The organism is Pseudomonas sp. NPDC090233, assembly GCF_044772285.1.
Taxonomy (GTDB): domain Bacteria; phylum Pseudomonadota; class Gammaproteobacteria; order Pseudomonadales; family Pseudomonadaceae; genus Aquipseudomonas.
In genome coordinates, this window is the sequence record NZ_JBIVYQ010000007.1 from 394,114 (window position 1) to 441,414 (window position 47,301).

Annotated in this window: 46 protein-coding genes and 1 pseudogene (1 of these 47 only partly in view); 24 read left to right on the forward strand and 23 right to left on the reverse strand. The window is 62.4% G+C overall.

Features of this window, described 5'->3' with window-relative positions; translation table 11 throughout:
• Window positions 1-870, reverse strand: the 5' portion of a protein-coding gene (locus tag ACIQUF_RS21560) for an ATP-dependent DNA ligase (protein ID WP_403135219.1). Its footprint begins 789 nt before the window's first position; only the first 870 of its 1,659 coding nucleotides appear in the window; the start codon lies at window positions 868-870; its stop codon lies off the left edge, out of view.
• Window positions 867-1,883, reverse strand: a complete 1,017-nt coding sequence (locus tag ACIQUF_RS21565; RefSeq protein ID WP_403135222.1) for a ligase-associated DNA damage response exonuclease — start codon at window positions 1,881-1,883, stop codon at window positions 867-869. The genes ACIQUF_RS21560 and ACIQUF_RS21565 overlap by 4 nt, the downstream gene beginning before the upstream one ends.
• Window positions 1,884-2,089: 206 nt before the next feature.
• Between ACIQUF_RS21565 and ACIQUF_RS21570 the strand changes: the two genes are divergently transcribed.
• Both ACIQUF_RS21570 and ACIQUF_RS21575 read left to right on the forward strand, forming a co-directional pair.
• Entirely contained in the window at window positions 2,090-2,272 is a 183-nt protein-coding gene (locus tag ACIQUF_RS21570) for a type II toxin-antitoxin system HicA family toxin (protein ID WP_403135223.1), read from the forward strand.
• 22 nt (window positions 2,273-2,294) lie between these two features.
• Window positions 2,295-2,720 (forward strand): type II toxin-antitoxin system HicB family antitoxin, encoded by a 426-nt coding sequence (locus ACIQUF_RS21575; protein ID WP_403135225.1) that lies wholly within the window; start codon window positions 2,295-2,297, stop codon window positions 2,718-2,720.
• A gap of 45 nt (window positions 2,721-2,765) precedes the next feature.
• On the opposite strand, the gene ACIQUF_RS21580 is transcribed toward ACIQUF_RS21575, so the two are convergent.
• The 5 genes from ACIQUF_RS21580 to ACIQUF_RS21600 all read right to left on the reverse strand — a co-directional run bounded on the left by ACIQUF_RS21580 (window position 2,766) and on the right by ACIQUF_RS21600 (window position 7,123).
• The gene (locus ACIQUF_RS21580) at window positions 2,766-5,207 is read right to left on the reverse strand and encodes a penicillin acylase family protein (RefSeq protein ID WP_403135228.1); all 2,442 of its coding nucleotides are present in this window, start codon (window positions 5,205-5,207) and stop codon (window positions 2,766-2,768) included.
• A 252-nt stretch (window positions 5,208-5,459) separates the two neighbouring features.
• A complete protein-coding gene (locus tag ACIQUF_RS21585; RefSeq protein WP_403135230.1) occupies window positions 5,460-5,663 on the reverse strand; it encodes an SEC-C metal-binding domain-containing protein in 204 nt (67 codons plus the stop codon).
• A 7-nt stretch (window positions 5,664-5,670) separates the two neighbouring features.
• The gene (locus tag ACIQUF_RS21590) at window positions 5,671-6,147 is read right to left on the reverse strand and encodes an LEA type 2 family protein (RefSeq protein ID WP_403135232.1); all 477 of its coding nucleotides are present in this window, start codon (window positions 6,145-6,147) and stop codon (window positions 5,671-5,673) included.
• A gap of 2 nt (window positions 6,148-6,149) precedes the next feature.
• Window positions 6,150-6,626 (reverse strand): YchJ family protein, encoded by a 477-nt coding sequence (locus ACIQUF_RS21595; protein WP_403135235.1) that lies wholly within the window; start codon window positions 6,624-6,626, stop codon window positions 6,150-6,152.
• 2 nt (window positions 6,627-6,628) lie between these two features.
• On the reverse strand, window positions 6,629-7,123 hold the full coding sequence (locus ACIQUF_RS21600; protein WP_403135238.1) for a DUF6231 family protein: 495 nt from the start codon (window positions 7,121-7,123) through the stop codon (window positions 6,629-6,631).
• A 158-nt stretch (window positions 7,124-7,281) separates the two neighbouring features.
• On the opposite strand from ACIQUF_RS21600, the gene ACIQUF_RS21605 reads away from it, so the two are divergent.
• From ACIQUF_RS21605 to ACIQUF_RS21615, 3 genes are all read left to right on the forward strand, one after another.
• Complete coding sequence (locus tag ACIQUF_RS21605; RefSeq protein ID WP_403135240.1) at window positions 7,282-7,974, forward strand: OmpA family protein; 693 nt, start codon at window positions 7,282-7,284, stop codon at window positions 7,972-7,974.
• Between the two features lie 87 nt (window positions 7,975-8,061).
• Window positions 8,062-8,781, forward strand: a complete 720-nt coding sequence (locus tag ACIQUF_RS21610) for an OmpA family protein (RefSeq protein ID WP_403135243.1) — start codon at window positions 8,062-8,064, stop codon at window positions 8,779-8,781.
• A 19-nt stretch (window positions 8,782-8,800) separates the two neighbouring features.
• Complete coding sequence (locus tag ACIQUF_RS21615) at window positions 8,801-9,076, forward strand: DUF1145 domain-containing protein (protein WP_403135245.1); 276 nt, start codon at window positions 8,801-8,803, stop codon at window positions 9,074-9,076.
• 16 nt (window positions 9,077-9,092) lie between these two features.
• Here ACIQUF_RS21615 and ACIQUF_RS21620 read toward each other — a convergent pair whose 3' ends face one another.
• Entirely contained in the window at window positions 9,093-9,557 is a 465-nt protein-coding gene (locus ACIQUF_RS21620; protein ID WP_403135248.1) for a CopD family protein, read from the reverse strand.
• A 98-nt stretch (window positions 9,558-9,655) separates the two neighbouring features.
• Between ACIQUF_RS21620 and dinG the strand changes: the two genes are divergently transcribed.
• From dinG to ACIQUF_RS21650, 6 genes are all read left to right on the forward strand, one after another.
• Complete coding sequence (dinG, locus tag ACIQUF_RS21625) at window positions 9,656-11,800, forward strand: ATP-dependent DNA helicase DinG (RefSeq protein ID WP_400800514.1); 2,145 nt, start codon at window positions 9,656-9,658, stop codon at window positions 11,798-11,800.
• Between the two features lie 81 nt (window positions 11,801-11,881).
• The gene (locus tag ACIQUF_RS21630; protein WP_403135250.1) at window positions 11,882-14,155 is read left to right on the forward strand and encodes a beta-agarase; all 2,274 of its coding nucleotides are present in this window, start codon (window positions 11,882-11,884) and stop codon (window positions 14,153-14,155) included.
• Window positions 14,156-14,255: 100 nt separating this feature from the next.
• Entirely contained in the window at window positions 14,256-15,401 is a 1,146-nt protein-coding gene (locus ACIQUF_RS21635) for a serine hydrolase domain-containing protein (protein WP_403135252.1), read from the forward strand.
• A gap of 99 nt (window positions 15,402-15,500) precedes the next feature.
• Complete coding sequence (locus tag ACIQUF_RS21640) at window positions 15,501-16,490, forward strand: OmpA family protein (RefSeq protein WP_403135254.1); 990 nt, start codon at window positions 15,501-15,503, stop codon at window positions 16,488-16,490.
• A 19-nt stretch (window positions 16,491-16,509) separates the two neighbouring features.
• Window positions 16,510-17,157: a pyridoxamine 5'-phosphate oxidase gene (pdxH, locus tag ACIQUF_RS21645; RefSeq protein ID WP_403135257.1), complete on the forward strand. Its 648-nt coding sequence runs from the start codon at window positions 16,510-16,512 to the stop codon at window positions 17,155-17,157.
• A gap of 197 nt (window positions 17,158-17,354) precedes the next feature.
• The gene (locus ACIQUF_RS21650; RefSeq protein ID WP_403135260.1) at window positions 17,355-17,819 is read left to right on the forward strand and encodes a glycine zipper 2TM domain-containing protein; all 465 of its coding nucleotides are present in this window, start codon (window positions 17,355-17,357) and stop codon (window positions 17,817-17,819) included.
• Window positions 17,820-17,884: 65 nt separating this feature from the next.
• Here ACIQUF_RS21650 and ACIQUF_RS21655 read toward each other — a convergent pair whose 3' ends face one another.
• Window positions 17,885-19,492: an NAD(P)/FAD-dependent oxidoreductase gene (locus ACIQUF_RS21655; RefSeq protein WP_403135263.1), complete on the reverse strand. Its 1,608-nt coding sequence runs from the start codon at window positions 19,490-19,492 to the stop codon at window positions 17,885-17,887.
• Between the two features lie 103 nt (window positions 19,493-19,595).
• Window positions 19,596-20,270, reverse strand: coding sequence for a COG3650 family protein (locus tag ACIQUF_RS21660; protein ID WP_403135265.1), 675 nt, complete (start codon window positions 20,268-20,270; stop codon window positions 19,596-19,598).
• 254 nt (window positions 20,271-20,524) lie between these two features.
• On the opposite strand from ACIQUF_RS21660, the gene ACIQUF_RS21665 reads away from it, so the two are divergent.
• Window positions 20,525-21,823, forward strand: a complete 1,299-nt coding sequence (locus ACIQUF_RS21665; RefSeq protein WP_403135267.1) for a hypothetical protein — start codon at window positions 20,525-20,527, stop codon at window positions 21,821-21,823.
• An 82-nt stretch (window positions 21,824-21,905) separates the two neighbouring features.
• On the opposite strand, the gene ACIQUF_RS21670 is transcribed toward ACIQUF_RS21665, so the two are convergent.
• The 6 genes from ACIQUF_RS21670 to ACIQUF_RS21695 form a co-directional block, all read right to left on the reverse strand.
• A complete protein-coding gene (locus tag ACIQUF_RS21670; RefSeq protein WP_012313071.1) occupies window positions 21,906-22,607 on the reverse strand; it encodes an ABC transporter ATP-binding protein in 702 nt (233 codons plus the stop codon).
• A complete protein-coding gene (livG, locus tag ACIQUF_RS21675; protein WP_003254878.1) occupies window positions 22,608-23,375 on the reverse strand; it encodes a high-affinity branched-chain amino acid ABC transporter ATP-binding protein LivG in 768 nt (255 codons plus the stop codon).
• Entirely contained in the window at window positions 23,372-24,628 is a 1,257-nt protein-coding gene (locus tag ACIQUF_RS21680; RefSeq protein WP_403135270.1) for a high-affinity branched-chain amino acid ABC transporter permease LivM, read from the reverse strand. Before ACIQUF_RS21680 ends, livG begins: the two co-directional genes overlap by 4 nt.
• A complete protein-coding gene (gene livH, locus ACIQUF_RS21685) occupies window positions 24,625-25,548 on the reverse strand; it encodes a high-affinity branched-chain amino acid ABC transporter permease LivH (protein ID WP_003254876.1) in 924 nt (307 codons plus the stop codon). The genes ACIQUF_RS21680 and livH overlap by 4 nt, the downstream gene beginning before the upstream one ends.
• 186 nt (window positions 25,549-25,734) lie before the next feature.
• A complete protein-coding gene (locus tag ACIQUF_RS21690; RefSeq protein ID WP_403135273.1) occupies window positions 25,735-26,850 on the reverse strand; it encodes a branched-chain amino acid ABC transporter substrate-binding protein in 1,116 nt (371 codons plus the stop codon).
• 169 nt (window positions 26,851-27,019) lie between these two features.
• Window positions 27,020-27,211, reverse strand: a complete 192-nt coding sequence (locus tag ACIQUF_RS21695) for a hypothetical protein (protein ID WP_403135277.1) — start codon at window positions 27,209-27,211, stop codon at window positions 27,020-27,022.
• Between ACIQUF_RS21695 and ACIQUF_RS21700 the strand changes: the two genes are divergently transcribed.
• Window positions 27,210-27,521, forward strand: a complete 312-nt coding sequence (locus ACIQUF_RS21700) for a DUF2288 domain-containing protein (RefSeq protein WP_403135280.1) — start codon at window positions 27,210-27,212, stop codon at window positions 27,519-27,521. The genes ACIQUF_RS21695 and ACIQUF_RS21700 overlap by 2 nt on opposite strands.
• Before the next feature lie 166 nt (window positions 27,522-27,687).
• Window positions 27,688-28,575 (forward strand): NAD(P)-dependent oxidoreductase, encoded by an 888-nt coding sequence (locus tag ACIQUF_RS21705; protein WP_403135282.1) that lies wholly within the window; start codon window positions 27,688-27,690, stop codon window positions 28,573-28,575.
• Here the strand turns inward: ACIQUF_RS21705 and ACIQUF_RS21710 are convergent.
• Window positions 28,475-30,739, reverse strand: coding sequence for a putative bifunctional diguanylate cyclase/phosphodiesterase (locus ACIQUF_RS21710; protein ID WP_403135284.1), 2,265 nt, complete (start codon window positions 30,737-30,739; stop codon window positions 28,475-28,477). The two genes, ACIQUF_RS21705 and ACIQUF_RS21710, sit on opposite strands and share 101 nt — an antisense overlap.
• A 194-nt stretch (window positions 30,740-30,933) precedes the next feature.
• On the reverse strand, window positions 30,934-33,780 hold the full coding sequence (rapA, locus tag ACIQUF_RS21715; protein ID WP_403135286.1) for an RNA polymerase-associated protein RapA: 2,847 nt from the start codon (window positions 33,778-33,780) through the stop codon (window positions 30,934-30,936).
• Between the two features lie 129 nt (window positions 33,781-33,909).
• Between rapA and ACIQUF_RS21720 the strand changes: the two genes are divergently transcribed.
• The 7 genes from ACIQUF_RS21720 (at window position 33,910) to ACIQUF_RS21750 (ending at window position 38,769) form a co-directional block, all read left to right on the forward strand.
• Window positions 33,910-34,605 carry a M949_RS01915 family surface polysaccharide biosynthesis protein gene (locus ACIQUF_RS21720; RefSeq protein WP_403135288.1) on the forward strand — a complete coding sequence of 232 codons (696 nt, stop codon included), beginning with the start codon at window positions 33,910-33,912 and terminating at the stop codon, window positions 34,603-34,605.
• A 107-nt stretch (window positions 34,606-34,712) separates the two neighbouring features.
• Window positions 34,713-35,045, forward strand: coding sequence for an aspartate-semialdehyde dehydrogenase (locus tag ACIQUF_RS21725; RefSeq protein ID WP_403135291.1), 333 nt, complete (start codon window positions 34,713-34,715; stop codon window positions 35,043-35,045).
• 67 nt (window positions 35,046-35,112) lie between these two features.
• Window positions 35,113-35,274 carry a hypothetical protein gene (locus ACIQUF_RS21730; protein ID WP_012313081.1) on the forward strand — a complete coding sequence of 54 codons (162 nt, stop codon included), beginning with the start codon at window positions 35,113-35,115 and terminating at the stop codon, window positions 35,272-35,274.
• A 135-nt stretch (window positions 35,275-35,409) separates the two neighbouring features.
• Window positions 35,410-35,526 (forward strand): cytochrome c oxidase subunit CcoM, encoded by a 117-nt coding sequence (gene ccoM, locus ACIQUF_RS21735; protein ID WP_403135293.1) that lies wholly within the window; start codon window positions 35,410-35,412, stop codon window positions 35,524-35,526.
• A gap of 180 nt (window positions 35,527-35,706) precedes the next feature.
• Window positions 35,707-37,695, forward strand: coding sequence for an FUSC family protein (locus ACIQUF_RS21740; RefSeq protein ID WP_403135296.1), 1,989 nt, complete (start codon window positions 35,707-35,709; stop codon window positions 37,693-37,695).
• Complete coding sequence (locus tag ACIQUF_RS21745) at window positions 37,682-37,888, forward strand: DUF1656 domain-containing protein (RefSeq protein WP_400800557.1); 207 nt, start codon at window positions 37,682-37,684, stop codon at window positions 37,886-37,888. The genes ACIQUF_RS21740 and ACIQUF_RS21745 overlap by 14 nt, the downstream gene beginning before the upstream one ends.
• A gap of 11 nt (window positions 37,889-37,899) precedes the next feature.
• A complete protein-coding gene (locus ACIQUF_RS21750) occupies window positions 37,900-38,769 on the forward strand; it encodes an efflux RND transporter periplasmic adaptor subunit (protein ID WP_403135298.1) in 870 nt (289 codons plus the stop codon).
• 18 nt (window positions 38,770-38,787) lie between these two features.
• Here the strand turns inward: ACIQUF_RS21750 and ACIQUF_RS21755 are convergent, their stop codons facing one another.
• Complete coding sequence (locus tag ACIQUF_RS21755) at window positions 38,788-39,546, reverse strand: SDR family NAD(P)-dependent oxidoreductase (RefSeq protein ID WP_403135300.1); 759 nt, start codon at window positions 39,544-39,546, stop codon at window positions 38,788-38,790.
• Between the two features lie 112 nt (window positions 39,547-39,658).
• Here ACIQUF_RS21755 and ACIQUF_RS21760 point away from each other — a divergent pair, with 112 nt between their 5' ends.
• Window positions 39,659-40,561: a LysR family transcriptional regulator gene (locus tag ACIQUF_RS21760; RefSeq protein WP_403135301.1), complete on the forward strand. Its 903-nt coding sequence runs from the start codon at window positions 39,659-39,661 to the stop codon at window positions 40,559-40,561.
• 114 nt (window positions 40,562-40,675) lie between these two features.
• Window positions 40,676-40,996, forward strand: a complete 321-nt coding sequence (locus ACIQUF_RS21765) for a DUF2025 family protein (protein ID WP_403135304.1) — start codon at window positions 40,676-40,678, stop codon at window positions 40,994-40,996.
• Between the two features lie 22 nt (window positions 40,997-41,018).
• On the opposite strand, the gene ACIQUF_RS21770 is transcribed toward ACIQUF_RS21765, so the two are convergent.
• Together ACIQUF_RS21770 and ACIQUF_RS21775 are read right to left on the reverse strand one after the other, a co-directional pair.
• The gene (locus tag ACIQUF_RS21770) at window positions 41,019-43,604 is read right to left on the reverse strand and encodes an EAL domain-containing protein (RefSeq protein ID WP_403135306.1); all 2,586 of its coding nucleotides are present in this window, start codon (window positions 43,602-43,604) and stop codon (window positions 41,019-41,021) included.
• A gap of 56 nt (window positions 43,605-43,660) precedes the next feature.
• A complete protein-coding gene (locus ACIQUF_RS21775) occupies window positions 43,661-44,734 on the reverse strand; it encodes a diguanylate cyclase (RefSeq protein ID WP_403135337.1) in 1,074 nt (357 codons plus the stop codon).
• Window positions 44,735-44,863: 129 nt separating this feature from the next.
• On the opposite strand from ACIQUF_RS21775, the gene ACIQUF_RS21780 reads away from it, so the two are divergent.
• Window positions 44,864-45,958 (forward strand): MBL fold metallo-hydrolase, encoded by a 1,095-nt coding sequence (locus ACIQUF_RS21780; protein ID WP_403135308.1) that lies wholly within the window; start codon window positions 44,864-44,866, stop codon window positions 45,956-45,958.
• A 3-nt stretch (window positions 45,959-45,961) separates the two neighbouring features.
• On the opposite strand, the gene ACIQUF_RS21785 is transcribed toward ACIQUF_RS21780, so the two are convergent.
• A complete protein-coding gene (locus ACIQUF_RS21785) occupies window positions 45,962-46,858 on the reverse strand; it encodes a formate/nitrite transporter family protein (RefSeq protein WP_403135311.1) in 897 nt (298 codons plus the stop codon).
• Between the two features lie 108 nt (window positions 46,859-46,966).
• Window positions 46,967-47,301, reverse strand: a pseudogene (locus ACIQUF_RS21790) (hypothetical protein); the annotation flags it as partial.

Sequence of the window (47,301 nt, forward strand, 5' to 3'; positions counted from 1 at the left end):
CAGAATCTCGCCGTCGAGCACCACGCCGTCCGGCAGGCTCTGCGCCAGGCCGTGCAGCTCTGGAAAACGATCGGTCACCAGCTCCTCGCCGCGTGACCAGACCCACACCTGGCCATCGCGCTTGACCACCTGGGCGCGAATGCCGTCCCACTTCCATTCGATCTGCCAGGCGCTGGGCGGGCCGAGCAGGGCGTCGAACTGTTCGGTAGGCACTTGCAGGGCATGGGCCAGGAAGAACGGATAAGGCTGGCCGCCTCGTTGGCTGTGCTCATCGGCCGATTCAGCGGCGATCAGCTTGTGATAACTGCTGGCGGTGGGGCGATGGCTGATGTCGGTGTAGCCGACCAGGCGCTGGGCCACGCGCTTGGCATCCAGGTCGGCCAGCTGCGCCAACGCCCGGGTCACCAGCAGCTTGGAAACGCCGACGCGAAAGCTGCCGGTGATCAGCTTAAGGCACAGCATCAGGCTGGGACGATCCAATTGCGCCCAGAGTGGCGGAAGGCGCCGCTGGACCTCTTCGGCGGGCAACCCGCGAAGCGGCAGCAGATGGGCTTCTACCCAATGGGCCAGGCCGTCCTCGCTGCCGTGCGGGTTATCCGGCAGCAGCAGGGAAATAGTCTCTGCCAAGTCGCCAACCGCCTGGTAGCTTTCTTCGAACAGCCACTCGGGCAGGCCGGCCAACGTCGTTGCCAGTTCACGCAGCACGCGGGTCGGTACCAATTGGCGAGGGCGGCCTCCCGACAGGAAATACACCGCCCAGGCGGCATCCTCGGCAGGGGCCTCGGCAAAGTAATCGCGCAGGGCTTCGAGCTTGGCATTGCTTGACGTCGTGGCATCCAGGCGCAGGTAGAGCTGGGCGAAATCTTTCATGCCTCAGCATCCGTAGCAGGGGCGTCGTCTTCTTCGCCGTACTCGGTCACGAATGCACGGGCATCGAGGCCTTTTTCGTTGAGGAACCGCACCAGCACGCTGACCGAGCCGTGGGTGACCATCACCCGCTCGGCGCCGGTCTGCTCGATGGCCCAGAGCAGGCCCGGCCAGTCGGCGTGGTCGGAGAGCACGAAGCCACGGTCCACCCCGCGCCGCCGCCGCGTGCCGCGCAGCAGCATCCAGCCACTGGCGAAGGCATCGCTGTACTCGCCGAAGCGGCGCATCCAGCTGCTGCCAGCGGCGGAGGGTGGGGCCAGGACGATGGCCTGGCGCATGAGTGGATCGTTACGCGGGATGTCACCGGCATAGCGGGTTGACGGCAGGTGCACGCCGGCCTCGCGGTAGACCTGGTTGAGCGGCTCGACCGCGCCATGCACCAGGATCGGCCCGATGCTGCTGTCCAGGCCGTGCAGAAGTCGCTGAGCCTTGCCGAAGGAATAGCAGAACAACACGCTGGCCTTGCACTGATCACGATTGGCCCGCCACCAGGCATTCACCCCGGCAAAAACCTCGGCCTGGCTCGGCCAGCGGTAAATCGGCAGGCCGAAGGTCGATTCGGTAATGAAGGTGTGGCAGCGCACGGGTTCGAAGGGGGCGCAGGTCCCGTCTGGCTCGACCTTGTAGTCGCCCGAAGCGACCCAGACCTCGCCTTGGTATTCCAGCCGCACCTGTGCCGAGCCCAGTACATGCCCGGCAGGGTGCAGGCTGAGGGTTACCCCGTGATGGCGGATGCGTTCGCCGTAGCTCAGGGTCTGCAGATCGATGTCCTGGCCCAGGCGGCTGCGCAGAATGCCGGCGCCTGGGGCGGCAGTCAGGTAATGCGCATTGCCGCGACGGGCATGGTCGCCGTGGCCATGGGTGATGACGGCGCGCGCCACTGGCCGCCAGGGGTCGATGTAGAAATCACCGGGCGGACAGTACAGGCCTTCGGGGCGAGCGATGACGAGGTCCATGGGGAGGGCACTGGTGTTGGGGGTTACCAGTTAGGAGCGGTGGTGGGGTACAGAAGTTCGAGCGGCTATCACGATGAAAAGGACTACAGGCCATTCAGAAATGCGGAAGGGGCTTTCGAGGTTTACTACACACTCATTTCAAGGTACGCAACAAAAATGTTGCGCGCACTCTGCATGTGATGCACATTGAGTGATCGAAGGCCCGCATGAAGTACAGTGAGTTTCGCCGATGGTTACGCGCCCAGGGCGCTACATTCGTGCCAGCAAAGGGAAGCCATTTCAAGGTCTCCCTCGGCAATCGCCAGACGATTTTTCCAGATCATGGTGCCAAAGAAATGGGTGAAGGGCTCAGAAAGAAGATCATGAAGGATCTGGGCTTGAGAGAATGATGAACTTAGGGGAGAGCACACGATGATCTTCGATTACCCGGTGACCATTCACCGAGAAGAAGGCAGTGTCTGGATCAGTTGTCCGGATGTGCCTGAAATGGCCAGCGCCGGCGATACTGCGGAGGAGGCACTGTTCGATGCAGTTGATGCCATGGAGTCCGCGCTTTCTTTCTATGTGGATCAGAAAAAAGCTATTCCATTGCCGAGAGCGCCGTCTTCCGGTCAATCGCTCGTGCGTCTGCCAGCATTGACGGCGGCAAAAGCTGCGCTCTGGAACACCATGATCGAGCAGAACGTGACAAAAACTGAAATGGCGCGGCGCTTGGGCGTTAATCGTCCCCAGGTAGATCGGCTGGTCGACCTGCTGCATCGCTCCAAGATCGAACAGGTCGAGCATGCGCTGAATGTGTTAGGTCAGCGCATTGAACTCGCTGTTGTAGCGGCTTGATCGGTAGATGAAAGCCGCCAAATCTGGCGGCTTCATCATTCCTGGCTATCTACCCGGCACCAACGTCAACCGCTGACTCCCATAAGCCCGCCCAAAATTCTGCGGCTGAATCGGCAGGCTCATGAACCGCCCTTTGAACCAGGCATCCAGCCCGTCGCTGTAATGCCCGCTGGCCGGGTTGCCGGACTGGCCGCTGCTGGTCAGCACCTGCAGCGGCTCGGCCTGGCCGAAGTCGACGATCATGCGTGCGGAAGCTGGCAGGCGGGTGTCGAAATCGCTGCCCCAGGCATAGGGAGTCAAGGCCAGAGTAGTGAAATCACCGCCAGCGGCCGACGGCGAACGGCTGAGGGCATCGCCCAAGCCATGATAGGCCGGTGCAGGCCAGCGGTACTGGTGCAGCTTGCCCCATTGCCAGGCGCGACGGTCGTCGCCCAGTTGCGAGGTGCCGGCATCCACGGCAGCGGCCAGGCTGCGGGCGAGAATGGCTGGTTTGTCTTCCTTCTGCGGCGTGTTGCGGTCATCCCAGAAGGGGCTGTCTTCGCGGCCGAGCAGGTGGTCGGCCTGCGCCGAGTAGGAGAGGCGCGCATTGCTGACGAACGCCTGCCAAGCCGGGCTGGATTCTGGTCCGAGGTCGTCGAGGAAAGTCTGGCGGGCGACTTCCTGGAGGAACAGTTCATACAGCGCCGCATCCGCCGAGACCGGGCTCAGGCGGCCATCGAAAGCCTTGAGCCGGGCCAGCGCGTCACGGGCCTTGTCGCGCTGGGAGGCAGGCAGAGCGTCGATGGCCTGCTTGAGCGGCTGGGCCATGCCCGGGGCGTCGAACATCTGCTTGAGCTTGTCGGCCAGCAGCGTTACCTGGTCGTTCTGCAGGGCCATCAGGCTGCGACTGTCGTGGCGGCCGTTGCCGGCCAGCTGGGCCAGGCGTTCGGCACGCTCGGGGTAGTACCAGGTATTGGACAGCTGCATGCCGTAGCCACGCGGCAGGCTGCGTTGATTGGCGTGGCCGATCCAGCCGGCTGGCGGGTCCTGGTCGTAGGGGTGCAGCATCGGATCGGCGTAGCCATCCCAGTCATAGCGGCCGTCCCAGCCCGGGGACGGCAGCAAGCCTTGGCCTTCGCGGCGGTTCGGGTAGCGGCCGCTGACCTGCCAGCCGATGTGCTCAGGTTCGGCGAACACGAAGTTGAGCGCGGCGGCACCGATCTCGCGTGTGCTGTCGAACGCGCGCTCGACGTTTTTCGCACGGGTCAGGTCGAACAGCGCATCGAGGCTACGGTCGCCCTTGAGCTGCGGCAGGTTCAGGGCCAGGCCCAGGCTGGCAGTGCCGGGTTGGGCGAGCAGGGTGCCGTGGCGGGTGTCGTACATCACTTCGCGCTGCGGACGTTGGCCGCGGACGAAGAAGGTTTCGCTGCGCGCACGTGCCGGCAGCCACTTGCCGTCGGCCAGGTAACTGACCTGGCTGCCCTGGTGGCGTAACTGCTCCAGGTACAGGTCCTGATTGTCGGCCATCACCGCGCTGCTGCTCCAGGCCAGCTTGCCGTTGTATCCGGCCAGGACGATGGGCAGGCCCGGTAGCGACAGGCCTGCCACCTGATATTTGCCGGTGTGGATCTGCACCGGGCTCAGGGCCCAGGCGGCGCGGCTGTCGCTGGCCAGCAGACTCTTGCCGCTGCGGCTGCGTTGCGGGCCCAAGGCCAGGTTGGCCGAGCCTGGGCTGCCGAGCAGGTCGAGGTCGGCCAGCTTCTGGCTGGCAGCTGCCAAGGCCGTCAGGCCCGGCAGCTGGCTGTTCAGGTTGAGCCCCTTGAGTTTTTCCACCTCGGCGTCGGCCAGGGGTTCATCCGGTGCGCCGGGCAACAGCCAAGGCAGCTTTTCGCTGCCGACTTTTTGCGCCAGGGTCAGGGCGCTGAGTTCTTCCTGCAGGTTCACCGACTGGCTGAAGGCATACAGGCTGAAGATCAGTGCCGAGTCTTCGGGCTTCCAGTATTCCGGGCGATAGCCACTGCTGGCGAGGTTGGCTGGCAGCTTGTCGCGGTAACGGAACAGGTAGGCGTTGACCCCGCGGGCATAGACATCGAAGAAACGCTTGAGCCTAGGCGACGCGTCGGCGTACAGCTGGGTGGCATTCTGCTTGAGGTTGGCGGCGCGCATCAGGCGGTCGATGTCCAGCGCTTCGCTACCGGCCAGCTCCGCCAGGCGGCCCTGGGCGAGCAGGCGCATGGCGAGCATCTGTTCGATGCGGTCGCCAGCGTGCACATAGCCGAGGCTGAACAGGGCGTCATGGAAGTTGCTGCTTTCGATCAGCGGTGCGCCCATGGCGTTGCGCCGGATCGAAACGTTTTGCGCCAGGCCTTTGAGCGGCTGTACCCCAGTGGTGGGTGGCACGCTGTCCTGATAGCCGCCCATCTGGCAACCGGCAAGCCCGAGCATGCCGAACAGCGTGGCAGCGGTGGCGAACCGTGGGCGGAAGGGAGGAAGGACGGGGGCGGCCATGACAAGGGCTCCTGCAAGGCGTGGCGGGGGTTTGAGTGGCGCTAAGGTAGCATGCCGTTACGTATTCGGCGCCTGTGAGATCGAGCGCTGTGGGCTCGTCTTGATCTCTCTGTTGCTCTCAAGATCGAGCGCCGCCCGCGCGGCGCATCGCGGATGAATCCGCTCCTACATGGCGTGGCGAACGAACAATCCAATGTGGGAGCGGCTTTAGCCGCGATGCGATCTACGATGCACCGCACGATTCAGGCTGTATCAAGCCCCGTGGCACTTCTTGTATTTCTTCTCGCTACCGCACGGGCACGGATCGTTGCGGCCAATGTCTTTCAGGGCGTTGCGAACCGGCTCCTGGTGGCCGTGGTTGCAATGCGGGCCGTGCACATGGCCGTGGTCGTGATCGTGGTGATGATCGTCACCGTGGTTGCAGTCAGGGCCATGAACATGGGGTTGTTGAGTCATTGCAGGGTTACTCCGGTATGAAATCGCCGGGCATTATCTCACCACTGCGCGATAAGTGCAGGTCCCGGTGGATGAGTAGCCCGGTCGCCAATTCGCCCTGCAAGCGGTAATGCAGCTGTTGCTCGCTTTTGAGCAACTTGGCCAACGGCTTGAGCTGCTTCCACAGGTTGGTGCGTGCAGTGATCTTGAAGGTGCGCCGGGCATGGCCACCGACACTGCGCCAGACGCTGGTTTCATCCTCCACCAGCAGCAGGTCGTTGAGCCAGACGGCATAGCCGACGTTGCGAATGAATAGGCGGCTGTCATTGGGGTTGTCGATGCGCAAGTGCAGCACGAACTCCTGCTCCAACAGGCGCGCCTTGACCGTCTCGACCTTGACCAGGTGCACTTCAGGCTCGCGCCAGTCGTCATTTCCCCAGATTGCACAGCCCGCCTGCAACAACAGCAAGGTGCCGAGCAGGAGTAGGCGGGCCAGGGCGATCATGCTCAGTTACCGACGTAACTGGCGCAGCATTTCTTGAACTTCTGCCCGCTGTCGCACGGGCAGGGGTCGTTGCGGCCAGCCTTGAGCTCCACGGTCGGGTCAATGAAGAACCAGCGCCCCTCATGCTGCACGAAGGCCGAACGCTCACGGTGCTGGTGGTCACCGTCCTGGTCATGCCAGCGCGCGGTGAAGGTGACGAAGGCATGCTCGGGCTGGCCACCGAGCACCTCGGCGTTTTCCACTTCCAGGCCCAACCAGGTGCTCTGGGCGCTCCAGGCCGCCATGGCGGCGCGATCGAGCCCGGCCTGCTGGGCCGGCAGGGTGGTGGCGATCAGGTAATCGATCAGGCCAAGCACGTAAGCGCTGTAGCGCGAACGCATCAGCGCCTGGGCATCCGGAGCCGGGGTTCCGGCGTGGTAGTGCCCGCAGCAGGCGTCCAGCAAGTTGCCACTGCCGCAGGGGCAAACCGAAACACTCATCATCACCACCAGTACTTGCCGAAGTTTTCAGGGTTGGCCCAGAAGCGGGCGTTGAGCCAGTCCGGGACCTGCTTGTAGTCATGTAGATCATAGGTGAACAAGTTCAGGACCTGCTCGTCACGACGGAATTTCTCACTGGCCGACAGGGCCAGGGCAAAGAAGTCGGTGTCCTGCCAGCCGCAGGCGCGCAGGTCGGCCAGCACCGCGACGCGGCTGGCGTTGAGGTTGCGGATGCCGCCCAGCAATTCCAGTCCTGCGCGTTTGGGCAGGTGCTCCAGGCAGTCCACCAGCACCGCCAGATCGAAGCGCTGCGCGGCCACTTCAGCGGGCAATGCGCCAGGTGCGCAGGTTTCGATGGTCACGTTTGGGTGAGCCTGGGCAAAGGCATCCAGGGCAGGGAAGCGAGTGCCCACCAGCAGCAGGCGTTGTGGGGTGAAGCGCTCCAGCAGCGCCGCCAGGGCCTGCTGCGGTGTGCGTTGGGAAAAACCGTCAGTCATTGCCAATCCTCGTTCAGGTCTTGCAAGACTAACGGGCTGTCGGCCGGGGGCAAAGCGGCATGTAACACCGTCGTGGCTTATTGCTGGCAGGGATCAGATGCGCGGTCTTTACTCCCAATGATCGGTCTTAGCCGATTCCCCCTAGGAGAAGCTTTGAGATGAGCATAGTACGCACAGCGTTACCCCTGGTACTGCTCACCAGTGTGTTGACTGGTTGTGCAGGTTTGCAAAAAACCGACTGGCCGAAGTGTGCTGCCGTCGGGGGTGTGGGCGGTGCCGCCCTGGGCGCCATCGAAAGCTCCAGCTGGGCTGGCTGGGGCGCCTTGCTTGGCGGTGGCCTGGCCGCCGGCTATTGCTGGGCCCATGGTGATGGCGACGAGGATGGCGATGGCGTGCCCGACAGCCGTGACAAGTGCCCAGGTACGCCGCCTGGCGTGCAGGTCGATGCCAACGGCTGCCCACCAGAACCGGCCCCGGTGGTCGAGGAAGTGGTGGTGCAGAAAGAGGAAGTCATCGTCATCCGTGACGTGCACTTCGAATTCGACTCTGCGCGCCTGACCGCCGCCGACAAGGAGCGCCTCAACACCATCGCCACCCGCCTGAAGCAGGAAGCGCCCAGTGCCCGCCTGAGCGTCAGCGGCCACACCGACAGCGTCGGCTCCGACAGCTACAACCAGAAGCTGTCCGAACGCCGTGCCCACTCGGTAACCGATTACCTGGTCGAGAGCGGCGTGCCGCGTGCCAGCTTCATCTCGGTGGTCGGTGCAGGTGAAACCCAGCCGGTGGCGGACAATGCCACGGCCGATGGGCGTTCGATGAACCGTCGCACCGAGATCAAGATCCAGCGCTGACGGTGTGCGCCCGCGCCTTGAGAAGTGGCGCGGGCGCGTCTTTACTCCTGTAGGCCGGATGCGGCCAACGACACAGGAGCATTCACCATGAGTGTTATGTCAAAGGCAGCGCTGCCGCTGCTGGTGGTTTCCAGCCTGCTTGCAGGCTGCGCCACCCACAGCGACGGCAGTGCTCCCCTCAATCAAAGGACCTGGCCGATCTGCAGCCTGCTGGGTGGCTTGGCGGGCGGTGGCCTGGGCGCCATCGAAAGTTCCAGCTGGGCTGCCGGAGGCGGCGCCCTGGGCGCGATCGCCGGTGGCCTGATCTGTTATGCCCAGGACGGTGACGAAGATGACGACGGCGTGTTCGATCGCCGCGACCGCTGCCCCGACACGCCGGCCGGTACCGCAGTCAACCACATGGGCTGCCCATTGCCGCAATACCCGCCCAGTCAACCTGAGCCTGAGCCACCGGCCACGACCGAGGTGATCTCCCTCGACGACCAGGGCCAGGTGATGTTCGCCTTCAACTCCGCTGACCTGACCCCGGGCAGCCAGCAGCGGTTGCAGAGCCTGCTGCCCAGGCTGAACGAGCTGGGCGTGTCGCGAATCAAGGTGGTTGGCCACACCGACAACGTCGGCTCGGACAGCTATAACCAGGCACTTTCAGAACGGCGTGCGGCCAGTGTCGCCGAATACCTGATCAGCCAGGGCATGGCGCCGCAGAAGGTCACCAGCGAGGGCCGTGGGGCCAGTGAGCCGGTCGCTGAAAACGACACCGAGGAAGGTCGCGCGCACAATCGGCGGGTGGACCTGCACCTCAACTAACGCACTGAAGGAGCGGCAGATGAAATTCATCCTGGGCCTGGGCAAGATCCTCACCATCGCCTTCTGGGGCGTGGTGCTGTTCAACCAGCTGCTGCCGCAGCCTGTGCCGTTCAACCTGTTGATCAATGCGGTAGGGGTGTCGGTGCTGGGGCTGCACGTTCTGGAGGTGTTGTTCTTCAACGCCAGCCTGCGCGGGCGCAGTCACCGCTGGTTTGATCGGTTGCAGATTCTGCTGACAGGGATTTTCCACGTGATGTCCATCCCGCGGCAGACGCAGCTGCCGCGCAATGGCTGACCCGAGTATTCCTTGCTCAGATAGGTAGCCGCGAACTGGCTACCGCCACCACGGCCAGGCCCAGCAGCAGATTGACTCCCACCATGCGACGGATCCGGCCCAGCACTGCTGCGCCGGCCGGCCAGTCCTCGGCCTGCACCGCGGCTTTCAACTCCGGAAGCAACAGCGCCTGAATGCGCATGAACAGCGCGAACATGGCGATCCCGCCGCCCATCATCACCTGGACATACCTGGGCGCTGTCTCGAAACCGCTGAAGCGCATATGCAACATGCCGATACCACTTATCGCCAGGATCGCCACGGCCAGCCAGACCCAGACGAAGAAGCGTCGGAAAACTTCCACCCACAGCCGCAGCCGGGCAGGCCCCTCAAGGGCTGCAACCGTTGCCGGGCGCAGCACCAGCCAGGCGAAGAACATGCCGCCGACCCATACCAGGGCGGCAAGAACATGCAGTGTGTAGGGCAGGGTAAAGGCGAGCATCCGGATCTCCATGCGGCACAAAGGGCAATAGCGGGGTATGATAGCCGCCCCATGCAAAACACTGAAAATATATCCAGCCCTCCGGGCGCCTGCAGACCATGATCAGCAACGAACTCAAAGCCACCATCCAGGGCGCCTACTCGCGTTTTCTCGAAGCCAAGAGCCTCAAGCCACGCTATGGCCAGCGCCTGATGATCGCCGAAGTGGCCAAGGTGCTTGGCGACATCGCCTGCGACGACGAAGGCCGCCGCGCCGGTGAGCCCGCCGTGGTGGCGGTGGAAGCAGGGACCGGTACCGGCAAGACGGTCGCCTACAGCCTGGCCGCGATCCCGGCTGCCAAGGCCGCCGGCAAGCGCCTGGTGATCGCCACCGCGACCGTGGCCCTGCAGGAGCAGATCGTCTTCAAGGACCTGCCCGACCTCATGCGCAACAGCGGCCTGAACTTCAGTTTCGCCTTGGCCAAGGGCCGCGGCCGCTACCTGTGCCTGTCCAAGCTCGACGTGCTGCTGCAGGAGGGCCATGCGCAATCGGCCACTGCCCAGCTGTTCGAGGAAGAGGGCTTTCACATCGAGGTCGACGAGCGCAGCCAGAAGCTGTTCAACAGCATGATCGAGAAGCTTGCCGGTAACCGTTGGGATGGCGACCGCGACAGCTGGCCGGAAACCCTGGAAGACCAGGACTGGGCGCGCCTGACCACCGACCACAGCCAATGCACCGGTCGCCACTGCCCGAACTTCCAGCAGTGCGTGTTCTACAAGGCCCGTGAAGGCATGGGCAAGGTCGATGTGATCGTCACCAACCACGACATGGTGCTGGCCGACCTGGCCCTGGGCGGCGGCGCCGTCCTGCCCGACCCGCGCGACACGATGTACGTGTTCGACGAAGGCCACCACCTGCCGGACAAGGCCATCGGCCACTTCGCCCACTATTCGCGTCTGCGCTCCACCGCCGACTGGCTGGAGCAGACCGCCAAGAACCTGACCAAGCTGTTGGCCCAGCACCCGTTGCCAGGCGACTTGGGCAAGCTGATCGAACAGGTGCCGGAGCTGGCGCGGGAAATCCGCACGCAGCAGCAGTTCATGTTCACCTTGTGCGAGCAGGTCGCCGACTTCCGTCCCAGCGAGGATGTGGAGGGCCGCGAGCGCCCGCGCTATCGCTTCGAAGGCGGCGTGGTGCCCGAGCAGATCCGCGAAGTCGGCATCGAGCTGAAAAAAGGCTTCGCTCGCCTCAACGACCTGTTCACCCGCCTGGCAGACCTGCTCAAAGAAGGCATGGACGGCGAGGTCAACATCGGCATCGCCAGCCACCAGGCCGAAGAGTGGTACCCGTTGTTCGGCAGCCTGGTAACCCGCGCCCAGGGCAACTGGGAGCTGTGGACCGCCTTTACCGCCGAAGACCCGCAAGACAGCCCGCCCATGGCCCGCTGGTTGACCCTGGCCGAAAGCGGCGCGCTGTTCGATATCGAGGTCAACGCCAGCCCGATCCTGGCTGCCGAGATGCTGCGCCGCAGCCTGTGGAGCGTGGCCCATGGCGCCCTGGTGACGTCGGCGACGCTCACCGCACTGGGCAAGTTCGACCGCTTCCGCATGCGCTCGGGCCTGCCCCGTGACGCGGTGACCTGCGTTGTGCCCAGCCCATTCGTGCATGGTGACGCGGGCCTGTTGCGGGTTCCGGATCTCAAGGCCGACCCGCGCGATGCGGCAGCGCATACTGCGGCGATCATTCGCGAGCTGCCGAACATCGTCGAAGACGCCCGTGGTGCACTGGTGCTGTTCTCCTCGCGCAAGCAGATGCAGGAAGTGTTCGACGGCCTGGACCGCGACTGGCGCAAGCTGGTGCTGATCCAGGGCAACCTGTCCAAGCAGGAGACCCTCAACAAGCACAAGGCGCGGGTCGATGACGGCCAGCACAGTGTTCTGTTCGGCCTGGCCAGTTTTGCTGAGGGTGTCGACTTGCCGGGTGCCTATTGCGAGCACGTGGTCATCGCAAAGATTCCCTTCTCGGTGCCGGACGATCCGGTCGAGGCGGCCCTGGCTGAATGGATCGAAGCCCGTGGCGGTAACCCATTCATGGAAATCGCCGTGCCCGATGCATCGCTGAAATTGATCCAGGCCTGCGGTCGCCTGCTGCGCACCGAGCAGGATCGCGGCGTTATCACCTTGCTGGATCGGCGCCTGGTCACCCAGCGCTACGGCAAGGCTATTCTCAATGCGCTGCCGCCCTTCCGGCGGGAGATTTCCTGACGGCCGGAGCATGACGCGCCGGCCCGTTGTCCATCACTCTGTCGCGGGCTCATGAGGGCCTGGAAGGAGAGCCTGAGCCCTATGATCCGCCGCACCTTGCCCGCTGTTCTCACCCTGTTGTTGAGCACCCCGCTCATGGCCGGGCAGCAGACGCTGTTCAGCTTCGTGCGCCCTGCCTCCGTCGTCAATGTGGCGACCGAAGGCTCCGGCATGCCGCAGTACAACGCTGAACAGACCACAGAAGGCGAGGTGTTGAGGCGGGTGGTGTTCAACCCGGTCGAGCGGCCAACGCTGCGCCTGAGCCCGCAAAGTGGCGCCTGGGACTGGTCCGCCGGGCAGTTCCTCACCCTGCGCATGCAAAGTGCCATGGATTGGGCGCTGACCGTCGATGTCACGGTGCAGGGCAATGATGGTCGCACCCTGACCAGCCGCATCGACCTGCCGGCAGGGCCTGCGCAGACGGTCATGGTGCCGCTCAAAGCCAGCTCGCCGCTGAGCCAGGGCATGCGCGCCGGCCCACCGATGCCGTGGGTGCATGAAGGGCAGCGCGTGCTGTTGACCAGTAGCGTCGGCGAGGTCGACCTCAAACAGGTGGTTTCGCTCAGCCTGACCATTCCGAGCCCCAAGGTGGCGCAGAACCTGCTGATTGAAAAAGTCGGTATTCAGGATGATGACCTCGCCTACAAGGCGGCGTATCACCAGCTGATCGACGGCTACGGCCAGTCTACCCGAGGCCGTTGGCCAGAAAAGATCGTCAACGATGAACAGCTCAAGGCCGCCGACAACCGCGAGCAGCAACAGCTCAAGGCGTGGTTGACCGAGCGCGCGAAGTTGCAGTTGGACAGTTACGGGGGCTTACTGGCGGGGCCGGTGTTCGAGGCCAAGGGCTTCTTTCGTACCGAAAAGCGCGATGGCCGCTGGTACCTGGTGACCCCGGAAGGTCATCCCTTCTACTCATTGGGCGTCAATACCGTGGCCTCCGATGGCGGGCGTACCTATGTCGCCGGCCGCGAAGGCATGTTCAGTACGCTGCCCGGCCAGGATGACGCACTGGCGGCCTTCTACGGCGAGGGCAACAACGACGATGGCAATGCCTCTTCGCAAGGGCGCAACTTCAAGCAGGGGCGCTGGTTCGATTTCTATGCGGCGAATATCCAGCGCAGTCATGGCAATTCGTGTCCGGCCGCCGTCGAAGGCCAGCCTGCGCCTCAGTGCCCGCCGCTGAAGTTGGATGCCGCGCGTTGGCAGGTACACACGCTCGACCGTCTGCAGGCCTGGGGCTTCAACACGCTGGGTAACTGGAGCGACCCGGCTCTGGCCGATGCCAAGCGCATGCCTTATACGCTGCCACTGTCCATTGTTGGCGACTACGCCAGCATCAGCACCGGCATGGACTGGTGGGGGCGCATGCCCGATCCGTTCGACCCGCGTTTCGCCATGGCCACCGAGCGCGCCGTCGCCATCGCTGCGCGCGACCACCGTGATGACCCGTGGCTGATCGGTTATTTTGCTGACAACGAATTGGCTTGGGCCGCTCCGGGCAACGACCCCAAGGCCCGTTACGGCCTGGCCTATGGCACCTTGCGCCTGACCACCGATGTGCCCGCCAAGCGCGCGTTTCTCAAGCAGTTGCGTGACAAATACCGTAACCAGCAGGGGCTGTCCAAGGCCTGGGGTATCGATCTGCAGGCCTGGGAGCTGATGGAAGACCCGGGCTTCGAGGCGCCGCTGCCCAACCCTGAGCACCCTGAAATCGAGCGCGACTACCAATATTTCCAGCGGGTGTTCGCCGAAACATACTTCAAGACCATCGCCGACTCGCTGAAATGGCATGCGCCCAACCACCTGCTCCTGGGCGGTCGCTATGCTGTGAGCACACCGGAAGCGGTCAAGGCCTGCGCCGAGTTCTGCGATGTACTGAGTTTCAACTTCTATACACTCAAACCCGAGGACGGCTACGACTTTGCCCGCCTCGCCGAGCTGGACAAGCCGATACTGGTGTCCGAGTTCCAGTTCGGCTCCCGCGACCGTGGGCCATTCTGGCCAGGGCCGGTGGAGCTACCGCGAGAAGAGGACCGCGGACCGGCCTATGACAACTTCCTCAAGGCTGCGCTGGCGCAACCGATGATCGTAGGCGCGCATTGGTTCCAGTACCTCGACCAGCCAGCCAGCGGGCGGCTGCTCGATGGCGAGAACGGGCATCTGGGGCTGGTGGCGATCACCGATGTGGCGTATCCGGGGTTTGTCGAGGCGGTGCGCAAGAGCAACCTGCAAGCCATTGGTCAGTTGAGCAGCCAGCTAGACAAAGAGGCGTCTATAGCGGGCTCTTCCGCAGAAAAGCCACCTGCAAAATGAAGCGTTTTCCTATAACCATCTGGCCTTGCCCAGTAGGCAAAACCGCCAACTACTGAAACAATGCACGCCTTTTTCGGCAAGGTTGTACGGAGAACAGCGGGTGCAGATCCAGGGTCACTATGAGCTGAAGTTCGAGGCTGTGCGCGAAGCATTCGCGGCATTGTTCGATGATCCCCAGGAACGTGGTGCAGCGCTGTGCATCCAGGTGGGTGGCGAGACTGTGATCGACCTTTGGGCGGGCAGCGCCGACAAGGATGGCCAGGAAGCCTGGCACAGCGACACAATCGCCAACCTGTTCTCCTGCACCAAGACCTTCACTGCAGTCACGGCACTTCAATTGGTGGGTGAGGGCAAACTGGCCCTCGATGCCCCGGTAGCGCGCTACTGGCCAGAGTTTGCCCAGGCAGGTAAAGAGAGCGTTACCCTGCGCCAACTGCTCAGCCACCGCGCCGGTTTGCCGGCCATCCGTGAACTGCTGCCTGCCGAAGCGCTTTATGACTGGCAAATCATGGTCGACGCACTGGCCGCTGAAACACCCTGGTGGACACCCGGCACCGAGCACGGCTACGCCGCCATCACCTATGGCTGGCTGATCGGCGAACTGATACGCCGCGCCGATGGCCGTGGCCCTGGCGAGTCGATCGTGGCCCGCACGGCCAGGCCGTTGGGGTTGGACTTCCATGTCGGCCTGGCCGACGAAGAATTCCATCGCGTGGCGCATATCGCACGCGGCAAGGGCAATGCCGGTGATGCGGCAGCGCAACGCCTGCTGCAGGTAACGATGCGTGAGCCCGAGGCATTGTCGACCCGCGCGTTCACCAATCCGCCGGCGATCCTCACCAGCACCAACAAGCCGGAATGGCGGCGCATGCAGCAGCCGGCTGCCAACGGCCACGGCAATGCCCGCAGCCTGGCGGGCTTCTACGCCGGCCTGCTTGACGGCAGCCTGCTCGAATCCGAACTGCTCGATGAACTGACCCGCGAGCACAGCATTGGTCAGGACCGTACCTTGCTGACTCAGACCCGATTCGGCCTGGGTTGCATGCTCGACCAGCCCACCGTGGCCAACGCCACCTTCGGCCTTGGCGCCCGGGCCTTCGGCCACCCAGGTGCGGGGGGCTCGGTCGGTTTCGCCGACCCCGAGCACGACGTGGCCTTCGGTTTCGTGGTCAATACCCTTGGCCCTTACGTGCTGATGGACCCAAGGGCCCAGCAGCTGGTGCGCGTACTTGGCACGTGCCTTTGATCGGGTAATGCGGGTATTGCGCGACCCCTTTGACTATCCTCAATGCCAACGCCTCAAGTGTGTTGGCAAAATCTCTTTCAATTTCATGGTGTATCGCTGATGTCTTCACATAAAACCTTAGCTCTGGCCCTGTGCCTGACCGCCGTGACCGGCTGCGCCAGCCATCCTCAGGATGCTTCGAAGGAGGGCAGCAGCAGCTGGTGGCCCTTTGGTTCGGACAAGGTCGCCGAGCAGGAAGTGAAGCAGGCCGTCACCGAAAACGTCGCCAAGGCCGACGCCAAGTCCGAGAGCGCCAGCCGCTGGTGGTGGCCTTTCGGTGGGGACGACAAGCAGGCCAAAGGGCCGGTCGTGCCAAAGATCGACGAAAAAGCTACCCAGGCCTGGCTCGACCAATATGAGCCGAAGCTGCGTGAAGCCATCAAGGACAGCAAGCTTGAGCTGGAGCGCCGTGACAACGTCTTGGTCGTCACCATCCCGGCGGACAGCTCCTACAACCCGGACCGTCCAAACATGCTGCTGCCGATGACCCTCGGCCCGATCACCCGCGTGGCCAAGGCCGTTGAAGGCGACCCGAAGACTGCCGTGCTGGTGCTGGGCCATGCCGATACCAGTGGTGCTGCCGCCACCAACCAGAAGCTGAGCACGGAGCGCGCGGCTTCGGTATCGGCGATCTTCCGCCTGAGCGGGCTGCAACGTGACCGCCTGTCGCTCAAGGGCATGGGCTCGGAAATGCCGCGCGCCGCCAACGACAGCGCCGAAGGCCGTTCCCTTAACCGTCGCGTGGAAATGCTGCTGACCCCGCAGAACACCATGCTGGCGCTGATGGCCAAGTACCAGAAGGCCGTGCCGCCATCCACCCCGGCCTCTATGGTCGCCGTCCAGGATGCCAAGGCGCCTGCTGCCAAGGCTGCCGAAAGCAAGCCAGCCGCCAAGGCCGCTGCCAAACCGGCTGCGAAAAAGCCTGTCGCCAAGGCCAAGGCACCGGCCAAGACCGCTGCCAAGAAGAAAACCGCGCCGGCCAAGCCCGCCGCAAAAAAGGCTACCGCTGAGAAGAAAGTAGCCGCCAACAGCCCTGCGAAGACCAACTGATCGTCAAGGAAACGCAGCCATGACCCAATCCCTGGCCGATATGCGCCGCGACTATACCCGTGATGGCCTGGCCGAAGCCCAGGCCCCGGGTGAGCCGTTCGCCCTGTTCCACCAGTGGTTCGCTGATGCGGTGAAGACCGAGCAGCCACCGGTGGAGGCGAATGCCATGACCGTTGCCACGGTCGACGGCGAAGGCCGCCCGCATTGTCGCGTGCTGCTGCTCAAGGGGCTCGACGCGCGCGGCTTCACCTTTTTCACCAATTACGACAGCGCCAAGGGCCAGCAACTTCAGGTCAACCCTTTCGCTGCCATGACCTTCTTCTGGCCAGCGCTGGAGCGCCAGGTACGGATCGAGGGGCGGGTGGAAAAGGTGACGGCCAAGGAGTCCGATGACTATTACCAGGTGCGTCCGCTGGGCAGTCGCCTGGGTGCTTGGGCCTCACCACAGAGTCGAGTAATTGCCGGCCGCGAGGAATTAGAAGGTTTGGTGAAGGCTACCGAGGCCCGCTTCTCCGACACTCAGCCGCACTGCCCGGAGCATTGGGGAGGCTATCGCCTGCTGCCTGAGCGCATCGAGTTCTGGCAGGGCCGGGCAAGCCGGCTGCATGATCGGCTGAACTATCGGCTGGTCGATGGGCAATGGGCACGCGAGCGCCTGGCTCCTTGAACTTCAGGGGCTGTCCCACAGCCCCAACCCCAGTCTGCACGCCGATGCAGCAATCCCTGACTATCCTCTGTCTAAGTCTCCAAGCCCGGCTCGGAGACTGTACCGCAGCTGAACGGAAATAATTTTATTGCTTCGCTACCGTGACAGCCGTCGAGGTGCAGCGTCTAATGGACACCTGACTTATGGAGACTTTACCCATGCGTAAATCCGCTTTGCTGGTGGCGACCTTTACCACCATGTCGTTGTTGCTGGGCGGCTGTGCCTCCAGCCTGACCGGCGACAGCTACTCCCGTGATGAAGCCCGTCGCGTGCAGACTGTGCGCATGGGGACCATCGAATCCCTGCGCCCAGTCAAAATCGAGGGCACCAAGACGCCGATCGGTGGTGGTGCTGGCGCAATCGTCGGTGGTGTAGCAGGTAGCGCCATCGGTGGTGGCCGTGGCAGCATCGTTGCAGCCGTGATCGGTGCCGTGGCCGGTGGCCTGGCAGGCTCCGCAGCTGAGGAAGGTATCACCCGCACTCAAGGTGTCGAGATTACTGTGCGTGAAGACGATGGCAGCATGCGCGCTTACGTGCAGGCTGTGCAGGAAAACGAAATCTTCCGCGTGGGTGAGCGTGTGCGCATCATGACCGTCGACGGCACCAGCCGCGTATCGCACTGATTGCTGCAAAAACAAAACCCCGAACTGGCCTCGCCAGTTCGGGGTTTTTATATATCTGTCGCGGCTTACAGCCCGAGCATATCCCGCGCCACGGCTTCAGCGATGCGAATGCCATCGACACCGGCCGACAGGATGCCCCCGGCATACCCGGCACCTTCGCCTGCAGGAAATAGCCCCTTCACATTCAGGCTCTGGTAATCCGCGCCGCGGGTAATGCGCAGCGGCGAAGAAGTACGCGTCTCGATGCCGGTGAGCACTGCATCATGCAGGTTGTAGCCTTTGATCTGGCGGTCGAACGCGGGCAGCGCTTCGCGGATCGCTTCGATGGCGAAGTCCGGCAGGCTCGGGGCCAAGTCGCCGAGGGTAACGCCCGGCTTGTACGACGGTTCGACACTGCCCAGCGCAGTCGACGGTCTACCCGCAACGAAATCGCCGACCAGTTGCGCTGGCGCTTGATAGTTGCTGCCGCCCATCACATAGGCGTGCGCTTCCAGGCGCTCCTGCAACTCGATGCCCGCCAGCGGGCCACCTGGGTAATCGCGCTCAGGGTCGATGCCGACCACGATGCCGGAGTTGGCATTGCGCTCGTTACGCGAGTACTGGCTCATGCCGTTGGTGACCACGCGGCCAGGTTCGCTGGTGGCGGCGACCACGGTACCGCCTGGGCACATACAGAAGCTGTACACCGAACGGCCGTTCTTGGCGTGGTACACCAGTTTGTAGTCGGCGGCGCCGAGTTTCGGGTGGCCGGCGTACTTGCCCAGGCGCGCCTTGTCGATCAGCGTTTGCGGGTGTTCGATGCGGAAGCCGACCGAGAACGGCTTGGCTTCCATGAATACGCCCTTGCCATGCAGCATGCGGAAGGTGTCGCGGGCGCTGTGGCCCAGGGCCAGAACCACGTGGCGCGAGTGCAGTTGCTCGCCGCTTTCCAGTATGACGCCGCTCAGCTGGCCGTCTTCGATCAGCAGGTCGGTCACCTTCTCCTGGAAGCGTACTTCGGCACCGAGGGCAATCATGTCCTGGCGCATCTGCTCGACCATGCCGGTCAGGCGGAAGGTACCGATGTGTGGCTTGTTGATGTAGAGGATCTCTTCCGGTGCGCCGGCTTTGACGAACTCCTCCAGCACCTTGCGGCCGTGGTGCTGCGGGTCCTTGATCTGGCTGTACAGCTTGCCGTCGGAGAACGTGCCGGCGCCGCCTTCGCCGAACTGCACGTTGGACTCGGGGATGAGCACGCTCTTGCGCCACAGGCCCCAGGTATCCTTGGTGCGCTGGCGCACTTCCTTGCCACGCTCGAGAATGATCGGCTTGAAGCCCATCTGCGCCAGCAACAGCCCGGCGAAGATGCCGCAAGGGCCAAAGCCGACCACAATTGGCCGCGCCTGCAGATCGGCCGGGGCCTGCCCAACGTACTTATAGGTAACATCTGGCGCGACTGTGATGTTGTGATCGTCAGCGAACTTACTAAGCAGTTCGGCTTCGTTGCTGGCTTCGAGGTCGATGGTGTAGATGAACAGCAGCTCGCTGTTCTTCTTGCGTGCGTCGTAGCTGCGCTTGAACAGGTTGAAGCTGAGCAGTTGCTCGTCGCGGATGCCCAGGCGCTGGACGATGGCTTCACGCAGGGCTTCGTCGGGATGGTCCAGGGGCAGCTTCAGTTCGGTGATTCGTAGCATGGCAGGGTCCAGTATCCCGGCCATGGGCGGCCGGCGGCTTTACACAAACCGCCAAGTATAAGCTGTTAGCCGCCCCGACTGGCAGGATAAAAGCGCCCGACGATCAGTTGTCGCGCGCGCCACCGTAGTAACCGCAGCCGCGCAGGGTCTGGCCGTCGATGCGCAGTTCGGCGCGCAGGTGACGCACCGCGCCAGTGGCGCCGTCGATGCAGCGCTGCGGGGCGACCCACAATTCCACGTGCTGGCCGTTGGCTTCGCTGGTCAGGGTCAGGCCGCCACCGGGCACTTCTTCTTCGAGAAACGGCAGGGGCAGCGGGTCTTTGCCGACGCGGTTGAGCACCATGCCTTTGCCGCTGGCCTTGATGTCCCAGTCCGGTTCATGGCCATTGGCGCGTAGGGTCAGCTGCTTGAAGTTGGGGTCGTCGCAAGCGCGGGTGGAGGGTTCCAGGCGGTACAGGCGGCTAACCTCCAGCTGGCCGTCGTTGTCGGCCTGCTTGGCGCCGGTGAGACGACCACGCACGTCGGCGAACAACTTGTCGTTAGCGCCCTGGGCCAGGCTGGCGGACTCCTGCAGGATACCGGTGCCAGCGACGTCGTTGATCACGAAACGGCGTGCTTCGCTGCAGGGCTTGAACAACAGGCGGCCGCCGTTGGCGCTCAGTTCGCCCTGCATGCGCGTGGTGCCGATGTTCGGGTCACGGGGCTGCTCGGCCAGCATCTGGCAGCCAGCGAACAGGGGCAGCAGGGCGGTGAGCAGCAGGGAAGGGGTGAGGCGCATGGGGCGGGCTCCGCAGTTAATATCAAAAAGTGCACTGCACAGTACCTAGAGCGCCCCGCAATAACAAGTAAAGGTGGTTGAAATTAAACGAGTTATTATCGTAATGCATTCAGGTTAGTGGCCATTGGCTTCCAGTTATTTTTGATAGTAGACGGGGGCTGGAGTGGCCGTCATATTCGAAGCGTCTGGTTGGAGTGTTTGTCCGCTGCAGGGTAGCGGAACTTTTCACCGCATTGCTCGAGGAGATAACTGTTATGGAAAAGGTGAAGTCTGTGGGCGAAATGGAGTTCGAATACCCCTTCCCATTTGGTATTCCGCAAGCGCTCTGGCACAAGACGATCGTACTTCCGTATGGCGATAAACGTTATGTAGCGGATAGCATGGAATCGCAACTTTTGGTAGGGCGGTTGGGTCGAGGAGGAGCGCCCGATCTCAGTTTTGCAGGTGCAGGCTTCAAAGCCGTAGAGCTAAATGAAATTATAGAAATTCCAGGGACTCGCCCTGCCGTCGCGGGTTTGCTTTTGCAAGAAGATGGCGGAGTGATTGGGGCGCTGGGCCACAAGCTTAGTCTTGGGTTAGCACGCTTCACAGTTGATGGGGAACTGGACCGGACATTTGGTATCAATGGAACCATTGTTCATACAGTAGGTGACGCGCAGACGTCGCAAGGCGATGAAAAAGATAACGACCCTTATCGCCGTCAGTTCAGCGCGGGTGTTGCGTCCTTGATACCTGGCAAAGATGGTAAATTTTATGCCAGGTCGGATTATCGGCTTGACTGGAATTCAACAATAGTGCGTTGCCAGCCTAATGGTGCTCTCGATACTGATTTCAATGGTAATGGCACAGTTGTCGTCAAACACCCGAATTCGGATGCTGAGGCCCATGCAATTGCCCTCAGTCCAACAGGTGGTATTGTCGTCGCCGGCATCCTGGCTCGCCCTATGCGCGGATTTTTTTGTCGATATAACGAAGATGGATCGTTGGACGAAGGGTTTGGTGACGGTGGTTACGCAGTCTTTGATTCCGAATCGGCAGGTATTCCTGCATCGGATATGTATCAAATGGAATTTAACTATGTTGCGAGGCTTGCGGATGAAGGTTTCATAGCCTGTGGGTATATCAGTGCCAAAGCACCGTGGGGGCATAAGGGACTTTTGGTGCGTATTGACGCCACGGGTAAAATTGCAGAATCATTCAATGGCGGAAAGCCTTTGCTCTACACGGTGGAGGGCACCGAGGCCGATTTTCTATTCGGCGGTATCGTTGAGCAGAATGATAGGAAGATACTCGTGGCTGGTGGGCTGGTCACGCGGTTCTCGCCACCAGAATTCAAGCGAGAAGTGCTACTGGCGCGTTTTCTTGAAAATGGGGAGCGCGATACGTCCTTTGGCGATGGGGGCCAGGTACTCTATCAGCCGTTTAACAATATGATCAGTTATGTTTATAGTCTTGAACTTGATCATGAGCAGAAAATTTTGATTTCTGGTGACGGTGGTGCCGAGAATGACGCCGGAAGTATGACAGGATTTATCGTGCAATTCGCAGGGTGAACCTATTTGCGGAACTGAGACCTTGATATCTGCTGCATGGCGCGGCAGATATCAAGGTAACCTCTTGCTGGCGTTGAGAATATCAACCCCCCAGGTAGGCGTCCCGAACTTTCGGATCGGTCAACAGTGCCTCACCCGTACCCTGCATCACTACCCGGCCATTCTCCAGCACATAGGCCCGATCAGCGACCTTCAGCGCCTGGTTGGCATTCTGCTCCACCAGGAACACCGTCACGCCATCGCGGCGCAGCTGTTCGATGATGTCGAAGATCTGCTGGATGATGATCGGCGCCAAACCCAGCGAAGGCTCATCGAGCAGCAGCAGCTTGGGTTTGCTCATCAGCGCCCGGCCGATGGCCAGCATCTGCTGCTCGCCGCCGGACATGGTGCCGCCGCGTTGGACGTAACGTTCCTTCAGCCGCGGGAACAGCTGCAGGACCTTGTCCAGTTGCTCCTGGTAGTCGCCCTTGTCGGTGAAGAAACCGCCCATGGCCAGGTTTTCCTCGACGGTCAGGCGAGCGAACACGCGACGGCCTTCGGGGACCACGGCGATGCTCTTGCGCATGATGTGCGAGGATGGCTGGCCGACCAGCTCTTCACCCAGGTACTTGATGCTGCCGCTGTGCGCCTGCGGCGAGCCGCACAGGGTCATCAGCAAGGTCGACTTGCCGGCGCCGTTGGCGCCGATCAAGGTGACGATTTCGCCCTGGTTGATCTCGACATTGACGCTGTGCAGCGCCTGGATCTTGCCGTAGAACGTGGAAACGTTTTCGAACTTCAGCATTTACGCTTCCCCCAGGTAGGCTTTGATCACGTCAGGGTTGTCGCGGATTTCCTCCGGCGTGCCGTGGGCCAGGGGGGTGCCCTGGTTGATCACGACGATGTGGTCGGAAATGCTCATCACCAGTTTCATGTCGTGCTCAATCAGCAGCACGGTGACGTTGTGCGACTCGCGCAGGTAGGCGATCAGCGCCTTGAGGTCTTCGGTTTCCTTCGGGTTCAGGCCGGCTGCCGGTTCGTCGAGCATGATGATGCGTGGCTGGGTCATCATGCAGCGGGCGATTTCCAGTCGACGTTGCTGGCCGTAGGCGAGGGTGCCGGCGGTGCGGTTGGCGAATTCGGTCAGGTTGACCTTTTCCAGCCAGTACTGGGCGCGCTCCATGGCCTCCTTCTCGCTGCGGCGGAAGCTCGGGGTCTTGAACAGGCCGGCGAAGAAGTTGGTGTTGAGGTGACGGTGCTGGGCGATCAGCAGGTTTTCCAGTGCGGTCATCTCTTTGAACAGGCGCACGTTCTGGAAGGTCCGCACCACGCCCTTACGGGCGATCTGGTGGCCGGCCAGGCCCTGGATTGGCTGGCCATCGAGCAGGATGGTACCGCCGCTGGGCTTGTAGAAGCCGGTCAGGCAGTTGAACACCGTGGTCTTGCCGGCGCCGTTCGGGCCGATCAGTGCCACTACCTGTTTTTCCTTGACGGTCAGGGCCACGCCGTTGACCGCCAACAAGCCGCCGAAGCGCATGCTCAGGCCGCTGACTTGCAGAATTTCACGGCTCATCGATGCAGCTCCATGTGTGGACGTTGCATAGGCAGCAGGCCTTGCGGACGCCAGATCATCATCAATACCATCAGCGCACCGAACATCAGCATCCGGTATTCGCTGAACTCACGCATCAGCTCGGGCAGCAGGATCATCACGATGGCCGCGAGAATCACGCCCAGTTGTGAGCCCATGCCGCCGAGCACGACGATGGCGAGGATGATCGCCGACTCGATGAAGGTGAACGACTCCGGCGTCACCAAGCCCTGGCGCGCGGCGAAGAAGCTGCCGGCGAAACCGGCGAAGCAGGCACCCAGGGTGAAGGCCGAAAGCTTGATCACCGTAGGGTTCAGGCCCAGCGCACGGCAGGCGATCTCGTCTTCACGCAGCGCTTCCCAGGCACGGCCGATCGGCATGCGCAGCAGGCGGTTGATGACGAACAGCGCCAGCAGTGCCAGCAACAGGGCGACCAGGTAGAGGAAGATGACCTTGTTGATCGAGTTGTATTGCAGCCCGAAGAACTCATGGAAGGTCTGCATCCCCTCGGCCGCACGGCGCTCGAAGGTCAGGCCGAAGAACTCTGGCTTGGGGATGTTGCTGATGCCGTTGGGGCCGCCGGTCCAGTCGGTGAGGTTACGCAGGAACAGGCGGATGATCTCGCCGAAGCCGAGGGTCACGATCGCCAGGTAGTCACCGCGCAAGCGCAGCACCGGGAAGCCGAGCAGGAAGCCGAAGGTGGCGGCCATCAGGCCGGCGATCGGCAGGCACACCCAGAAGCTCCAGCCCAGGTAGTGCGAGAGCATGGCGTAGCTGTACGCGCCCACGGCATAGAAGCCCACGTAACCCAGGTCGAGCAGGCCCGCCAGACCGACCACGATGTTCAGGCCCAGGCCCAGCAGCACGTAGATCAGGATCAACGTGGCGATGTCGACCGCCCCACGCGAACCGAAGAACGGCCAGATCAGCGCCGCTACGATCAACCCAATGATGATCCAGCGCTGGGTTTTGGGCAGGGTCAGGAAGTTGCTCACCGCCGGAGAAATCAGCTTGCGGTCAGAGCGGCGGCCCATCACCGAGCTCCACTGCTTGTCGAACAGCACGCGCAGGAACATCAGCACCGAGCACACGGCGATGATGCTGATGGTGAACGAGCCCTGGCTGTGGACGATCAGGCTGATGCCGTCGATGCTCAGCTTCAGGCCCAGTACCGGGAAGGCCACGGCCCAGACCAGCAAGGCGCTGAAGAACGCCTGTTTGAGATTTCTGTTCATACTTTTTCAACCTCCGGGCGGCCGAGGATGCCGGTCGGCCGGAACAGCAGGACAAGAACCAACAAGCCGAATGCCACCACGTCCTTGTACTGGTCGCCGAAGATGTCGGCGCCGAAGGCTTCGGCCACGCCCAGCACCAGCCCGCCGAGCATGGCGCCCGGGATGCTGCCGATGCCGCCCAGTACCGCCGCGGTGAAGGCCTTCAGGCCCACCAGGAAACCGGCGTTGGGGTTGATCACGCCGTACTGCATGCTCAGCAGCACGGCCGCCACCGCCGCCAGCGCGGCGCCGATGACGAAGGTCAGGGCGATGATGTTGTTGGTGTTGATGCCCAGCAGGTTGGCCATCTTGATGTCCTCGGCGCAGGCGCGGCAGGCGCGGCCCAGGCGGGAACGGGAGATGAACAGGGTGAGCAGGGTCATGGCCACCAGGGTGACCACGAACACCAGAACCTGCATGTAGCTGATCAGAACCTCCTCGGCGCCGCCTGGCCCGAAGGAGAAGCTCCCGGGGATCAGGTTGGGGATGGATTTGTCCTTGGAGTCCTGTGACAGCAACACGGTGTTCTGCAGGAAAATCGACATGCCGATGGCGGAAATCAGCGGGATCAGACGGTTGCTGTTGCGCAATGGGCGGTAGGCAACCCGTTCGATGCTGTAGCCATAGGCACTGGTGACGAAGATCGTCGCGACGAAGGCGACGGTCATCAGGATCGGCAGCGAATGGATACCCATCATGGCCAGGCCCGCGAGGGCGATGAAGGCCACGTAGGAACCGATCATGTACACCTCGCCGTGGGCGAAGTTGATCATGCCAATGATGCCGTACACCATCGTGTAACCGATGGCGATCAAGGCATAGGTGCTGCCGATGGTCAATCCATTAACCAGTTGTTGGAAGAAATGGTAGATCTCAGGCATTACAGCGCTCCTAAAAACCTGATTTGCATTTCGCTGGCAGGGGTAGGCCAGGAAACCGCGGGTGACGGTTTTAAGATTTTCAGGTGGACTGGCCCCCGGATCGCGGGAGTCAGGTCCATGAACCTCGTAAAACAAAGCCCACTGCTCGCACAGTGGGCTTTTACGGTCAGCTATTTAGTCACGCAGTTACTGAGGGGAGACTTCGGTCTTCGGCTTGCCGAAGTGCCATTCGTAGACCACGAACTTGAAGTCTTTCAGGTCGCCTTTCTCGTCGTAGGACAGGGTGCCGGTAGGTGTCTTGAAGGAACCGGCATGGATGGCTGCAGCCACCTTGTCGGTATCTTCGGACTTGGCGGCTTCGATACCCTTGGCGATCAGCTCGACAGCGGAGTAGGCCGGGAATACGAACGGACCGCTTGGGTCTTTGCCGTCTGCCTTGATGGCGTCGACGATGGCCTTGTTCTCAGGGTCGGCGTCGAACGATTTCGGCAGGGTGACCAGCAGGCCCTCGGAGGCATTCTGGGCGATCTGCGAAATGGAGTCGTTACCCACGCCTTCCGGGCCCATGAATTTGGCTTTCAGGCCTTTTTCCTGAGCTTGGCGCAGAATCAGGCCCAGCTCCGGGTGGTAACCGCCGTAGTAGACGAAGTCGACGTTGTTCTGCTTGAGCTTCTGGATGATCGAGGAGAAGTCCTTGTCACCGGCGTTCAGGCCTTCGAACACGGCAACCTTGGTGCCTTTGCTTTCCAGGGTCTGCTTCACCGCAGTGGCGATGCCTTCACCGTACTGCTGTTTGTCGTGCAGGACGGCAACGACCTTCGGCTTGACGTGGTCGGCGATATAGTTGCCGGCCGCTGGGCCCTGGGCGCTGTCCAGACCGATAGTGCGGAAGATCAGCTTGTAGCCACGGGCGGTGATTTCCGGGCTGGTGGCAGCCGGGGTGATCATGATCACGCCTTCGTCTTCGTAGATGTCGGACGCTGGCTGGGTGGAGCTGGAGCACAGGTGGCCGATGACGTATTTGACGCCGTCGTTGACCACTTTGTTGGCGACTGCCACGGCCTGTTTAGGGTCGCACGCGTCGTCGTATTCCTTGGCTTCAAGCATTTTGCCATCGACGCCGCCCTTGGCGTTGATGTCCTTGATGGCCTGTTTGGCGCCGATGAACTGCATGTCGCCGTACTGGGTCACAGGACCCGTCTTCGGACCGGCGATGCCGATCTTGATGGTATCGGCGGCAAACGAATGGCTGGCTACCCCGGCCAGAACCATTGCGGCGAACAGCTTGGAAATCTTGATCATAGTGCTCCACTCATTCTGTTGTAATTCTTATAGTCCTGGCGGCCAGGGCTACAGACCGGGCGGGATATGCGGCACGGCCATGCCATGCTGCATGCCCACCTTCCCCCGGAACTTGTCCCGGAACTGTACCGGTACAGTGTAGAGCGCTGGTTGAGCGCTTGAAAAGCGGTCAAAAAGTGCCTCTTTCCAGAGGTGTCGCATGATCGACACAAAGATACAAAAAAGCGCCATCAATTTGCCTGCATCTTCGGCCCAACCCCACACGTTCAGGGCCAATCGACCAAATTACGTATTTGAAACCAGGTTTTTCTGCAAAAATACCGGCCTTTTTATTGGCCGTTTTTTGCGGGTAAAAACCCATGACTGATCAAGCAAGCACCGTCTATGCCAAATTGCTCGGCGAGACGGCAACTATCGAATGGAAAGCTTTGGAGCGTTTCTGGGCCAAAGGTGACCTGATTTGGGTCGACCCCAGCCTGGACTTGATCGAAGTGGCGGCTGCCATGGCCGAGAATCGTAGCGAGATCTTCGCAAAGTGGCGCAGTGATGGCACCGTGGGCGCGGTCACGGCGGAGCAAGCGCTCAACCTGCAAACCCGCGATCCAGAGATCTGGGCGGTGGTGGTTTCACCGTTTATCGTGATTCAGGTGAAAAGCGACCAGCAGTCCTGATTGATTTTGGTGCGCGATAATGCGCAGTCGCCCCATTCTGGTGCTCGATGGCGTTCAGGTGGGTAGAGGTCGGTAACAATTCGGCGTGGCGGTAACAGTTTACGGGATGCGTAATGGGGCCGCACAGCGGCTCTGGATCAAAGATCTAACTAGCCTGGAGTCGTTGATGAGCACTGCACTACCTTCGCTTGGATTCGCCGGCATTGGCCTCATGGGCCTGCCGATGTGCCGGCGCCTGCTGGCCGCAGGATACCCGCTGACGGTGTGGAACCGCAGCCCTGACAAGTGTGCCGAGCTGGTCGCCGCTGGCGCACGGTTGGCCACTAGCCCGGCCGAGTTGTGCCGTAGCAGCGACATGGTGCTGCTGTGCCTGGCCGACACGGCGGTGGTGCGCGAAGTGGTATTCGGTGAGCAAGGGATCGCCGAGGGCGGGCGCCGCGGCCAATTGCTGGTCGACTTCTCCAGCCTGGAGCCGACTGCCACCCGCGAAATGGCCGCCGAACTGGCCGCCCTGTGCGGCATGGCCTGGCTGGATGCGCCGGTTTCCGGCGGCACACCGGGCGCAGAGGCCGGCACCTTGGCGATCATGGTCGGTGGCGAGGCGGCCGACCTGCAGCGTGCGCGCCCGGTACTGCTCACGCTCGGCCAGCGGGTCACGCACATGGGCGGTGTGGGAGCGGGGCAGGTGACCAAGGCCTGCAATCAGATGATCGTTGCCTGCAATGCGCTGGTGATTGCCGAAGTCGTGGCGCTGGCCGAACAGTCAGGGGTGGATGCGAGACTGATCGCCGAAGCCCTGGCCGGTGGTTTTGCCGATTCCAAACCCTTGCAGATACTCGCGCCGCAGATGGCCGAAAGCCGTTTCGAACCCATCAAGTGGCACGTGCGTACGCTGCTCAAGGACCTCGACGGGGCGGTCAAGTTCTCCCGCGAACAGGGCACCGCGACGCCGCTCAGTGGCCTCGCCGCGCAGCTGATGCGCCTGCACGGTAGCCAGGGGTATCTGCAAAAAGATCCGGCGACCCTGGTAGAGCTGTATCGTAACAAGCACTGAACGCGGCTTCCTGGCGGTCGAGCCGGTCGAGAATCGGCCGCAATTCTGCCAGCGGCACCGGGCGGCTGAGCAGGTAACCCTGCAGGAAGTCGCAGCCATGGGCGGCCAGGAATTCGTGTTGCTCGACGGTTTCCACCCCTTCACTGACCACCTGCAGGTGCAGGGTATGGGCCATGGCGATGATGGCCTGAACGATCTCGCGGTCCTTCAGGCTGCCTGGCACGTCCTGCAGGAAACTGCGGTCGATCTTCAGCACATCCAGGGGCAGGCGCTTGAGGTAGGCCAGCGACGAATAGCCGGTACCGAAATCATCGATCGACAGGCTGACGCCCTGGCCACGAATGCGTTTGAGCAGGCTGACGGTGCGCTGGATGTCGCCCATCAGGGCGTTCTCGGTGACTTCCAGCTCAAGGTACCTGGGGGCAAGTCCCGCCTGTGCCAGGGCCATTTCCACTTCATTGGGCAGTGCGTCATGGCCCAGCGTCACTGCTGAGCAGTTGACCGTCAGCGTGAGGCTGGCAAAACCGTGGCGATGCAATTGCGCCAGGTCTTCGCAAGCGTGGCGCAACACCCACAGGTCGAGGTCGACGATCATGCCGTTGGCTTCGGCAATGCCGATGAAGCGGTCGGGGCTGAGCAGGCCATGTTGCGGGTGCTGCCAGCGTACAAGTGCTTCGAGTTTGGCTACCTGGCCACTGTGAAGGTCGAAAATCGGCTGGTAGTGCACGCGCAAGCCGCGCTCTTCAAGGAGAGCGATGCGCAGTTCTTCTTCCAGCTGCAGTTCTAAGGTGGCGCGGCTTTTCAGACCACTGCTGAAGAAATGCAGGCTGTTGCGCCCGCTGCCCTTGGATTGGTAAAGCGCCAGGTCGGCATGCTTGAGCAACTCTTCGGCGGTAAGGCCGTCGTCTGGATAGATGCTGATGCCGATACTGGTGGTCATGACCATGCGCCGGCCGTTCAGGTCGATCGGATCCTTCATGCGCTGCATGATGCGCTGGGCAAGATGGCGTGCCTCGTCCGGGCTGTGCAGCGTAGTCACTACACAGAATTCGTCACCGCCAAAACGTGCTACCAGGTCCTGGCTGCGGGTGGCGGCCTTGATATGGCTGGCGATGACTTTGAGCATCTCGTCACCGGCATCATGCCCGAGGCTGTCGTTGATGCGCTTGAAGTGGTCGATGTCGAGGAACATCACTGCCAGCCGCTGCTCACTGGCGTCCAGTTCTGCCAGGCGTTCGGCGAACACCTGGTTGAAACCGCGGCGGTTGATCAGATTGGTCAGGGCGTCATAGTGGGCTGCTTGCTGCAAAGACGCGCGGGCCTGGTCCAGCTGGCTCAGCAGCACGCCATAGCGGCGAAGGTCGTCTTCCTTGCTTTGCAGCTTCTTGTCGGCCAAGGCGGCGCTGATGCTGCTGCCGCTGACCAGCAAGGTGATGAAGGCGACGGTCAGCCCCAGTTGCAGGCTGTTGTCGCCGGATGGCAGGTTCAGCGCCGTGTCGGCCGGGATCACCAGGGTCATGGCGGCCATGGCGGTGAAATGCGTGGCGACGATGCCGCTGGCCATCAGCAGGCTCGCGCCGTATTTCATGGCTTGGTGCAGGCGCCCGCTGCCGTTGCGGAAGTAGCGCGCCAGCAACAGGGCGGCCAGGCTGGCCAGCAAGGCGATGGCGGCGCTCGCCAGTAGCAGGCCGGTCTGGTAGTACTGCTGGGCGCCCGTCTGCAGCGCCGCCATACCCACGAAATGCATCATCACGATGCCCAGGCCGATCAGCAGGGCGCTTTGCAGGTAATGCTGCGGACCCATCTGCTCGCGATCGAGGCTGCTCATCGCCATCCATGCCACGAGCAGGGCAATCAGCAGCGACAGGCCGGTCAGCGAGACGTCGTAGTGCATCTCCACCGGTGCCTGGAACGCCAGCATGCTGATGAAGTGCATGGCCCAGATGCCACCGGCCAGGCAGCAGGCACCCAGCATCCGCCATTGCCGACGCGCGGCGGGGTGTTCGCTGTGGGATTGACGCTCGGCCATGTCGAGGGTGGCGAAGCAGGCGGCGCTGGCCACGGCGAAGGCGATCAGGATCAGTAGCGGCTCATGCCGGCAATCAATGACGATCCGCCCGCTAGCCGGCAATTCGGAGAACAGTTGCAGTCCCAGCCATTCCATTGCTTGCCCCATGGTCGAGTAGGCACCGGTCTCCGATCAATCCCCAGGAGACTGTTCAAAAAGCAGTATAGAAACGGGTGTTTAAACCTTCCTGACTAATGGCGCTTTGATTGCAACGATTTGGTTATCGGTTTGATAGCGCCTAGGCATAAAAAAAGGGAGGCCAATGGCCTCCCTCGATCACTGACTAAAGGTCAGCCCGCAACCAGTACGCGGATCGCCTCCAGGCGCAGTGCAGCTTTGTCCAGCATTGCCAGGCCATCTTCACGCTGCTTGCGCAGGGCGTCGATTTCGCTGTCACGCACGCTCGGGTTGACGGCCTTGAGCGCAGTCAGGCGCGCCAGCTCTTCATCAGCCTCGGCGGCCAGGCGGCGTTGCGCCTCGGCCACGCGTTCGACGTGGGTCGGCATGATCTTCGCCTCACCGCCGCTGATGCGCTGGGCAAGCACGTCACGCTGGGCCTGGACGAACTTGTTGGCGCTGGCCCGTGGCACGCTTTCAAGCTGGTCGTTGAGCGTCTCGAAGGCCACGCGCGAAGCCAGGTCGTTGCCGTTGGTATCGAGCAGGCAACGCAGCGCCGCTGGCGGCAGGTAACGACCCAGTTGCAGGCTGCGCGGCGCCACCACCTCGCTGACGAACAGCAGTTCGAGCAACACGGTGCCAGGCTTGAGGGCTTTGTTCTTGATCAGCGCGACGGCGGTGTTGCCCATAGAGCCAGACAGCACCAAGTCCATGCCGCCCTGCACCATCGGGTGTTCCCAGGTAAGGAACTGCATGTCTTCGCGCGACAGCGCCTGGGCACGGTCATAGGTGATCGTCACGCCTTCGTCGTCGCCCAGCGGGAAGCTGGCGTCGAGCATCTTCTCGCTCGGCTTGAGGATCAAGGCGTTTTCCGAATGGTCTTCGCTGTCGATGCCAAAGGCGTCGAACAGGGTTTCCATGTAGATCGGCAGGGCGAACTGGTCGTCCTGTTCGAGAATGGCCTCGACCAGTGCCTGGCCCTCGCCGGCACCGCCGGAGTTGAGCTCCAGCAGGCGGTCGCGGCCGCTGTGCAGCTCGGCTTCGAGACGTTCGCGCTCACCCTTGGCCTCATCCACCAGGGCATCCCAGGCCTTGCTGTCACCGCCTTCGAGCATCGGCAGCAGGCGTGGGCCGAACTGGTGTTGCAGAGCGTTGCCGGTCGGGCAGGTATTGAGGAAGGCGTTGAGGCCTTCGTGGTACCACTGGAACAGGCGCTCTTGCGGGCCGTCCTGCAGGTACGGGATGTGCAGCTGGATGATGTGCTTCTGGCCAATCCGGTCAAGGCGGCCGATACGCTGTTCGAGCAGGTCGGGGTGGGCCGGCAGATCGAACATCACCAGGTGATGGGCGAACTGGAAGTTGCGGCCTTCACTGCCAATCTCGGAGCAGATCAATACCTGGGCGCCGAATTCTTCGTCGGCGAAGTAGGCGGCGGCGCGGTCGCGTTCGAGAATATTCATGCCTTCATGGAACACCGACGCCGGAATGCCAGAGCGTACGCGCAGGGCGTCTTCCAGGTCCATGGCGGTTTCGGCGTGGGCGCAGATCACTAGGACCTTGGTGCGCTTGAGCATTTTCAGCGTGTCGATCAGCCAGTCGACGCGTGGGTCGAAGCGCCACCAGCGCTCATCGTCGCTGACCTCGCCTTGCGCCTGGAAGGCGACTTCCGGGTACAGCTCGGCGTGCTCGCCAGCCGGCAGCTCGCGGTACTGCTCCGGCAGGGCCAGCGGGTAAGGGTGCAGCTGGCGCTCGGGGAAGCCCTGGATCGCCGCACGGGTGTTACGGAACAGCACGCGGCCGGTGCCATGGCGGTCGAGCAGTTCACGGATCAGGCGCGCGCTGGCCTGGGTGTCACCGTCGCTGACCGCAGCCAGCAAGGCTTCGCCTTCGGCACCCAGGAAGCCCTGGATGGTGGCGTGAGCTTCAGGCGACAGGCGGCCTTCGTCGAGCAGCTCCTGCACCGCTTCGGCCACCGGGCGATAGTTTTCGCTCTCGGCGCGGAACGCGGCCAGGTCATGGAAACGGTTGGGGTCGAGCAGGCGCAGGCGCGCGAAGTGGCTGTCCTGGCCAAGCTGCTCGGGGGTGGCGGTGAGCAGCAGCACGCCCGGGATGACCTGGGCCAGTTGCTCGACCAGGCCGTACTCGGCGCTGACCTGATCTTCATGCCAGACCAGGTGGTGGGCTTCGTCGACCACCATCAGGTCCCAGCCGGCGGCGAACAGCGCGTCCTGGGCCTTTTCGTCATCCACCAGCCACTCCAGGGCGACCAGCGCCAACTGGGCATCCTCGAACGGGTTGCTGGCATCGCTTTCGATGAAGCGTTCGGCGTCGAACAGCGCTACCTGCAGGTTGAAGCGCCGGCGCATTTCCACCAGCCACTGGTGCTGGAGGTTTTCCGGCACCAGGATTAGCACGCGATTGGCGCGCCCGGTCAGCAGCTGGCGGTGAATCACCAGGCCAGCCTCGATGGTCTTGCCCAGGCCCACTTCGTCGGCCAGCAGTACGCGGGGGGCGCTGCGGTCCGCCACTTCGCGGGCGATGTGCAGCTGGTGGGCGATGGGTTGTGCCCGGCAGCCACCCAGGCCCCACAACGACGACTGGACCTGCTTGCTGGTGTGATGCAGGGTGTTGTAGCGCAGGCTGAACCAGGCCAGCGGGTCGATCTGGCCGGCGAACAGGCGGTCGCTGGCCAGGCGGAACTGGATGAAGTTCGACAGCTGGGTTTCCGGCAGGGTGCGCGGCTGGTTCTGGCCATCGAGGCCGTGATAGACCATCAGCCCGTCGATGTCATCGACCTCGCGGACTGTCAGCTTCCAGCCTTCGAAGTGGGTGATCTGGTCACCTGGGGCGAAGCGCACGCGGGTCAGCGGCGCATTGCGCAGGGAATACTGGCGGGTGTCGCCAGTGGCCGGGTAGAGCACGGTCAGCAAGCGGCCATCCTGGGCCAGGATGGTTCCCAGGCCGAGCTCCGCTTCGCTGTCACTGATCCAGCGTTGCCCCGGTTGATACTGCTGCGCCATACTGCCTGAACTCCCGCGATGAAAAGCCGGCTATGTTAACGGATAGGCCGGTCAGACCATAGAGTTGAGTCCAAGAGTCTAGCTGTTTCATCGCAGATTACCGTCTTACCGACGAGGGCTACGGACGCTATGCCGCTCAAGCACCGCTGGTTGAATGCCTCCCTGGCCGTGAGCAGCCTCGTGCTGCTGGCTGCCTGCGAACAGAAAAATTTTGAAAACCTTCCGCCGATTCCGGTCGAGCAGCTTGAGGTGCTGGGCGTGCAGACACCGATCAAGAGCGTGCACTTTCGTGACCGCGACGGCGAAGGCTTGCTGGTGCTCAGCCGCAGTGATGGCCAGGCGGTGGATGCCGAATCCGAGCAGGAAGTCGACAAGGTGGTGCTCCAAGCCACGCTCTATGGGCGGGCGAATGAGCGTGACGGCTTCAAGCCGCGCTGGCAGATCGAGCAGGAGACCACCTGCCCGGGCCTCGACCTGGATGTCGACTTCTATACCGATGTCAGCGATGTCGGCGACCTGAACAAGGACGGTATAGCGGAAGTGACGGTGGCCAGCCATGCCTTCTGTGGCGGCGGCATCGACCCGCACGACATCGCCATCGAACTGCGCGAGGGCCAGGCCAGCTACACCATTACCGGCCAGTCGCTGATCACTCCAGCCGGCGAAGAGCCGATCGGTGGCGAACGTGAAGACAGTGCCTCGCTGAAGAACGCGCCGACGGTGCTGCGCGAGCATCTGGATGCGGTGTGGCAGCAGGTCTACAAGCGCCCCTGGAGCGAGGCCAGCACGCCGAGTAATGACGACCCGGACGACGAAGCCGAATAGCCGCTGTCTATACTGACAGGACGCGGCCAGGGGTGGCCGCACATTCTTGCCTTCGACGCTCAAGCTGGCTAATGGACGGCCGATACAGTGGGCACAGGAGAACTTCCATGTTGCCGCCGATCATTCCGCTCAGTGCCGCCCCCGTGACCTCGCAGCAGGATCCGGTCAAGCAGACACCCGACATCAAGCCGGTGGTGCCTGTGCAACCGTCGTCCAATGAAAGTGCCATCGACCTCAAACACCAGCGCGACCCGCAGGAGCAGGCCTTGTTGCTGCGCGACGAGCAGCGCCGCCAACAGCAGCGGCGCAACAACAAGGGTGATGAAGAGCGCTACAGCGCCTTGCCGGGTGACGAAGTGAACGCCGACAACACCGTGCCGGTGGCACCCTTGATGGGTGAGCACCAGCGCCAGGGCCTGCTGGTCGACATCGAAGTGTAAGGCAGGGCTGGTCACCGCTGGCGCATGGCTTCATCATGCAGGTCTCCGTTGACCGTCGAGCCCACCCATGAGCCAAGACAACCTCATCGACTTCGATGCCGAACGCGCCAAGCGCGTCCACGACCTCAAGGAAAAGCGCCTGAACGAAGTGCGCCAGGCGTTCGAGCAAGCCATGCCGCTGGGCAAGGCGAAGAAAAAGAAGCCCAAGAGCAAACCCAAGAAGCGCTGAAACCTGACGCAGGTCAATCCTGCGCCCGCCTCGCGTGCCCGGTCCCGGGCACCATTGACCTCGATCAATTTCCATCCCCCCCGATTTCGTTACCTTGCATCCATCGGACAACGGCAAACGAAACGGGAGGCCAACATGTTCTTCGACAATGTGGTTATCGCGGGTGTGGTAACGGTCGGGTTGATGTTCGCGTTCTTTGCCGGTCTGGGCATTTTCATCTGGAGGGACTCGAACAAGCGCAAGCCGCGCTGACCTTCCAGGTTCATGGGCACGCAAGGCATTTAGGGCGACTTCGGTCGCCCATTTTTTTGTGTGCAAGAAAAAGCAGATCCGTTCTCATAAAGATGATTAGCTAGCTAATTATTTGTTCTCGCATTATCCTCCTTTCCGTTGTCTATCGTTTAACTGACCATCCCCCGCAAGGTCCGATTCGTGCCCATCACCCTCCAGGCCCTGTTCGCACCCAGCAGCCTCGCCCTGAAATTCGCCATCAAGACCCTGCTTGGTGGCGGGTTGGCGTTGTGGCTGGCCATGCGCTGGGGGCTGGAGCAGCCCGCCTGGGCATTGATGACTGCGTTCATCGTCGCCCAGCCGCTGTCGGGCATGGTGGTGCAAAAGGGGCTTGCGCGGCTGGCCGGCACACTGGTCGGCACCTGCATGTCGGTGCTGTTCATCGGCCTGTTCGCCCAGACCCCCTGGCTGTTCCTCATCACCCTGGCGTTGTGGCTGGCACTGTGCACGGCGGCCTCGACACAACTGCGCAGTGCCTGGGCCTATGCCTTCGTGCTGGCGGGATACACCGCGGCCATCATCGCCTTGCCGGCCATCGCCCACCCCCTGCAGGTGTTCGACCAGGCGGTGGCGCGCTGTACTGAAATCTGCCTGGGAATCTTCTGCGCCACCGCCACCAGCGCCTTGCTCTGGCCGATGCGTGTCGAGCAGCAACTCGCCGGCCAGGCGCGTCAGGCCTGGCAGAACGGCTTGCAGGCCGCCAGTGCGATGCTCGGGGGCGAGGACGAACAACGTAAAGGCCTGTTGGAGATCCTCGGGCGTATCGTCGCCATCGATACCCAGCGTGAACACGCCTGGTTCGAGGGGCCGCGCGGGCGTCAACGGGCCAGGGCCATTCGCGGGCTGAGCCAGAAACTGATGGTGCTGTTGCGCATATCGCGCTCGGTGCGGCGCCAGTGGCGCCAGCTCGATGAGCGCGAGGCCTTGCGCCTTGCCCCTTGGCTGGAAGAGGTTCGCGCCTCGCTGGCCAAGCCCGATCAGCCGAGCCTGCTGTTGTTGCGCCAGCGCATCTGGGACGCCGCCCAGGATGAGCAGATCAGCTCTGCCGAGCACTTCTGCCTGGCCCGCATGGCCTTGCTGCTGGACTACGCCATGGCCGCCACCCAGGCGCTGGATGATTTGGAGGCGGGCAGGGCGCCCAAAGATGTGGGCCAGGGCCTGGCAGCTCATCGCGACTGGTCGCTGGCGTTGTTGTTTGGCTCGCGCAGCGCACTGGCATTCCTGGCCATGAGTGGCTTCTGGCTGGCCACCGCCTGGCCGTCCGCGCCCGGTGGCCTGGTATTGACCTGTGTGGTGTGCAGCCTCTTCGCCAGCCGTGAAAACGGTGCACAGATCGGCCTCAGCTTTTTGCGCGGTATCTTCCTGGCGATCCCCGTGGCCTTGTTGGTCGGGCAGATTCTTCTGCCGCAGTGGAGCAGTTTTGCCATGCTCTGCCTGGGCATGGGCGTGCCCCTGTTTTTCGGCGCCCTGGGCATGGCCCACCCGCGCACAGGGGCCACGGCCACCTCCTATTGCCTGCATTTCATCGTCCTGGTGTCGCCGCTCAACGCCATGCAGTTCGGCGTGGCGACGTTGCTCAACAGTGCCCTGGCCATGCTGGTGGGCGTGGGTGCCGCGGTCATGGCGTTCCACCTGCTGGTGTTCCGTCACCCGCGTTGGCTTGGCCGGCGCCTGCGGGCTGCGACCCAGAGCGACCTGGTGCGCCTGACTCGACGCGATCTGCGCGGTGCCGACAGCTGGTTTGGCGGGCGCATGGCCGACCGTCTGATGCAACTGGCGCGACAGGCCAGTGAGCTGCCCGAGGCGGAGCGCAAACGCTGGGACGATGGCCTGCACGGGCTGGATATCGGTGATGAACTGGTGCATCTACGCATGTGCCTGGCCATCGCTCAGGCGCCATTGGACGCTGCCGAACGTGAATACCTGCAGCAAGTGGAATCGGTGTTGGCCAAGGGGCCGGCTGCCGGGCGTGGACATCGCCTGGATGCCGCCAGCGAGCAATTCATCGCCGCCCTCCAGCGCCAGCCGTCGAGTGATCCACTGCGCCTGGCCGAAGGGGCGGTGCTGCAGTTGCAGAAGAGCTGGAACAGATGGTGCCGCTGGCAGGAGGACGCCCATGGGGTTGCGTGAGTGGGCATTGGGCGGCGTGCTGCTCAGCCCTTTTCTGATCTACGTTTTGATGGCGCTGGTGCTCACCGGCCTGTTGCGCTTCGTGGTGCAGGCCACGCCGTTGGGGCGCTGGATCTGGCACGAAGCGCTGTTCGACGCGGCGTTGTTCGTTTGTGTGTTGTACCTGGTAGTCCGCCTGCTGGGGCCTTTGTAAGGAGTGATTGAATGCGTGCTGTCGTGCGTACCCTGGTGACCCTGTGCGTGGTCGCCATTGCCGTTCTGGCCGGCTACAAACTCTGGCAGTACTACATGCTCACGCCCTGGACGCGTGATGCACGGGTACGTGCCGATGTGGTGGTGATCGCGCCTGACGTGGCGGGCTGGGTGCGCGAACTCAAGGTGCAGGACAACCAGCAGGTCAAGGCCGGCGACCTGCTGATGAGCATCGATCGCGAACGCTTCCAGGCGGCGTTCGATCAAGCCAGCGCCGTGGCCGAAACACGTACCCAGCAGTTGCACTTGCGCGAGCGCGAAGCGGCACGGCGCACGGCGTTGGGGCCCGAGGCGATCAGTGCCGAACTGCGCGAAAACGCGCAGATCAATGCCGCTGTCGCCCGGGGTGAATTGCATGAGGCGCAAGCCCAGTTGCAGGTGGCGAAGATCAACCTGGCTCGCAGCGAAGTGCGCGCGCCGCGCAACGGGCACATCACCAACTTGCGCCTGGCCCAGGGCAACTACGTGAATGCCGGGGAGTCGGTGATGGCCCTGGTGGATGACTCCACGTTCTACATCCAGGCCTATTTCGAAGAGACCAAGCTGCCGCGCATACGCGTGGGCGACTCGGTGAAGGTCTGGCTGATGGGGGCGGGGGAGGCGATGCAGGGCCATGTAGAAAGCATCAGCCGAGGCATCACCGACAGCAACAGCAACCCGGACAGCCAGCTGTTGCCGGTGGTCGAGCCCACCTTCAACTGGGTGCGGCTGGCGCAACGGATACCCGTGCGGATCCGGCTGGACCACGTGCCGGAGGGCATGAACCTGAGTGCGGGGATGACTGCAAGTGTTCAGGTGCATGAGGATGCACCTGAACAGTGAAGCCGGGGATGCTGGATTTCAGAGGAACATCCCGCCTGACACTTCCAGGCGCTGGCCGGTAATCCAGCCATTGCCGTCCTCCAGCAGCAGGGCAATCGCCGCGCCGATATCATCCGGCAATCCCACCCGGCCCAAAGCCGTGTTGCCAGCAATGAAGTCATTGACCTGCTGGTTGTCGCGAACAACGCCGCCACCAAAATCAGTCTCGATCGCCCCCGGTGCCAGGATATTCACCCGGATGCCGCGCGCACCCAGCTCCTTGGCCTGATAGCGGGTCAGCACCTCCATTGCGCCTTTCATGGCCGCATAGGCGGCGTATCCCGGCAGCGCGAAGCGCGCCAGGCCGGAAGAGATATTGACGATACGCCCGCCATCGACCAGCAGCGGCAACATCCGCTGGGTCAGGAAGAATGGCCCCTTGAGCTGGATGTTCATCAGCTGGTCGAATTGCGCTTCGCTGGTTTCGCTGTAGGGCACGTTGAGGCCGATACCAGCGTTGTTCACCAGGAAATCGAAGCGCTCCCGGCCGAAGTGTTGCTGCAGGGTTTCGCTCAGGCGCTCGGCAAAGTTGGCAAAATTGCTACTGTCGCCGACGTCGAGCTGCAGCATGGCGGCTTTGGTTCCAGCTCGTTCCAGGCTTTCGACCACGGCCTGTGCTTCGTCAGCTTTGGAATGATAGGTGCCAATAACGTCGATACCGCGGGCGGCCAGATGTTCGGCGGCGTTACGGCCCAAGCCGCGGCTGGCGCCAGTGATCAAGGCGATTTTGCGAGTCATGTCGAATCCCTCATGGGTGGTGATGGGCACAGGTTATTGATCGTCGCGATGCTGTTAAATCCAGTAAAAATGGAAATACTGTTCGCTTGAGTCGAACAGTCTGGGGTGAGGGATGAATAAGCTGGAACTGCTGCGCACCTTCGTTCGGGTGAGTGAGGTCAGTAGCTTCACGATAGCCGCCGACAGCCTTGGCTTGCCGCGGTCGACCGTGTCGGAGCAGGTGAGGGCGTTGGAACAGCTGCTCGGCACGCGCCTGTTCAACCGCACCACGCGGCGCGTGCAAGCGACCCAGGATGGCGCCTTGTTGTACGAACGCAGCAAGGATTTGCTGTCGGGCATGGACGAAATCGAGAGCCTGTTCCGCGCCGACGATGCCGAGTTGGCCGGCTGCCTGCGCGTGGATATGCCGACGATGATGGCCCGGCGCGTGATCATCCCGGCCTTGCCGCAGTTTCTTCAGCGCTTTCCCAAGCTCGAGGTCGAGATCAGTTGCACTGACCGCCAGGTCGACTTGCTGCGTGAAGGTTTCGACTGCGTAATGCGCATCGGCGCACTTAACGACTTGGACGTGGTGGCCCGGCCGGTTGGGCAGTTGAGCATGCGCAATTGCGCCAGCCCCGCTTACTTGGCCCGCTACGGCGTGCCGCAAACCCTCGAAGACCTGGCCAGTCACCGGTTGGTCCACTATGTGCGCAACCTGGGCGCACGCAGTGCAGGGTTTGAATATCAACGCGAGGGGCGGCAGTGCTTTCAGGCCATGAACGGCGCGGTCACTGTGAATAACGCCGAGGCCTACTCGGCCGCCTGTCTGGCGGGCCTGGGGTTGATTCAAGTGCCAGCAGTTGGTGTGGCCGAGCACCTGGAGCGGGGCGAGCTGGTGGCGGTACTGCAGGGCTGGCCAGCCCCGGCGATGCCGGTGTCCTTGCTATACGCCCGTCAACGTCACGTGCCGCGCCGGGTCCAGGCATTCATGAACTGGCTGAGCGGCGTGCTCGCGTCGCAGGTCGACGCATAGGGTTGGTGGCAAATCGACGGGCATTTGCGCTACCCTGGCCCGACGCGTTGCCCACCAGAGGCGACCGTTGCCCGCCTGGCGTGCGTCACTTCCGTTCATTTGCGAGGTTACGTCATGGCCATCACATCCCAGGACATCTGCAACGCCGCCGACCAGCTCAAGGGTTTCGTCGGTTTTCATGGCAAGCGCGGGGTCCACATCGTGCGGTTTTCCGAGGACGCGTTCGGCATGGACGTGGCCGACGACAGCATCACCCCCTGCAGCGAATTCGTCTGGCGGCCCGATCAGGGCGCGCACATGGCTTTGTGCCGTGAGCGGCTGGCGCTGCTGCTGGAGCAGCATGTGGATGATCGGCTGAACATTGCCGAGGCATTACGCATCTACCTGCGGCGTGGTGATTTGCCGGAGATCGTTGCCGAGCGGTCTTTGCGCTGAAGCCTGTGTGCTCGGTACAGGCTCAGGACGCATCGGCACTGCGCCCTGGCCTGTTCTGCAACAATTGCTCAAACGCCTGCTTGTCCAACGGCCGGCTCAGGAAATAGCCCTGAACCTCATGGCAATTGTCCACTTCCAGTGCCTTGAGCTGCTGCTCGGTCTCGACCCCTTCCGCCGTCACGGTCAACCCCATTGCCTCGCCCAGGTTGATGATTGCCTGCACCACCGCGCGGTCACTGCTGCTGGGGTTGCCGAGCCCGGCGATGAAGCGTTTGTCGATCTTGATACTGTCGAACGGGTAGGTGCGCAGATAACCCAGTGACGAATAGCCGGTACCGAAATCATCCATGTTCAAGCGCACACCCAGTTCCTTCAGCGCTTGCATGGTGCCCAGGGCGCCTTCGATGTCGTTGAGCATGACGTTCTCGGTGATTTCCAGCTCCAGGCGCTGGGCCGGGAAGGTGCTTTCCTGCAGGATTTCGCGGACATCGGCCACCACGTCGCTGCGCAGGAACTGAGCGGGCGACAGGTTCACCGATACCAGCAGCTGCTCGGGCCAGCCCAGGGCGCTGCGGCAGACTTCGCGCAGCACCCAGCGGCCCAGAGTTACGATCAGGTCGCTCTGTTCGGCCAGGGGGATGAAGGTGTCCGGGCCGAGCAGGCCTTCCTGCGGGTGCTGCCAGCGCAGCAAGGCCTCGACCGAGACGATGCGCAAATCGCCCAGGCGATAGCGCGGCTGGTAGTACAACACGAACTCGTCGTTCCTCAGTGCCCGCCGCAGGTCGTTCTCCAGCTGGCGCCGGTACTGGATTTGCTGGTTCATCTCGGCGGCGAAGTAACGCCAGGTGTTCTTGCCGTCAGCCTTGGCCTGATACAGGGCGATATCGGCGCAGCGAATCAGCTCGCCGGCATCGAAGCCTTGGGTGCGGGTCTGGGCGATACCCACGCTGGCGCCCACATGCAGCGACTGGTCTTCGAAAAGTATGGGCTGCTGCAGCAGTTCGATCAGCCGTTTGCTGAGCCGGTCGATCTCGGTGCGGTTGTCCATGCCTTCAAGCACCAGGACGAATTCATCGCCGCCCAGGCGGGCGACCAGGTCACCGTCGCGGGTGGTATCGCGCAGGCGCGCGGCCACTTCCTGCAACACGGCATCGCCAGCGGCGTGGCCAAGGGAGTCGTTGATCGGCTTGAAGTTGTCCAGGTCAAGCAACAGCAAGGTCAGCGGCGGTGAGTCGCTGCCGCGCAGCAGGGCTTGCTCCAGGTGGCGGGCGAGCTTGTTGCGGTTGGCAAGCCCGGTCAGGGGGTCGTGCAGTGACAGGTGCTGGATGCGCGCATGGGCGGCGACCTCATCGGTGATGTCGCTGGCGGTGCCGCGAAAACCGGCGGGCTTGCCGTCATAGATGATCGCCCGAGCCGAAACCCTGCAATAGCGGTTCTGGCCGTTGTGGTCGCGATAGGCGCAGCGCAGGTTGGCCGGTTGTTCCGTGTCAGCCTCGGCCTGAGCATCCAGCCAGGGCGACAGGGGCGTCGTGTCACAACTGAGGAGCTGGTTGATCGGCTGCCCAAGCCAGTCCTCGACCTGATCGCCGGTGACCCGCACGAAACGTTGCGAGAGGTAAGTCAGCCGCTGTTGGCGATCGGTTTCCCAGATCCAGTCGGAGGCTGCCTCGGCCACGGCGCGAAAGCGTTGTTCGCTGGCCTCCAGGGCGTGGTTGCTCTGTTGCAGGTGTTGCAGGTTCAGGTCGATGGCGCGGGAACTGCGCAAGGCATGGCGGAACAGGTACAGCATCACCAGGCCCAGCACCAGCAATGCGCAGAGCAACGGCGGCAGCACGGCCCACAGCAGTTGCCGGCCCGGCAGCGGGCTGCTCCAGGCCAGGTGGTAACCGGTATCGCCCAGGGCAATCTGTTCATGACCGTGTTTGCCAGCCGAGTCCTTTTCGATGTGCATCTGCGCAAGACCAGCGCCTGCGCCCAGTCGAGCAAGCTTTGCTTCAGTGAGTTGATCGATGAACAGCATGACCGGCGCCTGGCTTACCTCCTCGGCTGTTACATCCCGGTCGGGGCGCACGGCGGCGGCACTGAGCACGGCCGGCCAGCCGTTGAACAATACAAAGCGTGTGATCTGTTCGCGTGCGCTGGCAACGCGCCGGGCTTCGGCGATGATCGCCGGCAAGGGGGCGTCGATAAAACTGCCAGCAACGGACTCGGTCGGGTTGCCCTTGAACAGGGCATAGGTGGTGCGCTGGTCGTCGACGACGAAAACGCCTTCGTAGCCGCTGGCGCTGTATAACGATTCGCCGACATTCTTTTCCTGGTAAGCCCACTGCCAGTCGACCTTGCCCAGCAGGTGCTCGTAGGCCGCATCCCACACGGCGTAGCTGGAGAGGAACTGCCGCGAAGCCTGCAAGCGTTGCTCCAGCGCCTGCTTGGCATGGAAGGCGCTGCGCTGCTGCTCCTGCTGATCCAGTGAAGCGGCGATATTGAACAGTGCACCCAATGTGACCAGGCATGCCAGGCCAAACACGGCACAAAAACCGCTGATCAATGGGCGGATGGGTAAGCGGGGGGTAGGGCTGACGGGCGTTAGGTTGGCGTTCCTGGCCATACTCAAGCGACTCCTTCATGAGCTGCCGCCCCCCGCCGGACAATCAGCGAGGAGATTCAGTCAGGATAGGCCAGCTTGAGCGCCGTAGCCTCGCCTTGGGCGAAATTGACCTGATCGCGACCGCGCCGCTTGGCGCTGTAGAGCGCCTTGTCGGCCTGGTCCAGCCAATGTTCGGGGGACTCCAGGCCCGGGTGGAAGGCCGACAAGCCGATACTCAGGCTGATCCGCAGGTGCGGCAGCTGCGGGTTGCGGTAACTGGCGACGCGCTCGCGCAGGCGCTCCATAGCCTGGCAAGCGTGTTCCTCGCTGGTGCTCGGCAGGATCACGCAGAACTCGTCGCCGCCGTAGCGTCCGGCCTGGTCGATGTCGCGCAGGTTGCGTTTGAGCTCAGCGCTCAACTGACGAAGTACGCAGTCGCCGACCACATGGCCAAACGTGTCATTGATGCTCTTGAAGTGGTCGATATCGATCAGGGCAATCACCGCCGGCGCCTGTTGCCGCTGGCAGGCCTGGAACTTCAACAGCAGCATGTCCTTCCAGGCTCCGTGGTTGAGAAGCCCGGTCAGGCTGTCGGTCTGGCTCAGGGCGCTGAGGCGGCGCTTGTGCTCGGCAAGCTTGATTGCCAGGCGGTAGCACACCCAGCCCAGGGCCAGGGGATATAGAGTCAGCAATGGCAGGCAGGCATAGATCTGCAGCGGCGTGGCATCCAATTGCAAGCCGGTGCCCAGCAACAGGCTGGCCAGCAGCATGCCGACCAATTGAGCCGCCAGCCCTTGGGCGACCATCCGCTTGCCCCCAGCGGCCACGTTGTTCATGGTCATCATCGACAGCACGGTGACGGTGGGCAGGGGGTTGAAGTGCATGGCAGCGGTCCAGAAACCGCCCATCAGCGAATCCAGCAGCAAATTGCGTTGCTCCGCCTGAAAGGGCGCCGCCGAACGCAGCGCCCACTGGTAGGCCACATGCGGCCAGAGCAGGCCGTTGAACAACAGTACACACCAGGCCCAGGTGGGCGGCGACAGCGGTGCGACGGCTGCGGCTACGCTCAAGAGGCCGATACCCAAGCCGAGGATGCGCGGCAGGTAGATGCGTTTGACGAAAGAAAGTCCCTTGCCGCTGCGGTTGTCCATCATGGTCGTCGTCTTCTGCTGTTGCGCCGTTTATCGCATAAAAAGCGTGAATATTGTTCAACAGACTGTCATCGACGAAAAATGACCTTACAAGCCAATTCACGGTTGGCGCGATCACTGTGGGGTAACATGAAAGCTTTCCTCGTGCTTGGAGTGCTGCTGCTCATGATGCCCATGGCTAACCCCGCCGGCGAGCCGGCGCCACAGCGGGACGGACGTTTTCACAACCAGGCCAGCCTGCCCCAGGATGGCGTGCTTAAAAAGCTGCGCATCGGCCTGAAATACCTGTTTTTGCGCAAACCGCCCGAAACACGGCCAACTGCGGCTATCAGCCTGCAGCCGATGACACGCCAGCAGGTCCTCGATGCCCCCGATCACAGCCTCTGGCGCCTGGGCCACTCCACGGTACTGCTCAAACTGCGCGGGCGCTTCTTCATTACCGACCCGGTGTTCTCCGAGCGCGCCTCGCCGGTGCAATGGGTCGGGCCACAGCGCTTCCATGCGCCGCCGCTGGCGCTGGATGAATTGCCGCCGCTGACAGCGGTCATTCTCTCCCACGATCACTTCGACCACCTCGACGAACAAGCCATCCGCTTCCTCGCGTCGCGCACGGAGCGTTTTCTGGCACCGCTGGGGGTGGGCGACCTGCTGATTGAATGGGGGGTGCCAGCGGAAAAGGTCACCCAACTGGACTGGTGGGAGGAAAGCGAAGTCGAGGGTGTGCGTTTCGTGGCCACGCCGGCCCAGCACTTTTCCGGGCGCGGGTTGTTCGACAGCAACCGCACATTATGGGCTTCGTGGGTGATCATGGATGAGCAGTTGCGGGTGTTCTTCAGCGGAGACACGGGCTACTTCGATGGCTTTCGTCAGATCGGTGAGCGTTATGGGCCGTTCGATCTGACCTTGATTGAAACTGGTGCCTACAACCTGGCCTGGCCCAATGTGCATATGCAGCCCGAGCAGAGTCTGCAAGCGCACCTAAATTTGCGAGGGCGCTGGATGCTGCCGATTCATAATGGCACCTTCGACCTGTCCATCCACGGCTGGCAAGAACCGTTTGAGCGCATCGTGGCTTTGGCGGCTGCGGCGCAAGTTCGGCTAAGCACACCTCAAATGGGCGAGCGGGTGAGCCTCGATTCGCCGCATGAGGGGCAGAACTGGTGGCAGCCACGGCCGGCCCGTGGGCGGGGTAGCGCGACTGAGCGTGCGGTGGCGGCGCGCTGACCCTTAGCGTTTTTCATCTCGTTGGCGAGGGGAGGGCTGTTTGTCTTCCTTTAATAGCTGCGAAGGTGGCTTGCCGCTGTCGCTGCGCACCTGGGCGTGGCTGATCAAGGCGAAGATGAAGCTGCCGCCGATGATGTTTCCGGCCAGAGTAGGCAGGGCGAACTCCAGCCAGAAGCTGCGCCAGGTTTCGTCTCCGGCCCAGACCAGGTAGGAAACCTCTACCGAACCGACGACGATATGCGTGAAGTCGCCGAGGGCCATCAGGTAGGTGATCATCAGGATGATCCAGATCTTGGCGTGCTCCATGGACGGGATCATCCATACCATGGTGGCGATCATCCAGCCCGAGATGATGCCTTTGGCGAACATCTGGCTGATGTCGTTCTTCATGACCTTGCGACCGATTTCGAGAAAAGCGACATCGGTCTTGCTGTCGAAGATCGGCAGTTCGAGCATGACCCAGGCCACCAGCAAGGTACCGGCCAAATTACCCAGCAGCACCACGCTCCACAGGCGTAACAGGCGCCCCAGATTGGCCAGCGTGGGTGTGGTCATGACGGGAAGCACCGCCGTCAGCGTGTTCTCTGTGAACAGTTGCTGGCGCGCCAGGATCACGGCAAGGAAACCAGCACTGTAGCCGATACTGGCAACCACCTGGGCACTGTCACCTTCCGGCAGGCGGGCATAGAAGAGCCCCATGGCCATTAATGAGAGGCCCATGGTGAGGCCTGCTGCAAGGGCGGACCACCACAGCGCCGCAAGGGTGCGCTCCAGTTCCTGATCGCCCTGGTAGCGAATGATTTCATGCAGTACCGCCGCCCGCGGTGGCTGGTTGTGGCTGACTTCCTTTTCTTCGTCCGCCGACAGGCCGGGGGTCTTTTCGCTTTGTGCCTCGCTCATGGCTGGTGCCTCCACGATCTATTTCTCTACAGAGCGACGACCCAAGCATTTAGTTGCCGAGCGGCAGCGAAATGCCGGATTTAAAGTTTTTTAGATCAAGGTGTTGACTCAAATTTCAAAGCGCGTATTATTCGCCTCCTCGCAGCGTTGAACGCGACGAGACAGCCGGTAAGTGTTTGAGGTTAAAGGCTTTTGAAAGAAAGCGGATTGTAAAAACTTCAAAATAAACGCTTGACAGGCTCTGAGGAAAGCGTAGAATGCGCGCCTCGGTTGAGATGAAAAGCTCTTAACCAAACGCTCTTTAACAAATTGAATCAAGCAATTCGTGTGGGTGCTTGTGAGTATGGGCTGATAGTCAAAAAGATTATCAGCATCACAAGTGGCCATGCGAGAAATCACATAGTCATTTGAGATTGCTGAGCCAAGTTTAGGGTTTCTTAAAA

Excerpts from the sequence above, each read along its gene's own strand:
- ACIQUF_RS21570 (WP_403135223.1), top strand. The coding sequence starts at position 2,090 with ATGAAGTACAGTGAGTTTCGCCGATGGTTACGCGCCCAGGGCGCTACA.
- ACIQUF_RS21665 (WP_403135267.1), top strand. The coding sequence starts at position 20,525 with ATGGAAAAGGTGAAGTCTGTGGGCGAAATGGAGTTCGAATACCCCTTC.
- rapA (WP_403135286.1), bottom strand. The coding sequence starts at position 33,780 with ATGGCGCAGCAGTATCAACCGGGGCAACGCTGGATCAGTGACAGCGAA.
- ACIQUF_RS21615 (WP_403135245.1), top strand. The coding sequence starts at position 8,801 with ATGAAATTCATCCTGGGCCTGGGCAAGATCCTCACCATCGCCTTCTGG.
- ACIQUF_RS21710 (WP_403135284.1), bottom strand. The coding sequence starts at position 30,739 with ATGGAATGGCTGGGACTGCAACTGTTCTCCGAATTGCCGGCTAGCGGG.
- ACIQUF_RS21595 (WP_403135235.1), bottom strand. The coding sequence starts at position 6,626 with ATGAGTGTTTCGGTTTGCCCCTGCGGCAGTGGCAACTTGCTGGACGCC.
- ACIQUF_RS21610 (WP_403135243.1), top strand. The coding sequence starts at position 8,062 with ATGAGTGTTATGTCAAAGGCAGCGCTGCCGCTGCTGGTGGTTTCCAGC.
- livG (WP_003254878.1), bottom strand. The coding sequence starts at position 23,375 with ATGAGCCGTGAAATTCTGCAAGTCAGCGGCCTGAGCATGCGCTTCGGC.
- pdxH (WP_403135257.1), top strand. The coding sequence starts at position 16,510 with ATGACCCAATCCCTGGCCGATATGCGCCGCGACTATACCCGTGATGGC.
- ACIQUF_RS21770 (WP_403135306.1), bottom strand. The coding sequence starts at position 43,604 with ATGGCCAGGAACGCCAACCTAACGCCCGTCAGCCCTACCCCCCGCTTA.
- ACIQUF_RS21590 (WP_403135232.1), bottom strand. The coding sequence starts at position 6,147 with ATGATCGCCCTGGCCCGCCTACTCCTGCTCGGCACCTTGCTGTTGTTG.
- ACIQUF_RS21655 (WP_403135263.1), bottom strand. The coding sequence starts at position 19,492 with ATGCTACGAATCACCGAACTGAAGCTGCCCCTGGACCATCCCGACGAA.
- ACIQUF_RS21775 (WP_403135337.1), bottom strand. The coding sequence starts at position 44,734 with ATGGACAACCGCAGCGGCAAGGGACTTTCTTTCGTCAAACGCATCTAC.
- ACIQUF_RS21605 (WP_403135240.1), top strand. The coding sequence starts at position 7,282 with ATGAGCATAGTACGCACAGCGTTACCCCTGGTACTGCTCACCAGTGTG.
- ACIQUF_RS21600 (WP_403135238.1), bottom strand. The coding sequence starts at position 7,123 with ATGACTGACGGTTTTTCCCAACGCACACCGCAGCAGGCCCTGGCGGCG.
- ACIQUF_RS21745 (WP_400800557.1), top strand. The coding sequence starts at position 37,682 with ATGGGGTTGCGTGAGTGGGCATTGGGCGGCGTGCTGCTCAGCCCTTTT.
- ACIQUF_RS21565 (WP_403135222.1), bottom strand. The coding sequence starts at position 1,883 with ATGGACCTCGTCATCGCTCGCCCCGAAGGCCTGTACTGTCCGCCCGGT.
- dinG (WP_400800514.1), top strand. The coding sequence starts at position 9,656 with ATGATCAGCAACGAACTCAAAGCCACCATCCAGGGCGCCTACTCGCGT.
- ACIQUF_RS21690 (WP_403135273.1), bottom strand. The coding sequence starts at position 26,850 with ATGATCAAGATTTCCAAGCTGTTCGCCGCAATGGTTCTGGCCGGGGTA.
- ACIQUF_RS21765 (WP_403135304.1), top strand. The coding sequence starts at position 40,676 with ATGGCCATCACATCCCAGGACATCTGCAACGCCGCCGACCAGCTCAAG.
- ACIQUF_RS21755 (WP_403135300.1), bottom strand. The coding sequence starts at position 39,546 with ATGACTCGCAAAATCGCCTTGATCACTGGCGCCAGCCGCGGCTTGGGC.
- ACIQUF_RS21580 (WP_403135228.1), bottom strand. The coding sequence starts at position 5,207 with ATGGCCGCCCCCGTCCTTCCTCCCTTCCGCCCACGGTTCGCCACCGCT.
- ACIQUF_RS21760 (WP_403135301.1), top strand. The coding sequence starts at position 39,659 with ATGAATAAGCTGGAACTGCTGCGCACCTTCGTTCGGGTGAGTGAGGTC.
- ACIQUF_RS21730 (WP_012313081.1), top strand. The coding sequence starts at position 35,113 with ATGAGCCAAGACAACCTCATCGACTTCGATGCCGAACGCGCCAAGCGC.
- livH (WP_003254876.1), bottom strand. The coding sequence starts at position 25,548 with ATGCCTGAGATCTACCATTTCTTCCAACAACTGGTTAATGGATTGACC.
- ACIQUF_RS21575 (WP_403135225.1), top strand. The coding sequence starts at position 2,295 with ATGATCTTCGATTACCCGGTGACCATTCACCGAGAAGAAGGCAGTGTC.
- ACIQUF_RS21670 (WP_012313071.1), bottom strand. The coding sequence starts at position 22,607 with ATGCTGAAGTTCGAAAACGTTTCCACGTTCTACGGCAAGATCCAGGCG.
- ACIQUF_RS21750 (WP_403135298.1), top strand. The coding sequence starts at position 37,900 with ATGCGTGCTGTCGTGCGTACCCTGGTGACCCTGTGCGTGGTCGCCATT.
- ACIQUF_RS21585 (WP_403135230.1), bottom strand. The coding sequence starts at position 5,663 with ATGACTCAACAACCCCATGTTCATGGCCCTGACTGCAACCACGGTGAC.
- ACIQUF_RS21660 (WP_403135265.1), bottom strand. The coding sequence starts at position 20,270 with ATGCGCCTCACCCCTTCCCTGCTGCTCACCGCCCTGCTGCCCCTGTTC.
- ACIQUF_RS21640 (WP_403135254.1), top strand. The coding sequence starts at position 15,501 with ATGTCTTCACATAAAACCTTAGCTCTGGCCCTGTGCCTGACCGCCGTG.
- ccoM (WP_403135293.1), top strand. The coding sequence starts at position 35,410 with ATGTTCTTCGACAATGTGGTTATCGCGGGTGTGGTAACGGTCGGGTTG.
- ACIQUF_RS21650 (WP_403135260.1), top strand. The coding sequence starts at position 17,355 with ATGCGTAAATCCGCTTTGCTGGTGGCGACCTTTACCACCATGTCGTTG.
- ACIQUF_RS21630 (WP_403135250.1), top strand. The coding sequence starts at position 11,882 with ATGATCCGCCGCACCTTGCCCGCTGTTCTCACCCTGTTGTTGAGCACC.
- ACIQUF_RS21620 (WP_403135248.1), bottom strand. The coding sequence starts at position 9,557 with ATGCTCGCCTTTACCCTGCCCTACACACTGCATGTTCTTGCCGCCCTG.
- ACIQUF_RS21780 (WP_403135308.1), top strand. The coding sequence starts at position 44,864 with ATGAAAGCTTTCCTCGTGCTTGGAGTGCTGCTGCTCATGATGCCCATG.
- ACIQUF_RS21785 (WP_403135311.1), bottom strand. The coding sequence starts at position 46,858 with ATGAGCGAGGCACAAAGCGAAAAGACCCCCGGCCTGTCGGCGGACGAA.
- ACIQUF_RS21725 (WP_403135291.1), top strand. The coding sequence starts at position 34,713 with ATGTTGCCGCCGATCATTCCGCTCAGTGCCGCCCCCGTGACCTCGCAG.
- ACIQUF_RS21700 (WP_403135280.1), top strand. The coding sequence starts at position 27,210 with ATGACTGATCAAGCAAGCACCGTCTATGCCAAATTGCTCGGCGAGACG.
- ACIQUF_RS21695 (WP_403135277.1), bottom strand. The coding sequence starts at position 27,211 with ATGGGTTTTTACCCGCAAAAAACGGCCAATAAAAAGGCCGGTATTTTT.
- ACIQUF_RS21680 (WP_403135270.1), bottom strand. The coding sequence starts at position 24,628 with ATGAACAGAAATCTCAAACAGGCGTTCTTCAGCGCCTTGCTGGTCTGG.
- ACIQUF_RS21705 (WP_403135282.1), top strand. The coding sequence starts at position 27,688 with ATGAGCACTGCACTACCTTCGCTTGGATTCGCCGGCATTGGCCTCATG.
- ACIQUF_RS21720 (WP_403135288.1), top strand. The coding sequence starts at position 33,910 with ATGCCGCTCAAGCACCGCTGGTTGAATGCCTCCCTGGCCGTGAGCAGC.